The sequence below is a fragment of the Nonomuraea sp. NPDC003707 genome (genome assembly GCF_053587055.1).
Genome location: NZ_JBSFNK010000004.1, coordinates 111,769 through 167,307, shown reverse-complemented (window position 1 = coordinate 167,307; position 55,539 = coordinate 111,769). Strand labels below are relative to the sequence as shown.

At 70.6% G+C, this 55,539-nt stretch carries 54 protein-coding genes (2 of these 54 cut by a window edge); 30 read left to right on the top strand and 24 right to left on the bottom strand.

Annotation, left to right across the window (positions count from 1 at the left end; genetic code table 11):
* The 5 genes from ACWDRB_RS11565 to ACWDRB_RS11545 form a co-directional block, all read right to left on the bottom strand.
* Window positions 1-1,429: the 5' portion of an apiosidase-like domain-containing protein gene (locus tag ACWDRB_RS11565; RefSeq protein WP_449893006.1), read on the bottom strand. Its footprint begins 119 nt before the window's first position; 1,429 of the gene's 1,548 nt are visible here — the first part of the coding sequence; it begins with the start codon at window positions 1,427-1,429; the stop codon falls past the left edge of the window.
* Window positions 1,429-2,421 carry a sugar phosphate isomerase/epimerase family protein gene (locus ACWDRB_RS11560; RefSeq protein ID WP_350726095.1) on the bottom strand — a complete coding sequence of 331 codons (993 nt, stop codon included), beginning with the start codon at window positions 2,419-2,421 and terminating at the stop codon, window positions 1,429-1,431. Before ACWDRB_RS11560 ends, ACWDRB_RS11565 begins: the two co-directional genes overlap by 1 nt.
* Before the next feature lie 13 nt (window positions 2,422-2,434).
* Window positions 2,435-3,274, bottom strand: coding sequence for a carbohydrate ABC transporter permease (locus ACWDRB_RS11555; RefSeq protein ID WP_350726097.1), 840 nt, complete (start codon window positions 3,272-3,274; stop codon window positions 2,435-2,437).
* Window positions 3,271-4,212, bottom strand: coding sequence for a carbohydrate ABC transporter permease (locus tag ACWDRB_RS11550; RefSeq protein WP_355197849.1), 942 nt, complete (start codon window positions 4,210-4,212; stop codon window positions 3,271-3,273). Before ACWDRB_RS11550 ends, ACWDRB_RS11555 begins: the two co-directional genes overlap by 4 nt.
* 72 nt (window positions 4,213-4,284) lie before the next feature.
* Window positions 4,285-5,562 (bottom strand): ABC transporter substrate-binding protein, encoded by a 1,278-nt coding sequence (locus ACWDRB_RS11545; protein ID WP_449893003.1) that lies wholly within the window; start codon window positions 5,560-5,562, stop codon window positions 4,285-4,287.
* Window positions 5,563-5,767: 205 nt separating this feature from the next.
* On the opposite strand from ACWDRB_RS11545, the gene ACWDRB_RS11540 reads away from it, so the two are divergent.
* From ACWDRB_RS11540 to ACWDRB_RS11500, 9 genes are all read left to right on the top strand, one after another.
* On the top strand, window positions 5,768-6,655 hold the full coding sequence (locus ACWDRB_RS11540) for a transketolase (protein WP_449893001.1): 888 nt from the start codon (window positions 5,768-5,770) through the stop codon (window positions 6,653-6,655).
* On the top strand, window positions 6,652-7,605 hold the full coding sequence (locus ACWDRB_RS11535) for a transketolase family protein (protein ID WP_350726103.1): 954 nt from the start codon (window positions 6,652-6,654) through the stop codon (window positions 7,603-7,605). Before ACWDRB_RS11540 ends, ACWDRB_RS11535 begins: the two co-directional genes overlap by 4 nt.
* The gene (locus ACWDRB_RS11530; RefSeq protein ID WP_449892999.1) at window positions 7,598-9,064 is read left to right on the top strand and encodes an FGGY-family carbohydrate kinase; all 1,467 of its coding nucleotides are present in this window, start codon (window positions 7,598-7,600) and stop codon (window positions 9,062-9,064) included. The genes ACWDRB_RS11535 and ACWDRB_RS11530 overlap by 8 nt, the downstream gene beginning before the upstream one ends.
* Window positions 9,061-9,705: a DUF2291 family protein gene (locus ACWDRB_RS11525; RefSeq protein ID WP_449892997.1), complete on the top strand. Its 645-nt coding sequence runs from the start codon at window positions 9,061-9,063 to the stop codon at window positions 9,703-9,705. The genes ACWDRB_RS11530 and ACWDRB_RS11525 overlap by 4 nt, the downstream gene beginning before the upstream one ends.
* Window positions 9,702-11,240 (top strand): sugar ABC transporter ATP-binding protein, encoded by a 1,539-nt coding sequence (locus ACWDRB_RS11520; RefSeq protein ID WP_350726111.1) that lies wholly within the window; start codon window positions 9,702-9,704, stop codon window positions 11,238-11,240. Before ACWDRB_RS11525 ends, ACWDRB_RS11520 begins: the two co-directional genes overlap by 4 nt.
* Window positions 11,237-12,319, top strand: coding sequence for an ABC transporter permease (locus tag ACWDRB_RS11515; protein WP_449892994.1), 1,083 nt, complete (start codon window positions 11,237-11,239; stop codon window positions 12,317-12,319). The genes ACWDRB_RS11520 and ACWDRB_RS11515 overlap by 4 nt, the downstream gene beginning before the upstream one ends.
* Window positions 12,320-12,335: 16 nt before the next feature.
* Window positions 12,336-13,334, top strand: a complete 999-nt coding sequence (locus tag ACWDRB_RS11510) for a substrate-binding domain-containing protein (protein WP_449892992.1) — start codon at window positions 12,336-12,338, stop codon at window positions 13,332-13,334.
* 72 nt (window positions 13,335-13,406) lie between these two features.
* Window positions 13,407-14,381, top strand: coding sequence for a sugar-binding transcriptional regulator (locus tag ACWDRB_RS11505; RefSeq protein WP_350726117.1), 975 nt, complete (start codon window positions 13,407-13,409; stop codon window positions 14,379-14,381).
* A gap of 39 nt (window positions 14,382-14,420) precedes the next feature.
* Window positions 14,421-14,669: a cell division protein CrgA gene (locus ACWDRB_RS11500; protein ID WP_355197752.1), complete on the top strand. Its 249-nt coding sequence runs from the start codon at window positions 14,421-14,423 to the stop codon at window positions 14,667-14,669.
* Here ACWDRB_RS11500 and ACWDRB_RS11495 read toward each other — a convergent pair.
* Window positions 14,666-17,389, bottom strand: a complete 2,724-nt coding sequence (locus ACWDRB_RS11495) for a helix-turn-helix transcriptional regulator (RefSeq protein ID WP_449892989.1) — start codon at window positions 17,387-17,389, stop codon at window positions 14,666-14,668. The genes ACWDRB_RS11500 and ACWDRB_RS11495 overlap by 4 nt on opposite strands.
* A gap of 148 nt (window positions 17,390-17,537) precedes the next feature.
* On the opposite strand from ACWDRB_RS11495, the gene ACWDRB_RS11490 reads away from it, so the two are divergent.
* Window positions 17,538-17,978, top strand: a complete 441-nt coding sequence (locus ACWDRB_RS11490; RefSeq protein ID WP_449892987.1) for an SAM-dependent methyltransferase — start codon at window positions 17,538-17,540, stop codon at window positions 17,976-17,978.
* Window positions 17,979-17,997: 19 nt separating this feature from the next.
* Window positions 17,998-19,164, top strand: coding sequence for an FAD-dependent oxidoreductase (locus ACWDRB_RS11485; RefSeq protein ID WP_449892985.1), 1,167 nt, complete (start codon window positions 17,998-18,000; stop codon window positions 19,162-19,164).
* 8 nt (window positions 19,165-19,172) lie between these two features.
* Here the strand turns inward: ACWDRB_RS11485 and ACWDRB_RS11480 are convergent, their stop codons facing one another.
* The 3 genes from ACWDRB_RS11480 to ACWDRB_RS11470 form a co-directional block, all read right to left on the bottom strand.
* Entirely contained in the window at window positions 19,173-19,541 is a 369-nt protein-coding gene (locus tag ACWDRB_RS11480) for a DoxX family protein (RefSeq protein WP_449892983.1), read from the bottom strand.
* Window positions 19,542-19,640: 99 nt separating this feature from the next.
* Complete coding sequence (locus ACWDRB_RS11475; RefSeq protein WP_449892981.1) at window positions 19,641-20,495, bottom strand: hypothetical protein; 855 nt, start codon at window positions 20,493-20,495, stop codon at window positions 19,641-19,643.
* Between the two features lie 23 nt (window positions 20,496-20,518).
* Entirely contained in the window at window positions 20,519-21,040 is a 522-nt protein-coding gene (locus ACWDRB_RS11470) for a SigE family RNA polymerase sigma factor (protein WP_449892979.1), read from the bottom strand.
* Window positions 21,041-21,233: 193 nt separating this feature from the next.
* Here ACWDRB_RS11470 and trpB point away from each other — a divergent pair, with 193 nt between their 5' ends.
* The 4 genes from trpB to ACWDRB_RS11450 all read left to right on the top strand — a co-directional run bounded on the left by trpB (window position 21,234) and on the right by ACWDRB_RS11450 (window position 24,972).
* Entirely contained in the window at window positions 21,234-22,427 is a 1,194-nt protein-coding gene (gene trpB, locus ACWDRB_RS11465) for a tryptophan synthase subunit beta (RefSeq protein WP_449892976.1), read from the top strand.
* Window positions 22,424-23,260 (top strand): tryptophan synthase subunit alpha, encoded by an 837-nt coding sequence (gene trpA, locus ACWDRB_RS11460; protein WP_397372964.1) that lies wholly within the window; start codon window positions 22,424-22,426, stop codon window positions 23,258-23,260. The genes trpB and trpA overlap by 4 nt, the downstream gene beginning before the upstream one ends.
* Window positions 23,218-23,973: a GntR family transcriptional regulator gene (locus ACWDRB_RS11455; RefSeq protein WP_355197769.1), complete on the top strand. Its 756-nt coding sequence runs from the start codon at window positions 23,218-23,220 to the stop codon at window positions 23,971-23,973. The genes trpA and ACWDRB_RS11455 overlap by 43 nt, the downstream gene beginning before the upstream one ends.
* Before the next feature lie 141 nt (window positions 23,974-24,114).
* Window positions 24,115-24,972, top strand: coding sequence for a thermonuclease family protein (locus ACWDRB_RS11450; protein WP_449892973.1), 858 nt, complete (start codon window positions 24,115-24,117; stop codon window positions 24,970-24,972).
* 9 nt (window positions 24,973-24,981) lie between these two features.
* Here the strand turns inward: ACWDRB_RS11450 and ACWDRB_RS11445 are convergent, their stop codons facing one another.
* Together ACWDRB_RS11445 and ACWDRB_RS11440 are read right to left on the bottom strand one after the other, a co-directional pair.
* A complete protein-coding gene (locus ACWDRB_RS11445) occupies window positions 24,982-26,361 on the bottom strand; it encodes a pyridoxal phosphate-dependent decarboxylase family protein (RefSeq protein WP_449892971.1) in 1,380 nt (459 codons plus the stop codon).
* Window positions 26,362-26,403: 42 nt separating this feature from the next.
* Window positions 26,404-27,222 carry an AraC family transcriptional regulator gene (locus tag ACWDRB_RS11440; RefSeq protein ID WP_350726141.1) on the bottom strand — a complete coding sequence of 273 codons (819 nt, stop codon included), beginning with the start codon at window positions 27,220-27,222 and terminating at the stop codon, window positions 26,404-26,406.
* Window positions 27,223-27,310: 88 nt separating this feature from the next.
* On the opposite strand from ACWDRB_RS11440, the gene ACWDRB_RS11435 reads away from it, so the two are divergent.
* Complete coding sequence (locus ACWDRB_RS11435; RefSeq protein WP_449892969.1) at window positions 27,311-28,564, top strand: serine aminopeptidase domain-containing protein; 1,254 nt, start codon at window positions 27,311-27,313, stop codon at window positions 28,562-28,564.
* On the opposite strand, the gene ACWDRB_RS11430 is transcribed toward ACWDRB_RS11435, so the two are convergent.
* Together ACWDRB_RS11430 and ACWDRB_RS11425 are read right to left on the bottom strand one after the other, a co-directional pair.
* Window positions 28,538-29,458, bottom strand: a complete 921-nt coding sequence (locus tag ACWDRB_RS11430; protein ID WP_449892967.1) for a slipin family protein — start codon at window positions 29,456-29,458, stop codon at window positions 28,538-28,540. The two genes, ACWDRB_RS11435 and ACWDRB_RS11430, sit on opposite strands and share 27 nt — an antisense overlap.
* Before the next feature lie 16 nt (window positions 29,459-29,474).
* Window positions 29,475-30,467, bottom strand: a complete 993-nt coding sequence (locus ACWDRB_RS11425) for a LacI family DNA-binding transcriptional regulator (RefSeq protein ID WP_449892965.1) — start codon at window positions 30,465-30,467, stop codon at window positions 29,475-29,477.
* Window positions 30,468-30,541: 74 nt separating this feature from the next.
* On the opposite strand from ACWDRB_RS11425, the gene ACWDRB_RS11420 reads away from it, so the two are divergent.
* On the top strand, window positions 30,542-31,480 hold the full coding sequence (locus ACWDRB_RS11420) for a nucleoside hydrolase (RefSeq protein WP_449892964.1): 939 nt from the start codon (window positions 30,542-30,544) through the stop codon (window positions 31,478-31,480).
* Window positions 31,477-32,406, top strand: a complete 930-nt coding sequence (add, locus tag ACWDRB_RS11415) for an adenosine deaminase (RefSeq protein WP_449892963.1) — start codon at window positions 31,477-31,479, stop codon at window positions 32,404-32,406. The genes ACWDRB_RS11420 and add overlap by 4 nt, the downstream gene beginning before the upstream one ends.
* A gap of 53 nt (window positions 32,407-32,459) precedes the next feature.
* Here add and ACWDRB_RS11410 read toward each other — a convergent pair whose 3' ends face one another.
* Window positions 32,460-33,614, bottom strand: a complete 1,155-nt coding sequence (locus ACWDRB_RS11410; RefSeq protein WP_449893718.1) for an RNA-guided endonuclease InsQ/TnpB family protein — start codon at window positions 33,612-33,614, stop codon at window positions 32,460-32,462.
* Window positions 33,615-33,867: 253 nt separating this feature from the next.
* Between ACWDRB_RS11410 and ACWDRB_RS11405 the strand changes: the two genes are divergently transcribed.
* Entirely contained in the window at window positions 33,868-36,021 is a 2,154-nt protein-coding gene (locus tag ACWDRB_RS11405; RefSeq protein WP_449892962.1) for a DUF6055 domain-containing protein, read from the top strand.
* 22 nt (window positions 36,022-36,043) lie between these two features.
* Window positions 36,044-36,589 carry a GrpB family protein gene (locus tag ACWDRB_RS11400; RefSeq protein ID WP_449892961.1) on the top strand — a complete coding sequence of 182 codons (546 nt, stop codon included), beginning with the start codon at window positions 36,044-36,046 and terminating at the stop codon, window positions 36,587-36,589.
* Window position 36,590: 1 nt separating this feature from the next.
* Here the strand turns inward: ACWDRB_RS11400 and ACWDRB_RS11395 are convergent, their stop codons facing one another.
* From ACWDRB_RS11395 to ACWDRB_RS11385, 3 genes are all read right to left on the bottom strand, one after another.
* The gene (locus ACWDRB_RS11395; protein WP_449892960.1) at window positions 36,591-37,931 is read right to left on the bottom strand and encodes an MFS transporter; all 1,341 of its coding nucleotides are present in this window, start codon (window positions 37,929-37,931) and stop codon (window positions 36,591-36,593) included.
* A 73-nt stretch (window positions 37,932-38,004) separates the two neighbouring features.
* Window positions 38,005-39,261, bottom strand: a complete 1,257-nt coding sequence (locus ACWDRB_RS11390; protein ID WP_449892958.1) for a serine hydrolase domain-containing protein — start codon at window positions 39,259-39,261, stop codon at window positions 38,005-38,007.
* A gap of 209 nt (window positions 39,262-39,470) precedes the next feature.
* On the bottom strand, window positions 39,471-40,460 hold the full coding sequence (locus ACWDRB_RS11385; protein ID WP_449892957.1) for a trypsin-like serine peptidase: 990 nt from the start codon (window positions 40,458-40,460) through the stop codon (window positions 39,471-39,473).
* Between the two features lie 237 nt (window positions 40,461-40,697).
* On the opposite strand from ACWDRB_RS11385, the gene ACWDRB_RS11380 reads away from it, so the two are divergent.
* Window positions 40,698-41,294 carry a restriction endonuclease gene (locus ACWDRB_RS11380; protein ID WP_449892956.1) on the top strand — a complete coding sequence of 199 codons (597 nt, stop codon included), beginning with the start codon at window positions 40,698-40,700 and terminating at the stop codon, window positions 41,292-41,294.
* A gap of 61 nt (window positions 41,295-41,355) precedes the next feature.
* Here ACWDRB_RS11380 and ACWDRB_RS11375 read toward each other — a convergent pair whose 3' ends face one another.
* Together ACWDRB_RS11375 and ACWDRB_RS11370 are read right to left on the bottom strand one after the other, a co-directional pair.
* The gene (locus tag ACWDRB_RS11375; RefSeq protein WP_449892955.1) at window positions 41,356-43,188 is read right to left on the bottom strand and encodes an ABC transporter ATP-binding protein; all 1,833 of its coding nucleotides are present in this window, start codon (window positions 43,186-43,188) and stop codon (window positions 41,356-41,358) included.
* Entirely contained in the window at window positions 43,188-45,023 is a 1,836-nt protein-coding gene (locus ACWDRB_RS11370; RefSeq protein WP_449892954.1) for an ABC transporter ATP-binding protein, read from the bottom strand. The genes ACWDRB_RS11375 and ACWDRB_RS11370 overlap by 1 nt, the downstream gene beginning before the upstream one ends.
* A gap of 175 nt (window positions 45,024-45,198) precedes the next feature.
* Between ACWDRB_RS11370 and ACWDRB_RS11365 the strand changes: the two genes are divergently transcribed.
* From ACWDRB_RS11365 to ACWDRB_RS11350, 4 genes are all read left to right on the top strand, one after another.
* Window positions 45,199-46,086, top strand: coding sequence for an alpha/beta fold hydrolase (locus ACWDRB_RS11365; protein WP_449892953.1), 888 nt, complete (start codon window positions 45,199-45,201; stop codon window positions 46,084-46,086).
* A complete protein-coding gene (locus ACWDRB_RS11360; protein ID WP_449892952.1) occupies window positions 46,083-47,342 on the top strand; it encodes an MFS transporter in 1,260 nt (419 codons plus the stop codon). Before ACWDRB_RS11365 ends, ACWDRB_RS11360 begins: the two co-directional genes overlap by 4 nt.
* Before the next feature lie 140 nt (window positions 47,343-47,482).
* Window positions 47,483-48,061: a type IV toxin-antitoxin system AbiEi family antitoxin domain-containing protein gene (locus tag ACWDRB_RS11355; protein ID WP_449892950.1), complete on the top strand. Its 579-nt coding sequence runs from the start codon at window positions 47,483-47,485 to the stop codon at window positions 48,059-48,061.
* 92 nt (window positions 48,062-48,153) lie between these two features.
* A complete protein-coding gene (locus tag ACWDRB_RS11350; protein ID WP_449892949.1) occupies window positions 48,154-48,960 on the top strand; it encodes a nucleotidyl transferase AbiEii/AbiGii toxin family protein in 807 nt (268 codons plus the stop codon).
* A gap of 143 nt (window positions 48,961-49,103) precedes the next feature.
* Here ACWDRB_RS11350 and ACWDRB_RS11345 read toward each other — a convergent pair whose 3' ends face one another.
* Complete coding sequence (locus ACWDRB_RS11345) at window positions 49,104-49,412, bottom strand: DUF6355 family natural product biosynthesis protein (protein WP_449892948.1); 309 nt, start codon at window positions 49,410-49,412, stop codon at window positions 49,104-49,106.
* Window positions 49,413-49,622: 210 nt separating this feature from the next.
* On the opposite strand from ACWDRB_RS11345, the gene ACWDRB_RS11340 reads away from it, so the two are divergent.
* Both ACWDRB_RS11340 and ACWDRB_RS11335 read left to right on the top strand, forming a co-directional pair.
* The gene (locus ACWDRB_RS11340) at window positions 49,623-49,952 is read left to right on the top strand and encodes a hypothetical protein (protein ID WP_449892947.1); all 330 of its coding nucleotides are present in this window, start codon (window positions 49,623-49,625) and stop codon (window positions 49,950-49,952) included.
* Window positions 49,936-50,622 carry a hypothetical protein gene (locus ACWDRB_RS11335; RefSeq protein ID WP_449892946.1) on the top strand — a complete coding sequence of 229 codons (687 nt, stop codon included), beginning with the start codon at window positions 49,936-49,938 and terminating at the stop codon, window positions 50,620-50,622. Before ACWDRB_RS11340 ends, ACWDRB_RS11335 begins: the two co-directional genes overlap by 17 nt.
* 16 nt (window positions 50,623-50,638) lie before the next feature.
* On the opposite strand, the gene ACWDRB_RS11330 is transcribed toward ACWDRB_RS11335, so the two are convergent.
* Window positions 50,639-51,082, bottom strand: coding sequence for a YbaB/EbfC family nucleoid-associated protein (locus ACWDRB_RS11330; RefSeq protein WP_449892945.1), 444 nt, complete (start codon window positions 51,080-51,082; stop codon window positions 50,639-50,641).
* 36 nt (window positions 51,083-51,118) lie between these two features.
* Window positions 51,119-52,357: an MFS transporter gene (locus ACWDRB_RS11325; RefSeq protein WP_449892944.1), complete on the bottom strand. Its 1,239-nt coding sequence runs from the start codon at window positions 52,355-52,357 to the stop codon at window positions 51,119-51,121.
* Window positions 52,358-52,662: 305 nt separating this feature from the next.
* On the opposite strand from ACWDRB_RS11325, the gene ACWDRB_RS11320 reads away from it, so the two are divergent.
* From ACWDRB_RS11320 to ACWDRB_RS11310, 3 genes are read left to right on the top strand one after another with little or no spacing between them, the layout of a single operon-like run.
* Window positions 52,663-53,196, top strand: coding sequence for a hypothetical protein (locus tag ACWDRB_RS11320; protein WP_449892943.1), 534 nt, complete (start codon window positions 52,663-52,665; stop codon window positions 53,194-53,196).
* Window positions 53,193-53,675, top strand: coding sequence for a hypothetical protein (locus ACWDRB_RS11315; protein WP_449892942.1), 483 nt, complete (start codon window positions 53,193-53,195; stop codon window positions 53,673-53,675). The genes ACWDRB_RS11320 and ACWDRB_RS11315 overlap by 4 nt, the downstream gene beginning before the upstream one ends.
* A gap of 29 nt (window positions 53,676-53,704) precedes the next feature.
* Window positions 53,705-54,133 carry a hypothetical protein gene (locus tag ACWDRB_RS11310; protein ID WP_449892941.1) on the top strand — a complete coding sequence of 143 codons (429 nt, stop codon included), beginning with the start codon at window positions 53,705-53,707 and terminating at the stop codon, window positions 54,131-54,133.
* Here the strand turns inward: ACWDRB_RS11310 and ACWDRB_RS11305 are convergent.
* Together ACWDRB_RS11305 and ACWDRB_RS11300 are read right to left on the bottom strand one after the other, a co-directional pair.
* Window positions 54,125-54,880: a DUF429 domain-containing protein gene (locus ACWDRB_RS11305; RefSeq protein ID WP_449892940.1), complete on the bottom strand. Its 756-nt coding sequence runs from the start codon at window positions 54,878-54,880 to the stop codon at window positions 54,125-54,127. The two genes, ACWDRB_RS11310 and ACWDRB_RS11305, sit on opposite strands and share 9 nt — an antisense overlap.
* Before the next feature lie 8 nt (window positions 54,881-54,888).
* Window positions 54,889-55,539, bottom strand: the 3' portion of a protein-coding gene (locus ACWDRB_RS11300; RefSeq protein WP_449892939.1) for a TetR family transcriptional regulator. Its footprint extends 27 nt past the window's final position; the window shows 651 of its 678 coding nt (coding positions 28-678); the start codon falls outside the window, past its right edge; its stop codon occupies window positions 54,889-54,891.

Here is a 55,539-nt window from a genome sequence, read left to right as displayed (position 1 = left end):
CGGTCGGCAGCCCGTCCTCGCGCGTCGGGCGCAGCGCGCCGCCGTGCTCCTGGTAGACCACGTGCAGGCGGCCGGGCACGCGCAGGGAGCGCGGGCTGATGAACGTCTCCCAGTCCGGCTCCATGTCGGTCGTGGGCAGGCCGTCCAGGATCTTGCCGAGCAGCCCGACGTACGTGGAGCCCTCGAAGTCGAGGGACTCGCGCCAGCCGCCCGACGGGGCCAGGAAGTACGGCGCGTGTCCGGGCTCGTCGGCGTGCAGCTTCCACTGCCAGATGTTCGCGGCGCCGTAGACCACGCCCATGGCCCCGCCCGCGCACAGGTTGCTCCACGCCTCGTGGCCCTGCCACCAGCCGGCGGCGTTGGTGACGCTGCGGGTCTGCTCGTAGGTGGGCTCGCCGTTGGCGACGGCCTTGACGGGCGTGTCGCGCCGCATGACCGCGACCCGCTCGGGGACGTGCTCGCCGCCGTGGCCGGTCTGGCACCACTGGAAGTCCAGCCAGTCGGCGTCCTGGCAGGCCCGGTTGTCGGCGTGCGGGCGGTAGTGGATGCCGGTGGGCTGGGCGTAGCAGTCCCAGGCGTGGACCTCGGCGCCGCCGGCCGCGATCTGCGGCTCGCGGCCGGAGCCGTCTGCCCCGACCAGGTAGATCGCGGGGCGGGCGCCGTAGCGGGCCACCAGGTAGCGGCAGTAGCGGGCGTACTCCTCGGGAGGCACGACCGTGCCGGCCACGTCGAGCCCCTTCCAGCCGAACCCCTGGAAGACCGGCTGGAGCACGGGCACGATCTCGTGCTCCACCAGGATGTCCAGGAGCCGGTCCAGATACTGGAAGTAGGCGGGGTTGAGCGCGTTCACGTGGCCGCCGGGCAGGTCCTCGAAGGCGACGTCGAAGCCCTCGTCGGCGGAGCGGTCACGCGGGCCGACGGCGCGCATGTCGGGCTGGACCGACATCAGCAGCACCGCGTTGAAGCCCTTGGCCTGCCGGTCGGCCGCGTACGTGCGCACCTGCTCCTCGGTGGCCCGCCAGGGCAGGCCCCAGGCGGTGTCGGCGACCATGATCGCCGGGGTGCCGTCGGCGTGCACGAGGCTGCGCCCGCCCTGCGACATGGTCCAGAAGCCGTGCCGCCGGAAGCGGTGCGCGGGCGGTTCGGCGGCGTCCACCTCGATGATCCCGGACGCCCCGCGAAGCCCGCGGTCGTCGAGGGACGCGTCGGTGGTCCAGTGCCAGCGGCCGTGCGCCAGCGGCGAGCTGAACCGGATCCGCCACGTGCGGCCGCCGTCGTAGAACGCCGGCCTGCGCAGGGACAGCCCGGTGTCGTGGGTGAAGTCCGCCCACACCTCGACGGCGGTGTAGGCGTCGGCGAGGTCGGCCGAGGCGGTGAGCGTGATCTCCACCTCGCGCCAGGCTCCCCCGACGCGCGTCACGTCGCCCATCAGCCGTCCACCTGGGCGCTGAGCAGCGCCTTGCGCGCGATGCGCTGCGCGGCCAGGGCGTCCTGGCGGGCCTGGGCCTCGGCGAGGGCGTCCACGTCGAGGACCTGCAGGGCCCGCCAGATCGTCCGCATGACCTCGATGCCGGCGCGGGCGGCCTCCACCGAGTCCTCGCGGAAGGGGAACTGGTCGAGCTGCCAGACGCCCTGCCAGCCGGCCTGGCGCAGGGTGTGGAAGAACTCGAAGGTCTCGACGAGGTGGATGGAGCCCACCACCATGTCGTCGTCCCAGCCGCGGAAGTTGTCGTTGACGTCGATGGCGTAGAGCCGGTCGTGTTCGAGGATGAGCTGGGCCGCGTCGGCCGGGGACTCGAGGCCGTACAGGGAGTGGCCGAAGTCCAGCAGGATGCCGACGTTGGGCACGTCCATCTTCTCGATGGCCAGCAGGGTGCGGGCGGCCGAGGAGAAGGTCATGCGGTTACGCGGCTCGCGCGGCTTGTACTCGATGGCGAAGCGCAGATCGGGGTGGCGCTGGGCCAGCTCGCGGACGGCGTCGATGGACATCTGCCACAGCGCCTTGTAGTCGGCCTGGAAGGGGTAGTCCCAGCCGTCCTGGCCGGGCCAGAGCTTGACGTAGTCGCAGCCGAGGCGGCGGGCCAGGTCGGCGGACTCGCTGACCAGCTCGATGGCCGCGCGCCGGATCTCGGGGTCGGGGTTGGTGAAGCCGCCGCGGGCGAACTTCCTGGTGTAGATCTCCGGCGTCAGCGCGATGGCCCGCAGCCCGTTGGCCTTCAGCCGGTCTTCCAGCTGGTCCACGTCGAGGTCGGCGGGGTTGAAGGGGTAGTTGATGTCGACCACGGACAGGCTGCCGACCTGGCCCGCGCGGTCGATCGCCTCCAGCGTGGAGACGGGCGGGCCGTACCCGTCCGTGGCGTAGCGGTCGCGGAACTGCCCGAAGTGCCAGAGCCCGGCGCCGAACAGTGGTTCTGCTGCCATACGGAATGGTCTCCTATCCCTTGATCGCGCCGGCGAGGGCGCCTTGTGTGAAGAAGCGCTGGAACATCAGGTAGACGATGAGGACCGGGAGGATGGACATGATGATGAAGGCGTTGAGCTGCCCGTAGTTCGAGGCGAACTGCGACTGGAAGGCCTGCAGCGCCAGTGGCACCGTACGCGCGTCCTGGTCCTGCAGCAGCACCAGGGCCATCCCGTACTCGTTCCAGGTGGCGACGAAGTCCAGGATGAACAGCGCGGCCAGCGCGGGCTTGGCCAGCGGCAGGATCACCCGTACGAACAGGCGCCAGTTCCCCGAGCCGTCGATGCGGGCGGCCTCGTCGAGCTCGCGGGGCAGGGAGCGGAAGAACCCGTACAGGAAGAACACCTGGGACGGGATGCCGAAGGCCAGGTAGGGCAGGATGATCCCGTTCGTGGAGTTCAGCAGCCCCATGCTCGACAGCGTGGTGAACATCGGGGCGATGGCGACCTGCACCGGCACCATCGCGCCCAGGGTGATCACGATGAGCAGGATCCGCTGCCGCTTGAAGCGCAGCCGCGCGATCGCGAACGCCGCCGCGGCCGAGATCATCAGGCCGAGCGGCACCTTGATGAGCGCGATGTAGGCGCTGTTCTTGGCCACGGTCCACAGCTCGCCCCGCTCCGCGGCGGCGGCGTAGTTGTCCCACCGCCACACCTCCGGCAGCGCCCAGATGGACGAGCGGCCGATGTCGGCCGTGGACTTCAGCGAGGTCAGCACCATGAAGGCGAACGGCGCGAGCCAGATGAGCGCGCAGACGACCAGCGCGATCCACAGCCCGATGAGCGGGTAGTTGGCACGGCGGACCGCATTCATCGCTCGTCCTCCTTCAAGGTCCACATCAGGTACGGCAGGACGAGCGCCAGGGTGATCACGAGGAGCACGACGGCCAGCGCGTTGCCCCCTCCGAAGTTGTGGTTGATGAACGACTGGCTGTAGGACCACAGGGCCAGCACCTGGCTCGACTGGGCCGGGCCGCCGTTGGTCATGCCGACGATGAGGTCGAACACCTTGAGCGAGCTGATCACGGTGAGCACCAGGACGACGGTGAAGGTCGGCCGCAGCGCCGGGAGGGTGACGTTCCGGAAGGTCTGCCAGGCGGAGGCGCCGTCGAGCTTGGCCGCCTCGACCAGGTCGGCCGGCACCGTCTGCAGCCCGGCCAGGAACAGCACCATCGAGAAGCCCGTCGTCTGCCAGACGAAGGCGACGAAGACGGAGTACAGGGCGATCTGCGGGTCGCCGAGCCAGTCCTGGATCCACGATGACAGGCCGAGGGAGGTCAACGTGCTGTTGACCAGGCCGGAGTTCGGGTTGTAGATCCACGTCCACATGGTCGCCACGGCGATCGAGGCCAGCACGGCCGGGATGTAGAACGCCGAGCGCAGCAGGTTGCGGCCGAGGAGCCGGTTGTTGAGCGCCAGGGCGAGCAGCAGGGCGAGCACCGTGGGCACGACGAGCGAGAGCACGACCCAGATGACGCTGTTGCGCAGGGCGGTGTGGAAGACCGTGTCGTTGGTGAAGATGTCCTGGTAGTTCGCCAGTCCCGCCCAGATCTGCGGCACGGTGGGGAAGCCGTTCCACCGCACGAAGCTGAGGTAGATCGCCGAGACGATGGGGAACAGCAGGAAGATCCCGTAGAGCGCCAGCGCGGGCGCCAGGAACGGCAGCGCGCCCAGGATGGGCAGGCCGCGGCGTGGCGTGCGGGGGCGGTGCGAGGGGTGGGTGGGTCGTGACGTGGTCGGGGCGGTGGACACGGTGGCCAAGGCCGCTCCTCCTCGGTTGATCGGACCGGCCGGGGAGCGGTCCCCCCGGCCGGTCACGGCTGGTCAGTCCTTATGGGTGTCGATGAACTTCTGCAGCAGCGCGCCCGCCTCCTTGGGGGCGATCGAGCCGCTGGTGACCCCGTTCTGGATGCGCCAGTACTCGGTCGTCACGTCGGTGGGGAAGTTCTGGTCGTTGTTGAGGAAGAACCCCTTGGCCTTGCCGGTCAGCTCGGCGATCTGCGTGTTGATCGGCGCGAGCGGGTTCTCCCCCTTGGTTTCCTTGTTCACCGGGACCGAGGAGAAGACGCCCAGGTACTTGCCCTCCACGGCGGCGGAGGTGAAGTAGTCCAGGAACTTGGCGGCCTCGTCCGGGTGCTGGCTCGACTTGCTGATGTACATGCCCTCGGAGAAGCCGTAGAGCCGGTCGGTGCCCGTGGGCATCGGGAAGACGCCCACGTTGTTCTGGTCGTCGCCGGCGTCGATGTTCTGCTGGGTGAACCAGTCGCCCTCGAGCTGCATGGCCGACTTGCCCGAGTGGAACATCGCGCCCGCCTCGGCCACCGGCAGGCCGGCGAAACCCTTGTTGAAGTAGTTGCCCGACCACTGCTTGAGCTGCTCGAAGGACTTGTCCACGCACGGCTGGCCGGCCCAGCTCGTCGCGCGGGTGTTGAGCTTGTCGCCCAGCTCGGCGCCGCAGTTGGTCTCGATGAACGTGTCCAGCAGGCGCATGACGTGCCAGTTGTCCTTGCCGCCCATGGTGATCGGCGTGAGCCCGGCGTCCTTGAGCTTCTGCGCCGCCGTGGCCCACTCCTGGTACGTGGTGGGCGGCGCGCTGATGCCCGCTTTGGCGAACTGGTCCTTGTGGTAGTAGACGACCTCGGTGCGCTGCGTCCAGGGCACGCCGTGGTAACCGCCGTACTGCTTGTACGCCGCCAGGGTCGACGGGTTGAACCGGTCGGCCCACTTGTACTGCTGGTAGTACTTGCTCAGGTCGAGGCTCACGCCCGACTTGACGAGCTCGCCGCCGAGGCCGGGCCCGGCCCAGTTGTAGTAGATGTCCGGGCCGGAACTACTGCCGGCCGTGGTGCGCAGCGCGTCCTTGTGCGCATCTACCGCGCGGTACTGAAGATCTACCTTGATGTTCGGGTTCTGCTTCTCGAAGTCGCCGATAATCGACTTGAACGCGGCGTTCGCCGTGTCCGCGTTCTGCGTGACCATCCACCAGCTCAGCTTGACCTGCCCCCCGCTGGTCGCGCTGGTGTTGTCTTGGACTCGGCCGCTGCAGGCGGTCAGGAGCAGCGCAGACGCTGCCAGAGCTGCCGCTTTGCTTGGGATGTTCATTGCCTCTCCAGAGGGCTGGAGGCGATTGAATAGCTATTCAATACCGCCTGTCTATTCGAGCGGAATGTAACGTCGGCGACATACAGCCGTCAAGAAGCAGGCGAGTCGCAAGCTTCCGCACCTCATTGACATGAACGCGATGGCGGCCTTAGCTTCAAAATATGCCTAGTCATATTGGAATAGATATTCAAGACGTGGCCCGGTGATGATGTTGCTTGCTGCCGATCCGACGCGTTCGGCCGTCTATCGCCAGGCGGCCGAGCGGATTCGCCGGGCCGACCGGCACACCGCGGCCGCGGAGCTGGACCAGTTGGCCACGGAGGTGCGCCGGAGCATCATCCGCATGATCGACCGTGCCCAGCTGGGGCACGTCGGGGGTGACCTGTCGGTCACCGACATCCTGGTCACCTGCTTCTACGGCGTGCTGTCCGTCGATCCCGAACGTCCGCGGTGGAGCGGGCGCGACCGTTTCGTGCTGAGCAAGGGACACTGCGCCGCCGCCCTGTACTCGACCCTCGCCCACTGCGGCTTCTTCCCCGAGGCCGAGCTGGACACCTTCATGGCCCCGCTGTCGGCGCTCAACGGTCACCCCAACCGCATCAAGGTCCCCGGCATCGAGACCAACACCGGCGCGCTCGGACACGGTCTGCCCGTGGCCACCGGGTGCGCGCTGGCCGCCAAGCTCGACGGCGCGGACTGGCGCACGTTCGTCGTGCTCGGCGACGGGGAGCTGCAGGAAGGCAGCAACTGGGAGGCCGCCATGGCGGCCGCCCACCACGGCCTGTCGTCGCTGACCGCCGTCATCGACCGCAACCGGCTGCAGCAGGGCGCCAGGACGGAGGACACCAACGCCCTGGGGGCGCTGGACGACAAATGGCGCAGCTTCGGCTGGGAGGTACGCGAGGTCGACGGCCACGACCACCTCGCCCTCCAGCAGGCGATGAGCGGCTCGTCGACCGGCAGGCCGGTCGCCGTCATCGCCCACACGATCAAGGGGAAGGGAGTGTCGTTCATGGAGGACCGCGTGGAGTGGCACCACAAGGTGCCGAGCCCCGAGCAGGTCGAAGCGGCCCTCGCGGAGCTGGCACGATGACCGTGACCGACCAGCAGACCGCCTTCGACTGCCGCCAGGACTTCGCCGCGGAGCTCCTGGCCCTGGCCGCCGAGGACGAGCGGATCGTGGCCGTCTGCAACGACTCCGTGGGCTCCAGCAACCTCGTCGGATTCCGGGAGCGTTTCCCCGACCGGCTGATCAACGTCGGCATCGCCGAGCAGGACCTCGTCGGAGTCGGCGCGGGGCTGGCCAACGCCGGCAAGATCCCATTCGTGTGCGCGGCGGCGCCGTTCCTCACCGGCCGCGCCCTGGAGCAGATCAAGGCCGACGTCGCCTACAGCGAGGCGCACGTCGTGCTCTGCGGGCAGAGCCCGGGCATGGCCTACGGCGAGCTCGGCCCCACCCATCACTCGATCGAGGACCTGTCCTGGATGCGCGCGGTCGCCGGGCTCGACGTGATCGTCCCGGCCGACTCCGTCCAGACCCGCGCCGCCGTCCGCTGGGCGGCGGCCTCCGGCAGGCCCAGCTACGTGCGCATCCCGCGGTTCAAGGTGCCCGTGGTCACGCCCGAGGGCGCGCCCTTCGAGCCGCGCAGGGCGGTGCTGCTCGCCGACGGCGACGACGCCACGGTGATCGCCATCGGCTCGCTGACCTCCCGCGCGCTGCAGGCGGCCGCCCGGCTCCGCGAGGAGGGCGTCTACCTGCGGGTCCTCAACATGCCCTTCCTCGACCCGCTGGACGAGGAGGCCATCGTGGCCGCCGCGCGGGAGACCCGCGGCATCGTCACGGCCGAGGAGGCCACCATCAGCGGCGGGCTCGGCGCGGCCGTCGCCGCCACCGTCGTCACCCGCCACCCCGTCCCCATGCGCATCCTCGGCGTGCCCCGCGTGTTCGCCCCCACCGGCGACACCGCCTTCCTGCTCGACCACTTCGGCCTGTCCGCCGACGGCATCGTCAGCGCCGTCAAAGACCTGCTGCGCCATGGCTAGCCCGCTCATCCTGGCCATCGACCAGGGCACCAGCTCCACCAAGGCGCTGCTCGTGGACGAGGGCGGCCGCGTCGTCTCCCGCGCCGTCGTACCGGTGGCCGAGAGCCAGCCCCGCCCCGGCTGGGTCGAGCAGTCCGCCGACGAGCTGTGGCAGAGCGTACGGCGGGCGGTCGCCGACTGCGTCGGCCCCGAGCAGGCCGCCCGGGTCGCCGGCGTGGGGTTCAGCAACCAGCGCGAGTCGCTGGTGCTGTGGGAGCGCCGCACCGGCGAGCCGGTCGGGCCGCTGATCAGCTGGCAGGACCAGCGGACCGCCGCCCAGTGCCACGAGCTGGCCGCCACCGGGGCTGCCGGCCTGGTGCGGTCGGTGAGCGGGATGCCGCTGGACCCGATGTTCTCCGCGCTCAAGGCCCGCTGGCTGCTCGACGCGTACGATCCGGACCGGCGCCGGGCCCGGGCGGGCGAGCTGTGCCTGGGCACCGTCGACTCCTGGCTGCTCAGCCGCCTGGGCGGGGAGCACGTCATCGAGGTCGGCAACGCCTCGCGCACCCAGCTGCTCGACGTCGGGACCGGGGAGTGGGACCCGCGGCTGCTGGAGCTGTTCGGGGTGCCGGCCGAGGTGCTGCCGCGGGTTGTCGCCTCCTGCGGCGCCTTCCCCGCCGTCCGCGACCTCGCGCCGCTGCCCGACGGGGTGCCGGTGCTGGCGGTCATGGGCGACTCGCACGCCGCGATGTTCGCCCACGCCGGCTGGCGGCCCGGGGTGGTGAAGGCCACCTACGGCACCGGCTCCTCGGTGATGGCCATCGGCGGCCCTCCGGAGGCGCCCGGCCTGTGCCGCAGCATCGCCTGGGACCTCGGGGACGGTCCTGTTCATGCCGTCGAGGGCAACATCCGGGCGACCGGTCGCACCGTCAGCTGGCTGGCCGAGCTGTTCGACGTGCCCGCCGACGTGCTGCTGGCCGAGGCCGCAGACCCGGGCGACGTCCACTTCGTGCCCGCCTTCGGCGGCCTCGGCGCCCCTTGGTGGGACCCGGACGCGAGCCCCGTCATCATCGGGCTGACGCTCGCCACCCGCCGGGCCCAGCTCGTCGCCGCCGCCCTGGAGGCGGTCGCCTTCCAGGTCGAGGACGTGGTGGCCGCCGTCGATCAGGCCGTCGGCCAGGTGAGCGTGCTCATGGCCGACGGCGGGCTCACCCGCAGCGCCCGCTTGATGCAGTTCCAGGCCGACGTCAGCGGCCGGGCCGTCGCCCGCTCCGGCGAGCACGACCTGTCATGCCTCGGCGTGGCCGACGCCGCCGGGCTCGCGGCCAAGCTGTGGACGCTCGGCGAGCTGGAACGGCGCCCGCGACCCGCGGACCGGTTCGAGCCCGCCCTGGACGAGACGGACCGCGCGGCCAGGAAAGCCGCCTGGCACGAGGCCGTGCGCAGATCCCGCCCCTCCGGTGAAGGGAGCAGCACATGACAGCAACGGCGCCGACCCCCCGTCGGCGCGTCCCGATCCGCTGGATCACCACCGCGGCCGTCGCCGTGCTGGTCGTCCTCATGGCCGTCAGCACCGAGTACCGGACCGTCGAGACCGCGGCCGCGGCGGCTCCGAAGAAGTTCGACCCGGCCGCGTTCGGGGCCCAGAACTACGAGGCCAAGATCGTCCCCGCCGTCAAGAGCGCCGCCGTCGACCTGCCCGTCCTGCTCGACGCCCTGGCCGCCGACAAGGACGCCGCGAGCCAGAAGTACGGCAAGCGCCAGGGCACCGGCCCCTACACCTTCGCCGTCAAGGTGACGGGCGAGGCCGGCGCGGTCAAATCCGGGCTGCTGCCCGTCACCGTCAAGGGCCTGCCGGACGGCACCCGGGTCTCCGTGCAGACCGGTCCCGCCATCAACGGCACCGCGCTGCGCGACGCGGTGGGATTCATCACGTTCGGCCAGTTCACCAACCAGGTGGAGTACGCCGACGCCGCCACCGCCCTCAACAACCAGCTGCGCGACAAACTGCTCAAAGGGCTGGACGCGGCCGGGCTGGAGGGCAAGCAGATCTCCGTCACCGGGGCGTTCACCCTGCTGACACCCCAGACCGTGACGATCACGCCGGTGGCGATCTCATGAGCGCGCCCGTCTCCGGGCCGGTCCTGCGGGCCGGCGAGGTCACCAAGGTGTACGGCGGCACGCACGCGCTCAAGGGCGTCGACTTCGACGTGGCGCCCGGCCGCGTGACCGCGCTGTTCGGCGAGAACGGCGCCGGCAAGTCGACCCTGATGAAGATCCTTGCCGGGATCGAACGGCCCACCACCGGCCACGTCGAGCTGGACGGACGGCCCGTGCGGCTGCACTCCTCCCGCGACGCGGCCGACCAGGGCATCTCCATCATCCACCAGGAGCTCAGCCTCTGCCCCAACCTCAGCATCCAGGACAACCTGTTCCTGGCCCGCGAGGTCCGCACCGCGTACGGCTCCATCGACCGCAAGGCACAGCGCGAGGCCACGGCCGCGGTCCTGCACCGGCTGGAGGAGGACGTCGACCCCGACCGGCTCGTCGGCGACCTGCGGCTCGGCCAGCAGCAGCTGGTGGAGATCGCCCGCGCGCTGCTGCAGCAGGCCCGCGTCCTCATCATGGACGAGCCGACCTCGGCCCTGACCGCGCCCGAGGTCGACGTGCTCTTCCGGGTGATCAGGGAGCTGACCGCCGCGGGCGTCGCCGTCGTCTACATCTCCCACCACCTGGACGAGGCGCTGGAGATCGCCGACGACGTCGTGGTGCTGCGCGACGGGCGGCTGGTCGCCACGGCCCGGGCCGACGAGGTCGACATTCGCTGGATCGTCGAGCAGATGGTCGGCCGCGACCAGGACACGCTGTTCCCCAGCCGGGAGCCGGTGCTCGGCGAGGAGGCGCTGGCCGTGCGCCGGCTCACCGTGGCCGACCCGGCCGTCCCCGACCGGCTGGCCGTGAACGGGCTGTCGCTCAGCGTGCGCGCGGGCGAGATCGTCGGCGTCTACGGGCTGATGGGCTCCGGGCGCACCGAGCTGCTGGAGACGCTGGCCGGCCGCCTGCGGCCGTCCTCCGGCGAGGTCCTGCTGGACGGCGCGCCCCTGCACGAGGCCGGGATCCGCGACCGCATCGAGCGGGGCGTGGTGCTGGTGCCCGAGGACCGCCAGCGCGACGGCCTCGTACAGACCATGTCGGTCGGGCAGAACCTGTCCCTGTCCGCGCTCGGCACGTTCGTCCGCGGCCTGTTCGTCTCCCAGGAGCGCGAGCGCGCCGCCGTCACCCGCACCATCGCCGACGTCACCGTCAAGACCAGCGGCGCCCAGGCGGCCATCGGGTCGCTGAGCGGCGGCAACCAGCAGAAAGTGATCATCGGAAAGGCGCTGCTGACCGGGCCGCGCGTCCTGCTGCTGGACGAGCCGTCCCGCGGCGTGGACGTGGGCGCCAAGGCCGACATCTTCGAGCTGATGGCGGCCCAGGCCAGGCGGGGCCTGGCCGTGCTGTTCACCACATCCGACGCCGAAGAGGCCCTGCACATCCCCGACCGGCTGCTCGTGCTCGCCCGCGGCGCCCTCGTCGGTGAGTTTCGGCGCGGCGAGCTGACCCGGGAGGAACTGATGCGCGTGTCCGACGGCGGAACCCAGGACGGTTCGTCATGACGGCGACGGCGACCACCGCGGCCCCGGAGCAGGCCGCCACCCGGGCCCGCCGCCTCTCGCTGCTGAACGTGGCCTTCGAGCTGCGCGCCTTCATCGCGCTCGCCGTGCTCATCGTCATCTTCGGCCTGCTGTCGGACTCCTTCCTCACCGTCCCCAACCTGATCACGATGACCAAGCACGTCGCCATCAACGGCGTGATCGCGCTCGGCATGCTGCTGGTCATCCTCAAGGGCGGCATCGACCTGTCCGTCGGCTCCATCGTGGGCCTGTCCGGGGTGGTCGCCGGCGAGCTCCTGCAGGGTCTGCACGTCGGCGGCGTGATCGCCTACCCGCCGGTGTGGGTGGTGATCGTGCTGTGCGTCGCGGTCGGCATGGCGGTCGGCCTGATCAACGGGATCCTCGTCACCCGCTTCAACGTGGCGCCGTTCATCGCCACGCTCGGCATGCTGTACGTGGCCCGCGGCGCGGCGATGCTCATCTCCAACGGCGCCACCTACCCCAACCTGGGCGGCAACCCGGCGCTCGGCAACACCGGCTTCGAGCTGCTCGGCAGCGGGCGGCCGCTCGGCCTGCCCACCTCCATCTGGATCATGATCCTGCTGGCCGTGGCGGCCGTGCTGCTGCTGGCCAAGTCCCCGTTCGGCCGCTGGCTCTACGCCACCGGCGGCAACGAGCGGGCCGCGGACCTGTCCGGCGTGCCGATCCGGCGGGTCAAGACGATCGTGTACGTGATCTCCGGCGCCTGCGCGGCGGTCACCGGGCTCATCATCGCCTCGGAGCTCACCTCGGCCGCCCCGCAGGCCGGGGAGACGTACGAGCTCAACGCCATCGCGGCGGTGGTCATCGGGGGCGCCGCGCTCAGCGGCGGCCGGGGAACCGTGCGCGGCACCCTGGTCGGCGCGTTCGTCATCGGCTTCCTCGCCGACGGCCTGGTGATCCTGGGCGTGTCGACGTTCTGGCAGATCCTCATCAAGGGCGCGGTCATCATCCTCGCCGTGATGCTCGACCAGGGCCAGCAGCGATTCAAGCGACGGGGAGCCGCCGCGGCGGCGGTCGCCGCAAGCAAGAAGCACGACTGAACGACAAGGAGACACCATGCCCCCCACCCGCATCGTCACGTTGGCACTCTCCGTCCTGCTCGGCTGCACCACGCTCGCCGCCTGCGGCAGCGGTGGCGGCGACCAGCCCGCGAGCACCGCGAAGGCGGGCAGCAGCAGCGCCGCGGCCGCCGGCGGCCTGATCGCGATCATCACCCCGTCGCACGACAACCCGTTCTTCAAGGCCGAGGCCGAGGCGGCCAAGGCGCAGGCCGAGAAGCTCGGCTACCAGACGTCCGTGGCCTCCCACGACGACGACCCCAACAAGCAGAGCGAGCTGATCGACGCCGCCATCTCCCGCCAGGCCAAGGCGATCATCCTGGACAACGCGGGCGCCGACGCCTCCATCGGGCCGGTCCGCAAGGCCGCGCAGGGCGGCATCCCGGTCTTCCTGATCGACCGGGAGATCAACGCCAGCGGCGTCGCCAAGGCCCAGATCGTCTCCAACAACTCCCAGGGCGCCCAGCTGGTCGCGCAGTCGTTCGTGGAGGCCATGAAGAGCAAGGGCAACTACGTCGAGCTGGTCGGCAAGGAGTCCGACACCAACGCCAGCGTCCGCTCCAAGGGCTTCGCCGACGTGATCTCCCAGTACCCGGACATGAAGCCGGTGGCCAAGGAGAGCGCCAACTGGGACCAGCAGGAGGCGTTCACCAAGATGGAGACCATCATCCAGAAGAGCCGCGACATCCAGGGCGTCATCGCCGGCAACGACACCATGGCCCTGGGCGCGGTCGCGGCGCTGAAGGCTGCGGGACTGCTGAAGAAGGTCGTGGTCGTCGGCTTCGACGGCAGCCCCGACGCCATCGCCGCCATCAAGGCGGGCGAGATGCACGCCACCGGGCTGCAGCCCGCCGCGCTCGGCGCCACCAGCGCGGTGGACCAGGCCGACCAGTTCATCAAGACCGGCAAGACGGGCAAGGACGAGAAGCAGTCCATCGACTGCGAGCTCGTCACGGCCGACAACGCCGACGAGTTCGGGGTGTTCGCCAGGAAGTGACCCCGCCGGGGTCTCCGCCACGGTGGTTCGGACAATAGGCTTCATTCAGGAGTGAATAGAAAGGAGTACGCGGTGGTCCAGAACGCGGAACGTAGGCGCGACACGACCAAGGATCACCTGCGCCTCCTGGCCCGGGTCGCGCGCATGTACCACGAGCAGAACATGCGCCAGCCCGAGATCGCCGCCACGCTCAACATCTCCCAGCCCCGCGTGTCCCGCCTGCTCAAGGAGGCGGTCACGCGGGGCATGGTCCGCACGGTGGTCACGCTCCCCGAAGGGGTGCACACCGAGCTGGAGGAGGAGCTGCAGCGGCGCTACGGCCTGCGCGACGCCGTGGTCGTGGACGTCGAGGACTACCAGGACGACGTGATCCCGCCGCTGGCCTCGGCGGCCGCGGCCTACCTCGGCGTCACCTTCACCGGCGGCGACGTGATCGGCATCTCCTCCTGGAGCGAGACCCTGCTGGCCACGGTCGAACGCCTGCCGCAGAAGAACTCCCAGGTCGCCGACCGCGTCATCCAGCTGGTCGGCGGGGTCGGCAGCCCCGAGGCGCAGGTGCACGCCACCCGGCTGGTCGCCCGCCTGGCCAACCTCACCTACGCCCGGCCGATCTTCGTGCCCCTGCCCGGCGTGGTCGCGACCACCGCGATCCGCGACGCGCTGCTGGAGGACCCCAGCGTGAAGGACGTGCAGGCGCAGTGGCACGACCTGACCGTCGTGCTGGTCGGCATCGGCAGCCTGGAGCCCTCGCCCCTGCTGCTCAGCAGCGGCAACGCGGTCAGCCAGGCCGACCAGGAGGAGCTGCGCGGGCTCGGCGCCGTCGGCGACGTCTGCCTGCACTTCTTCGACACCACGGGCAAACCCGTCGACTCGGGCTTCGACCAGCGCGTCATCGGCATCGACGCGCCGACCTTCCGCGCCGTCGAGCGCCGGGTCGGGGTCGCGGGCGGCATGCGCAAGCTCTCCGCGATCAAGGCCGCGATCGAGGGCGGCTGGGTCAACGTCCTCATCACCGACCTGACGATCGCCCGCCTGCTCTGCTCCTGATCGCGTTACGCTGGATCCACCGAACATGGGGTGATGCCGGTGTCCGATCTTCAAGCTCGTGTAGCGCCGACCAATCGCTTGGCCCGCCGCCTGGCCGCGGCAATGGGCGTGTCCTGGTTCGTCGGCGTCGCGTGGATCGTCCTGTACTACGTGGACCCCACTCTCCCGGTCCTGTCGGACCTGGGTAACTGGAACCTGCTGGCCGGGTTCGGTCTCTTCATGCTGGGCGCGGCGTTCGCCCTGGCCCTGCTGGTGACGGTGATCGTAAGGTCGGGGCGCCGACCCTAGGCGGGACGGCCCAGGTCGAGGCCCGCCAGGTCGGCGCGCGAGGAGATCCCCAGCTTCGGGTACGCCTTGTACAGGTGGAATCCCACCGTCCGCGGGCTGAGGAAGAGCTGGGCGCCGATCTGCCGGTTCGTGGCGCCCGTCGCGGCGAGCCGGACGACCTGCAGCTCCTGCGGGGTCAGCGCGTCGAGCGGTTTCGCCGCCACGCCGAGCTCTGGCAGGTCGGCGCGGGCGCCGGTCGCGGCCAGCTCCGTACGGGCCCGTTCGGCCCAGGGGGCGGCGCCCAGCGCGGCGAAGCGGCCCATCGCCGATCGCAGCTGCGCCCCGGCGTCGGAGCGCCGGCGGGCCCGCCGCAGCCATTCGCCGTACAGCAGCTCCGTCCTGGCGTGCTCGAACACCCGCCCGCCCCGGGCGTGCCATTCGAGCGCCGCGCCGTAGTGGGCCTCGGCCTCGCCGCGCGGGGCGAGGAGAGCGCGGCAGCGATGCGCGACGGCGGCGGCGCCCGGCCGTCCGCTGGCCGCCGCCCAGGCGTCGAACCGGGCGAACGCCTCCGCTGCCCGGCCCGGGTCGCCCAGCCGGGCGCAGGCCTCGACGTGGTCGGCCATGGCGAAGGTGACGATCACGGTGTGCCCGAGCGGGCCGTCGAGGATCCGCGCCATCCGCTCGGCCGCCGCGTCGTACCGGGCTCGTACCAGGTCGAGCAGGATCAGCGCGCAGCCGCCCCACCCCGATCCGTGGCGTTCCCGCGCGGCGCCGTCGGCTTGGTCGGCGAGCCGTACGCACGTGTCGTCCTCGCCCTCGACGGCGGCGAGCCACGCCAGGATGCCGTGCAGATGCCGCAGCCGCCCCGCCTGCCCGGTGTCGTGGGCGATCCGCCAGGCCTCGGCGCCCGACTCCGCCGCCTCCGCGTGCCTTCCCCGCAGGAGCTGCGCCTGGGTGAGGAGCTGCAGGGCATGCGGCAGCGCGCCGATCAGGCCCTGCTCCCTGCAGGCGGCCACGCGGGCCGCGGCCAGCTCGCAGGCCGCCTCGTCGTCGCCGGTCATCAACGCGCCGAACACCGCGTACGTACCGGCGACCGGGTCCGTGGCGGCGCGCGGCGAGATGGCGGCGCGCATGAGCGGCAGCCCCGCGGCCGGGTCGCCGGCGGCCACCCGCTCCATGCCGCGTACCGTTCCGGCCACGGGGTCGTCGCCGGGCACGACGGATTCCAGCAGCTCCGCGGCCCGCCCGAGCGCGGCGCGGTCACCCGCGAACCAGGCCTCGGCGGCGGCGGTCGCGAGCAGGGACGCGGCGTCGGCCGGCGCGGTGCGGGCGATGCCGGCGGCCGCGTCGATCAGCGCCGCCGGCGTCGGGCTGCCGTGCTCGGAGTCGACCGCGGCCCGCACGGCGACCAGCCGGGCCAGCACCACGGGGTCCCCGGTCAGCCGCCGGCCCCGGTCGGCCGCGGCGCCGGCGCGGGCCAACTGCCCGGCGCCCATCGCCGACTCGGCGGCAGCGGCCAGCCGGCGGGCCCGCCGGCCCTGATCGACGGTCAGCTGCGCGGCCCGCTCGTACGCCGTCGCCGCCGACGCGTGGCTGCCCCGCTGCCGGGCCCGCTCTCCGGCCGCCGCCAGCACGTCCGAGATCTCCTCGTCGGGACCGACGGCGGCGGCGGACAGGTGCCAGGCCCTGCGGTCGGCGTGCTCGTCGCCGTCGAGGGCGTCCGCCAGCGCGCGATGGGCGGCCACCCGCCGGGCGAGCGGCGCCTCGTGGTACGCGGCGGTCTTGACCAGGGGATGGCGGAAGCGCAGCCGGCCGTCGGAGATCTGCACCAGATGGTGGCGCTCGCCCGGCTCCAGGTCGGGCAGCCCGGCCCCGAAGCCCTCCGCGGCCCGCAGGACGAGCTCCAGGCTGCCCGAACCTTCGGCCGCGGCGACCAGGAGCAGCAGCTGCGTGGCTTCGGGGAGCCGCCGGATGGCGGCACGCAACGACTGTTCGAGCCGTCCGGGCAGGGGGAGCCTGGGCGCCTGCAGGGGCAGCGGAGCCAGCCGCCCCGCCCGCTGCTCGGGGACGAGGGCCGCGGCGAACTCCAGGAGCGCGAGCGGGTTGCCCTCGGCCTCCTCGATCACCCGGTCCCGCGCCTCGGGCACCAGATCGGCGGCCGACCCGGCGAGCAGCCGCTCGCAGTCCGCCCGGCCGAGACCGGCGAGCCGCAGCTCCGGGACGCCCTGCACGGGCGGCTGCGCACCGTCGTCACGGGCGGCCAGGATCATGGTGATCCGCTCGGCCCCCAGCCTGCGCGCCGCGAACACCAGCGCGTCCGCCGACGCGCGGTCCAGCCACTGCACGTCGTCGATCAGGCACAGCAGGGGACGTTCCTCGGCGAGCTCGGCGAGCAGGGTCAGCACCGCGAGCCCGACGAGGAAGCGGTCCTGGGCGCCGCCCTGGCTCTCGCCGAACGCGCCGAGCAGGGCCGCCCGCTGCGCCTCGGGGAGCCCCGCGACGAGGTGCCGGGCCGGCCGCAGCAGCAGGTGCAGGGCGGCGAAGGGCAGCTCGGCCTCGGCCTCCACGCCGGTGATCCGCAGCACCAGCACGTCGTCACCCGCCGCCCGCGCTGCCTCCGCCAGCAGCGCCGACTTGCCGATCCCGGCCTCTCCGTACACGACGACGGCATTGCCCCGGCCGGTCCCGGACTCGGCGATCAGCCCGCTAAGTAGGGCGATCTCGGCATTTCGCCCGATCATGATGCCCCGACCCTACCTAAGCGGCCTCCGCCGCCCGCGAGCAACCCGGTCATCGTGACTTATTCACCCGCGAGCCCCGGCCCGTACGGTCGTGAGCGGAAACCCGACATTGGAGGAAGCCGTGGAGCACGCCGTCACCCTGCAACCGGTGGGCACTGTCGTGGGCGGGCGCGCCGAGGCGTTCGACGACGACTGGAACACCGAGGAAGCGGTGATCCGCCTCGACGGGACGCAGTTCCAGCCGGACTCCCTCGCGGGGCTGAACGCGTTCTCGCACCTGGAGGTGGTGTTCCTCTTCCACCTGGTGGACCCGGAGTCGGTGCACACCGCGGCCCGCCGCCCGAGGGGCAATCCGGACTGGCCGCCGGTGGGCATCTTCGCGCAGCGGGCCAAGAACCGGCCGAACAGGCTGGGGGTCTCCCGCTGCCGCCTGCTCGCCGTGGACGGCCTCGACGTGCGCGTACGCGGTCTGGACGCCATCGACGGCAGCCCGGTCCTCGATCTCAAGCCCTACATGGCGGAGTTCGGGCCGCAGGGCGAGACCGTACAGCCGGCCTGGGCGACCGAACTGATGCGCAACTACTACTGAGACAAGGGGATTTCGCGGTATGAACGCACAACTTCCGGCCGGCACGGACGTCCTGATCGTCGGCGCGGGCCCGGCCGGCCTGGCCCTGGCCACCTCGCTGGCCCGGCAGGGCGTGGACGCCGTCCTGGTGGACAAGGCGGCGAGCGGCGCCAACACCTCGCGGGCCGCGGTCGTGCACGCCCGCACCCTGGAGGTGCTGCGCGCGATCGACGTCAGCGACGAGCTGGTGTCGAGGGGGGTCACCGTGCCCCGCTTCACCGTACGCGACCGCGACCGGGTCCTGCTGACCGTGGCCTTCGACAAGTTGCCGACCGACTTCCCGTACACGCTGCTGGTGCCCCAGGACATCACCGAGCAGGTGCTGCTGGACCGGCTCCGGGCCGCGGGCGGCACCGTCCACCGCCCGTACGCGGTCACGGCCGTCAAGCAGACCGCCACCGGGGTCACCGCCACCACGTCCGACGGCCGCCAGATCCGCGCCTCGTACGCCGTCGGCGCCGACGGCATGCACAGCACGGTGCGCGAGCAGGCCGGGATCGCGTTCACGGGCGACACCTACGCCCAGTCGTTCGTGCTGGCCGACGTCCGCCTCGACTGGGCGGGCCCCAGCGACGAGGTCGCCCTGTACTTCGCCCCCGAAGGGGTGACCGTCGTCGCGCCGCTGCCGGGCGGCCGCCACCGGATCGTCGCGACGGTCGAGGAGGCTCCGGAGCGTCCCGGCGTCGCCGACATCCAGTCGCTCCTCGACACCCGCGGGCCGCGTACCCAGCCGGCCACGGTCACGGACCTCGTCTGGAGCTCGCGGTTCCGCGTCCACCACCGCCTGGCCGAGCGCTACCGGGCGGGCCGGATCTTCCTGGCCGGCGATGCGGCCCACGTCCACAGCCCAGCCGGCGGCCAGGGCATGAACACCGGCATCCAGGACGCCCTCTCCCTGGCCGGGAAGCTCACCGCCGTGCTGCGCGACGGCGCTCCCGAGACGATCCTGGACACGTACGGGACCGAGCGCCGTCCCGTCGCCGAGGACGTGGTCGCCTTCACCCACCGGATGACGAGGATCGCGACGGTCGGCAACGGCCCGCTGCGCTCCCTGCGCAACACGGCCCTGCGCGCGCTGGACTGGGTCCCCGCGGTCCACCACGCGATGGCTATGAACCTGTCCGAGCTGGCCACGGCAGACTCGTAGCCGCCGCTTCACCTCAGGATGTCCAGCGCCAGCGTGGCCGCCGCCAGCCCGAGAAACCCGATCGCCAGGAAGAACATCGGCGAGAAGTCGCTGACGCGCAGGTGGGTGTAGAGGGCGCAGACGAAGTAGAGGATGAGCCCGGCCGCGGCGGCCGTGCCGACCAGTGGCACGCCGAGGAGGCCGAGCGCCAGCCCGAGCGCGCCCGCGACCTTGAGCGCGCCGATCGGGAAGACCAGCCAGGACTCGGGCACTCCCGCCGTCTTCAGGGCGGGGCCGAGCGTCCGCATGATCGGTTCGAGCCGGGTGATGGCGGCGAAGCCCGAGAACGTGTTGGCGGCGATGGTCACGAGGGCGGTGACGACATAGGCGGTGGTCAAGAGAGCTCCCTGGAAGGCGGTGTCGCCTCCTGAGAGCTCTCCATGCCGGCGAGTGTGACATCGCCCGCGGCGATGTGTCCGGGCCCCGCGCGTGGCCGGTCAGGACGTCTTGGTGGTGGGCTCCCCGACCTTGCCATCGGATTCCTGCCGCGCCCTGTCGGTCGGCTTCCCGGTCGGCTTGCCGAACTTGTCGGCGGGCGGCTGCCGTACCTGGTCGGTGGGCGGAGCGGTGACCGAGACGGGGGTGCCGAAGTCGCTGAAGTCCATGACGTTCCGGTTGCCGGAATCGCCGAAGGCGACTTCCAGGTGCCGGATCCGGCCCTGGTCGTCCACGTCCACGGTGCCCGTGGCCGCCTCCGCCGTGCCCGCCTTCACGTCGGCACCGCCCCCGGCCTCCAGCGAGAACGCGAACCGCTGCCCGGCCCAGCCCTGCCCGGAGGCTGTGCCGGCCTCGCGGACGTCAGTGGCCGTACGGAGCCGCTCCAGGGCCGCATGAGGGTCGATGGGAGCGAGCTTGACCAGGGCGATGACCGGCGGCGCGCCCGCCAGCTCGGCGTCGGCGCGCGGCGAGACCAGCCACGTCGCGCCGCTCTCCCGGACGTACATCAGGTCGCCGACGAACCGGGTTTCGGCCCCGTCCTGCCTCGTGATGACGCCCATCCGCCGGACGGGGTCGATGGCACCGTCGAACTCCTTGGCATCGGACGTGACATGGATGCGGTAGCTCTCCTGGCTGGTGTTCTCGACCGCGGCGATCACCTGGGCCTGCGCCGACGACTGGGTCGCGGGCAGCACCACCGCGACCGCGGCCACCGCGGCGGCGACGGCCAGCGCGGCGACCGGGACCAGGACCCTGGCCAGCCGGCGCCTCGGCATCGCCGGCATGAGGTCGATGCCCGCCGGCCGGTCCTCGGTCGCTTTGATGAGCAGCGTGCGGAGTTCGTGCTCGTTCATGGACGGCTCCTCGTTTCGGTGTCTCACCGGATCCCACTCCCTTCGTCCTCGGTTCGGTTGACCAGCGTGTCGGGAGAGATCAGCCGCCGCATCGCCTGCAGGCCGCGATGCGTGTGGGTCTTGACCGTCCCCGGTGAGCAGCCCATCAGATCGGCGACCTCGGCTTCCGGCAGGTCGGCGAAGAACCGCAGCACCAGGGCCGTCCGCTGCCTGGCAGGCAGTCGCGCCAGCGCCTTCCGTACGTCCTCGGCCACGGCCCGGGTGTCCCCCACGTCACCGGGACCGGGCAACTCGGGCAGCTCGGCGCGCGGGATCTCGCGCCGCCACCGGGCACGCCACCAGGACCGGTACGTGTTGACCAGGATCCGGCGCAGGTAGGCGTCGGGGTCGCTGCTGGTGTCCAGCCGATGCCACACGCGATACAGCTTGCCCAGGCAGGACTGGACCAGATCCTCAGCCGTGTGCCAGTCGCCGGTGAGCAGGACCGCCGTTTTCAGATGATGGTCTCCCCGGTGCCGCACGAAACTCACGAATTCCGCATCCACCCGCGCTCCTCTCGTCGGTCGTGCCACCTCCTGACACTCCCTGAGGCTCACGTCCGGTTGACCGGAGAGCACCGGAAATATCCCCGCCCGCCCGCGAGCCACGCTCACGTCGGGGACCGGGCGGCGTAGCGCTTCCACGGCATCTGTGCCACAGTTATAGAACAGTCGAAAGAGTTCTAGATAGGTGAGGCACATGACGACAGGAGTCCTGGCGACGCGGCCAGGTGTGATGGAGGATCCCGGGGAGCGGGGCAGGTTCGGGGAGTACGGCGGGCTCTACGTGCCGGAGTCGCTGGTCGCGGCCTGCCGGGAGGTGGAGGCGGCCTTCCGGGAGGCCAGGACCGACCCGGCGTTCCGCGAGAGCCTCGCGGAGTCGCTGGCCCTGCACGTGGGGCGGCCCACGCCGCTGACCCCGGCGCGGCGGCTGTCGGCGGAGCTGGGCGTGACCCTGCTGCTCAAGCGGGAGGATCTCGCCCACACCGGCTCCCACAAGATCAATAACGTGCTGGGCCAGGCCCTGCTCGCGCTCCGGATGGGCCGTAAGCGGCTGATCGCCGAGACCGGCGCGGGGCAGCACGGCGTGGCCGTCGCGACCGCCGCCGCGGTGCTGGGGCTGCCGGCGACCGTGTTCATGGGGGAACGGGACGTCGAGCGGCAGGAGCTGAACGTGTTCCGGATGCGCATGCTGGGCACCGAGGTCGTACCGGTCGGCACCGGCAGCCGTACCCTCAAGGACGCCACCAGCGAGGCCATGCGCCACTGGGTGACGGCGACAGAGGAGGCGTACTACTGCGTCGGCTCGGTCATCGGGCCCAACCCGTACCCGTGGATGGTGCGCGAGTTCCAGCGGGTCATCGGCGACGAGGCACGCGGGCAGTGCGCCGGGGCGCTCCCGGCCGCCGTGCCCGACTACGTCGTGGCCTGCGTGGGAGGCGGCTCCAACGCGGCGGGCACGTTCGCCGGGTTCGTCGACACCACCGCCCGGCTGGTCGGGGTGGAGGCGGAGGGCGGCGCCGGGGCGGCCAGGGGCAGCCTCGGCGTGCTGCACGGCTTCCGCTCGCTGTTCCTCCAGGACGACCACGGGCAGATCACCGAGGCGCACTCCATCGCCGCCGGCCTCGACTACCCGGGGGTCGGGCCGGAGCACGCCCACCTGCGCGACCTCGGCCGGGCGCGCTATGTCACGGTCTCCGACGAGGAGGTGGTGGACGCGGCGGTGCGGCTGGCCCGTACCGAGGGCATCGTGCCCGCGCTGGAGTCGGCGCACGCGGTCGCGTGGGTGATCCGCGCGGCGCGTACGGGCGAGCTGCCGCCGGGGGCGACGGTCCTGCTCACCCTGTCCGGCAGGGGCGACAAGGACATCTCGACCCTGAAGGAGCTGGTATGAGCACCGGCCTGCTCGAAAGCCCGCTGCGCGCCCGGCGCGACGGCGGCCACAAGCTGCTCATGCCGTACGTGACCGGCGGCATCGCCCCCGGCTGGACCGGCTACCTGCGGGCGTTCGCCGCCGCCGGCGCGGACGCGATCGAGCTCGGCCTGCCGTTCTCCGACCCGACGCTCGACGGCGCCACCATCCAGGAGGCGTCGGACGCGGCGCTGGCCCGGGGCGCGACGGCCCACGGCATCCTGGCCGAGGTCGCCGAGCTGCGCCTGGACGTGCCGCTGGTCGCCAGCACCTACTACAACCTGGTGCTGCGCGACGGCCCGGCGGAGTTCTGCCGGGCGCTGCGCCGGGCGGGGATCGCCGGGCTCATCGTGCCCGACCTGCCGCTGGACGAGGCCGGCGAGCTGGCGGACGCGGCCGCCGCCACCGGCGTCGACCTGGTCCTGCTCGCCTCCCCCGCGACGCCGCGGCGACGGCTGGACGAGATCGCGCGCCGCAGCCGGGGCTTCGTCTACGCCGTCTCGGTGATGGGCACCACCGGCGAGCGGGCCGCGCTCGCCGAGCCCGCCGCGGCCCTCACCGAACGGATCAAGCAGGGCAGCGACCGGCCGGTCTTGCTAGGATTTGGCATTTCCACGCCGGAACAGGCCGTGGAAGCCACCCGGCGCGCCGACGGTGTCGTCATCGGTGCCGCGATCATGCGCCGGATCCTCGACGGGGCGGCGCCGGACGACGTCGGCGCCTACCTGACGGGCCTGCGGCGGGCCCTTGACCAGGAGCGTGACGAAACACGATGGCCCGCGACGCCGGACACGAGGCGAGGTACCGCGCCATAGCCGCCGACCTCGCCGCGAAGATCCGGTCGGGACATTACGCCCCCGGCGCGGCGCTGCCGCCCCAACGCGAGCTGAGCGCCTCGTACGGGGTCACCCTGATGACCCTCCGCCAGGCGCTCCGGCAGCTCAGCGACGAAGGGCTGATCGTGCAGCAGGCCGGCCGGGGCACGTTCGTGTCCCCGCCGCACCTGGCCTACCAGCTGGGCTCCCTGCAGAGCCTCGCCGACGACCTCAGGAAGCAGGGCCACGAGGTACGCACGGTCGTGCTCGGGCGTTCGCTGCGCCGGGTCCCGGCCGGGGTCGCCACGCAGCTGCGCACCGCTCCCGGCGAGAGCGCGCTGCGGCTGGAACGGGTGCGCGAGTTCGCCGGCCGCCCCGCGATCCACCAGGTCTCCTGGATCCGGCGGCCGGCGGCCGAGCAGATCCGCGATCGCGACTTCACCGCCGTCTCCCTCTACGGCGCCCTCGCCGACTGCGGCGTGGCGGTGGCGCGCGCTTCGGAGAAGATCCGGCCCGGCCGGCTCGACCCGGCCGTCGCGGCGCACCTCGGGGAGCCGCCCGGCAGCCCGGTCTTCCTCAGCGAGCGGATCACGTACGCGCTCGACGCCACCGCGCTGGTCGCCGACCACGCCACCATCCTGGGCAGCATGATGGAGATCCGCACAGAACGGGCCGCCACCGGCCTCTCCCTCACCTGGGGCCCGAGCACCTGACCCCCACGCGCAAGGCCGCCCAGGTAGATCTTGGTCAATGTTTTCGATCTACGTCGGCCCAGGTCAGCGTGTCAGTCGCCGGGGAAGACCGATCGGCTGCGATGTTGGCGCTCCAGGTCTCACCCGGTGTTGGAGCGCAAAATGATCAATCTCGGCTTCGTCGGGCCCAGCCGTCCCGCCAATGACTACAAGCTCACCGATGTGGTCGACGGTGACACCCCGAAGATCGAAATGTCGGTCCGCATGGTGTCCATCGACACCCCGGAAACCCACTTCGGGGGCACCCCGGTCACGGCCCAGGCCGCGCTCGAGCGGACCAAGGCCCGCCTGCAGGACGGCACGTACGACGCCATCCCCGAGCATCTACGCGAATACCTCATCTCGCGCATCACCCCGAACGCCGCGGACCACCACATGACCGCCGGCCAGTTGGCGGCCGAGGCGCACAAGACCATGGTGAAGACCCGCCTGACCCGGCCGGACGGCACCCAGCGCAAGCTGGCCGTCGTCGCCACCGGCGAGCTCGTCGAGAACCACGGCCGCCTGCTGGCCTACACCGCGCCCTGGTTCGCCGGCGGGACGTCGGACCCGATGCCGCCCCGCGACGACCCGCAGCGCCGCACCTTCAACCTCGACCTGCTGTCCCTCGGATGGGCCGCCAGCTTCCTCATCTACCCCTCCATCCCGCCCTCGTTCGACCTGAACCTGATGCTCGACGAGGCCGAGGTGGCCTGGCAGCAGAAGCGCGGCGCGTGGGCGCAGTTCGGCCCGGAGCTGCTGCTGGGTTACGAGTACCGGGCCTGCGTCAAGCTCGGCACCAAGGACCTGAAGAACCCCGCCGCGGCCGTCGCGAACGCCTACGAGCGCGTGTGCGTGGACCTGCGGACCCTGACCGAGGTCGGCCTGTTCGGCTACCACCAGGTCCCGCCGCCGAACCGGCTGTGGATCTGGAAGAAGGACCTGGAGCAGGCCCGCAAGGACCTGCCCATCAAGCACTAGGCCCGTCGCTCACGCCGCCGTGCCGATGATGCCCAGGGCCTCCTCGACGCGGTCGGCGTGGGTGCGGAAGCTGAGCACGCACAGGCGCAGGAAGAACCGCCCGTCGACGGTGGTGCTGCTCAGGAACACGCGCCGGGTCTCGTTGACGTCCGCCAGGAGCCGCCGGTTGCGCTCGTCCGTGCCACGCAGCCGGAAGAGCACGACCGTCAGGTCCGGCCGCCACGGCACCTCGAAGCGCGGGTCCTGGGCGAGCCGGCGGTGGACGTGGCCGGCGAGGTCGAGCTTCTCGTCCAGCTCCCGCTCGAAGGCGGCCACGCCGTGCAGGTGCAGCGGCAGCCACAGCCGCAGGCCGCGGAACTCCCTGGTCAGCTCCACCCCGAGGTGCCCGTAGTCGGGCAGGCCGTCCAGCGCCCGCAGGTCCTGAAGGTACCGGCCGTCGGCCGCGTGGGCGGCGTGGAGCACGGCCGGGTCGCGTACCAGCAGCAGGCCGGTGCCGTACGGGAGGAAGAGGCTCTTGTGCGGGTCCAGCACGATCGAGTCGGCGGCCTCGATCCCGGCGAGCCGGGTCCGGCCGCGTTCGGTGAGCTGGAAGCCGCCGCCGTAGGCGGCGTCCACGTGGAACCAGAGCCCTTCGCGGCGGGCCAGTTCGCCCAGCTCGGGCAGGGGATCGACGGTGCCGGAGCTGGTGGTTCCGGCGGTGGCGACCAGCAGGAACGGGTGCAGTCCCGCCGCGCGGTCGTCGGCGATCATCCTGGCCGCCGAAGCGACGTCCATGCGCAGGTCCGCGGTGGCGGGCACGACGCGGATCCGCTCCGGAGGCAGGCCCGCGATGCGGGCGGCCTTGGCGACGCAGTAGTGCGTGTGCTCGGTCACGTACAACGTGCCGTCGCCCGGGCGGCCGTGCCGGGCGGCGAGCAGCGCCGACAACGTGGCCGGCGAGCCACCCGTCGTGACCAGCCCGCCCGCGCCCGCGGGCAGGCCGAAGCGGTCGCAGAACCAGGTCAGCACCCCGTGTTCCATGGCGACCAGGGCGGGTGACATCTGGGCCACGCCGGTGAAGCGGTTGGCGGTCTGGGCGAGCAGCTCCGCCAGCGCCGCGGTGACCAGCCCACCCGCCGGGAAGTAGGCGAGATAGCCGGGCCCCGCCGTGTTCACGCCTTGCCCGGCCGCCTGGCGGAACGTCTCCAGGAGCGCGCCGAAGTCGCCGGGGCCGTCGGCAGGCGGCCGGAGCAGCGCGGTGGCCGGCCGGTCCGCCTGCCCGTAGTCGCTCGCGGGCGCCGAGTCCAGCTCGGCGACCCAGTCGGCCAGGAAGTCCACCGCCTGGCGGCCCAGCCGGGCGACGGCGGATCGGTCGAGTTCGAGGGGAAGAGCACTTTCGTCGGTCGTCACGCGAGGCACCGTAGACCGGTGGCGGAGGCCAAGGATTGGACGTTATTGCACCCCGCGCTGGTAGGCGCGGGGCGGGACGCCGACGAGGCTGCGGAAGTGCCGCGAAAGGTGCGACTGATCGCAGAACCCCACCGCCACCGCGGCCTCGGCCGGCGGCGTGCCCTGTCGCAGCAGCTCGCGGGCCTTCGCGACGCGCAGCTGGGTCACGTACGCGTGCGGCGGCATGCCGTACGCGCGCCGGAACGAGCGCAACAGCGCGAACGGCGTGACCCCGGCCGCGGCGGCCAGCTCGTTCAGGCCGGGCGGGTCCGGCATGGTCGCGTGCAGCAGGTCGCGGATCCGGGCCATGCTCCTCCGCCCGGCCGAGCGGGCCGGGCGCCTCGGGAGTCGCGTGCCGTACGCGCCGAGCACGAGGGTCAGCAGTGCGTGCAGCTGGGAGTCGGCGGCCAGCGACGGGCCGGACTCCGCCGCGCGATGGGCCGCCGTCACCCGCCGGGCCACCCGTACGTCGGACACCACCCTCCGGTCGAACGACGGGATCCCAGCGGGCAGGCCGAGCTCGTCCGCGACCTCCCGCACCTGTTCGACGCTCGGGTACAGCACCCGGTACGTCCACCCGTCGGCGGTCGGGGGCTCGCCGGTGTGGACGATGCCGGGCTCGATCAGCACGACGTCGTCCATGCCCGCGTACTCGACGCCGTCGGCGAAACGGATCTCCTCCAGGCCCGCCTCCAGCGTCCCGATCGCGTACGTCTCATGGCTGTGCCGGGCGAACCGGCGGCGGACGAAACGCGCCCGCATCAGATCCAGGCCGCCGAGACCGCGATAACGCCAATAGCTGGCGAACTCCGCAGATGCCATGGCGTCCTCCCCGTTAGGTCCAGAGTAGGCATTTTCTACGATCTCATCCTGTGCTACCTTTCGCATAAATCGAGAAAGGTTGAGACGTATGGCAGCCGACCCGGCGGCGACCGCCACGACGGTCGTCGAGATGGCCCGCGAGGGACGCTTCACGGAAATCGAGGACCTGTTCGCGGGGCCGCTGCGGGCGCAGGTGTCCGCCGAGGCGCTGCGGGCCGCCTGGGCCACCGAGATCGGGCCCGTCTCCGCCGTCGGGGAGCCGGCCTGCGAGCCGATCCGGGCGGGGCTGGTCAGGGTGAGCGTTCCGGTGACGTGCGAGCGCGGAGGGCTCGCGGTCGTCATGTCGGTGGACGACGCCGGCCTGCTGAACGGCCTGCGCCTCGCACCCCTGGATACCGCGGTGTGGGAGCCGCCGGCCTACGCCCGCCCGGAGCGGTTCGAGGAGCACGAGGTCACCGTCGGCTCCGGCCCACTGGCCGTGCCCGGGACGCTGAGCCTGCCGCGCGGTCCAGGCCCGTGGCCCGGTGTGGTGCTGCTCAGCGGCGGCGGGCCGTTCGACCGCGACGCCACCAGCGGGCCGAACAAGCCGCTCAAGGATCTGGCCTGGGGCCTGGCGAGCCGAGGTGTGGCGGTGCTGCGCTACGACAAGGTCACCCACGTCCACGCCGACCGGCTGGCCGGCGACTTCACGATGGCCGACGAGTACGTCCCGCACACGGTCGCCGCCGTCCACCTGCTCCGGCGGCGGCCGGAGGTGGACCCCGGGCGGGTCTTCGTCCTCGGCCACAGCATGGGCGGCAAGGCGGCCCCGCGGATCGCCGCCGCCGAGCCGTCGGTGGCCGGTCTGGTGATCATGGCCGGTGACGCCCAGCCGATGCACGAGGCGGCCGTACGCGTCGTCCGCTACCTCGCCTCGGTGAATCCCGACTGGCAGCCGGCGGTCGAGATGATCACCCGGCAGGCCGCCACGGTCGCCGGCCCGGACCTGTCGCCCGCCACGCCGGCCGAGGACCTGCCGTTCGGCTTCTCCGGCTCGTACTGGCTGGACATGCGCGGCTACGACCCCGTGGCGACCGCGGCGGCGCTGGACAAGCCGATGCTCATCCTCCAGGGCGGCCGCGACTACCAGGTGACCGTCGACGACGACCTGGCGCGGTGGCGGGCCGGGCTCGCGCACCGGCCGGACGTCACGTTCCGCGTCCACGACGCCGGCAACCACCTGTTCTTCCCCGGCGCGGGCCCCTCGACCCCGGCGGAGTACGAGCCGCCCCAGCACGTCGATCCGGCCGTGGTCGCCGACATCGCCGAGTGGCTCTCACCGGGTCAGCGGGAGATCACCTGACTTCTGTCCGGTCTCAAGGGCCGACTCGCTCTCGCTCCGCTGCGCGGGCAGCTCGGGAACGCCCTCCTCCTCCGTGAGCGCGGGCCGCTCGGACCGCACCCGTTCGGAGCCGACCGTGGCGGGCTCGGCCGGTGCGGCGTTCTGCGTCGCCCGTTCGAAGAAGCGCAGCAGCTCGACCGGTAGCGGCATGATCAGCGTGGAGTTCTTCTCCGCGGCGACCTCCACCACGGTCTGCAGCAGGCGCAACTGCAGCGCGCCCGGCGTCTGGGCCATGATGCCCGAGGCGTCGGCCAGCTTGCTCGCGGCCTGCAGCTCGCCGTCGGCGACGATCACCCTGGAGCGCCGTTCGCGCTCCGCCTCGGCCTGGCGGGCGATCGACCGCTTCATGGCCTCGGGCAGCTGCACGTCCTTGATCTCCACGCGGTCGATGTGGATGCCCCAGCCGAGCGCCGGACTGTCGATCATGAGCGCGAGGCCCCTGTTCAGCTCCTCGCGGTTGGTCAGCAGGTCGTCCAGCTCGCTCTTGCCGATGATGGACCGCAGCGAGGTCTGCGCCACCTGCTCGACGGCGAACAGGTAGTTCTGCACCTCGATCGCGGCCCGCATCGGGTCCTGCACCCGGAAGTAGGCGACGGCGTCGACCCGTACGGAGATGTTGTCCCTGGTGATGCCCTCCTGCGTGGGGATCGGCATCGTGACGATCTGGACGTTGACCTTCCGCATGCGGTCGACCCCGGGAATCAGGAACCTCAGGCCCGGGTCGCGGATCTGCTGTTGTGCCCGGCCGAAGCGGAAGACGATGCCGCGTTCGACCTGGTTGACGACTCTCACCCCGGCGACCATCACCAAGAAGAGGAAGAAGGCGATGACTCCGAGCACGATGTTGATGTCCATGGACCTATCCCTTCTCTTACGAGAGTAGGTCCAGATCTCCTCCTCCGCAGCCGCAGCTGCGCCGCGGGATCAGGGCGGCGCGAGTGGCGAGCGGGGCGGGAGCCTCGTCGAACAGCAGGGCCACGGCCTGCTCGGCCATGGCCTGGAGCGGCTGCTCGGTCACCGTGAGCGCCGGAGCGGTGTGGGCGCTCTCCGGGGTCCCGTCGAGGCTGATCACGGCCAGCCGGTCGGGGACGGCGACGCCGCGGGCCCAGGCGCCGGACAGGACCCCGATGGCCTGCTCGTCCGTGGCCGTGACCAGGGCAGGTGGCAGGGTGCCCGTGTCGGCGAGGCCGCGGGTCAGGGCGTCCGCGTCGGCCCGCGAGTAGTCGCAGCGCAAAAGCTCGGCGCCGGGGACGGCCGCGTGCCAGGCCGCCCGCCGCACGCCCACGGGCCCCTCGTCGTCGGGGCCGGCCAGGAAGGCGATGTGCCGGTGCCCGTGCCCGCGCAGGTGCGCGACCGCCTCCCGTACGGCGTCTTGGTTGTCGGCCGCCGCCACGGGCGCGCCCGGAGGCCCGTTGTGGACGTAGACGGCCGGTACGCCGGCCGCCTCGGCCACCTCGGCCACGTCGCCCACGGAGTCGGCCGAGACGATCACCAGGCCGTCGACCTGGGCGGCCAGGAAACGTTCGACGAGATGCCGCTGGCGCTGCGCCGAGTAGCCGGCGTTGCCGACCAGCGTGAGCAGATCGCGGCCCTCGAGCGCCCGCTCGACGTGCCTGGCCAGGGACCCGAAGTAGGGGTTGGACGCGTCGGCCAGCACCAGCCCGGCCACGCCCGTGGTGCGCGAGCGCAGCGCGCGGGCGATGCGGTTGGGCCGGTAGCCGAGCTCGGCCGCCGCGGCCAGGACCCGCTCGCGGGTGGCGGCCGCCACGGGACGGGGCCCGTTGTTCATCACATAGCTGACGACCGCCGTCGAGGTCCCCGCTCGGCGGGCCACGTCGGCCAGAGTGCTCGGACGTTTCCTCATGGCGGTTTACATTCTCGCATCTAATCGATTAGATATGCACTTGGCAGTTCTAAACGATTAGACAAGAGGTGACCGTGCTGCCCTTGATCGTCGACACCGACACCGGCTCGGATGACGCCGTGGCGCTGCTGCTGGCCGCCGCCAGCGGCCTGGCCGACGTACGTGCGGTGACGACGGTGGCGGGCAACGTGCCCCTGGCGACCGCCACCCGCAACGCGCTCATCTCCCTGGAGACGGCCGGCCACCCGGACGTCCCCGTCCACGAGGGCTGCGAGAGCCCCATGACCCGCGCGCTGTCCACCGCCCAGCACGTGCACGGCCAGGACGGGATGGGCGATCTGGGCCTGCCCGACCCCCTGTGGGTCGCCGAGCGGGAGCACGCCGTGGACGTCCTGCTGACCGCGCCCCGCCACCTCCCGGGCGAGCTGACGCTGGTCACCCTGGGGCCGCTCACCAACCTCGCCGCCGCCCTGCTCCGCGACCGCGACCTGCTCTCCCGGTACCGGCACGTGTACTGCATGGCCGGCGCCGCGGACCTGTGGGGCAACGTCTCGGCCACCGCCGAGTTCAACGTGTGGGCCGACCCCGAGGCCGCCCGCGTGGTGCTCCAGGCCGCCACGCCGGACCAGGTGACCTGGATCGGCTGGGACGTCTCGCGCCGGGACGCCGTGATGACCCCGGCGGACCAGCTCCGGCTGGAGCAGCTCGGCACCCCCATGGCCACCTTCGCCCACCGCGTCAACCGCACGGTCGCCGAGTGGGCCCGTGACGTCACCGGCCTGTCCGGCTACGACCTGCCCGACCCCGTCGCCATGGCCGTGGCGCTCCGGCCCGAGCTGGCCGTCGAGCGGGAGCGGGCGTACGTGGACGTCGCGCTCGGCGACGAGACCCGCGGCCAGCTCATCATCGACCGCCGCCGCTCGGCCCCCGCCCCGAACCTGACACTGGTGCGGCGGGTGGACGAGACCGCTTTCAAGCAACTGCTCTTCGACACCTGTGAGGGACCGCGATGAACCAGCGTTACGAGTTGCACTGCCACCTCGACGGATCGGTACGCCCGAGCACGATCGCCGATCTCGCGCGCCGCCAGGGCATCACCCTGGAAGCCCCCGTCGAGCAGCTGGTGACGGCGCCCGCCGGGTGCGGCAGCCTGGGCCGGTTCCTGACGTACATCGAGGTGCCCCTCCAGGTGCTGCAGACGCCCGACGCGCTGAGCAGGGCCGCCCGCGAGCTGGTGGAGGACTGGAGCGCGGACGGCGTGGTCTACGGCGAGGCGCGCTTCGCGCCGCAGCAGCACGGCCGCCAGGGCATGACCATCGACGAGGCGGTCGAGGCCGTCGCCGAGGGCCTGGCGGCGGGCGAGGCGGCGACGGGAGTGCGTACCGGGCTGCTGCTGTGCTGCCTGCGGCACCAGACGCCGGAGCAGAGCCTGGCCGTCGCCGAGACGGCGCTGCGGCACCGCGACAAGGTGGCCGGGCTCGACCTGGCCGGCGACGAGCTGCTGTACGCGGCCACGCCGCACCGGGCGGCGTTCGACCTCGCCCACGCGGCCGGCCTCCCCTGCACCGTGCACGCCGGCGAGGCGGCGGGCCCGGAGAGCATGTGGGAGGCGATCGACGTGCTCGGCGCCCGCCGGATCGGGCACGGCGTCCGCTGCACCGGCGACTCCGCGCTGCTCGAACGGCTGCGCCGCGACCGGATCTCCCTGGACATGTGCCCGGTCAGCAACGTGCTGACCGGCGCCGTCCCCGACGTGTCGGAGCACCCCGCGATCCCGCTCCTGGAGTACGGGCTGGCGGTCACGATCAGCACCGACACGCGTACCACCGCCGGGACCACGCTGGAGCGGGAGTTCGCCGGGTGGACGGCCGAGCAGGAGAAGCTCGCGCAGGCGAACGCGGCGGAGGCGGCCTTTCGGAAGTCAGCTTCGCGGTCGTAAACGACCGAGCTTGCAGTTCCTCGCCGTCGATGGCGTCGACGGTCCAGTCCGCGTCAGGCAGCGTGACTCACTGCCCAGCCCGCCGCACCGCGTGAAGCGATGTTGCGGGCCGCGTTGACGTCGGCGTGCTCAGCGAAGCCGCACGACGTACAGATGAAGGTTTCCTGGTCGGGCCGGTTGTTCTTGTCCACGTGGCCACAGTGCGAGCATTGCTGGGAGGTGTAGCACGGGTCCACGTGGATCACGGCCACCCCCAGACGGGCAGCCTTGTAACCGATGAAGACCCCCAACTGGTGGAAGCTCCACGAATGCAGCGCGACCCGCTGGGGCCTGCGAAGCCGTACCCGGTCACGGATGCCCTGAAGGTCTTCCAGAGCGATCCCTTGTCCGGTGCGTTCTGCCTCGGTCACGATCTGCTTGGCGATGCTGTGGTTAACGTTCGCGGCGAAGCGGGCCTCCTTGCGGCGGCGCCGTTTCAGCAGCCGTTTCGCGCTCTTGGTGTTCTTGGCCTGCAGACGGCGGCGCAGCTCACGGTGCCGGTGACGGACCGCGTTCAGAAGCTTGCCGCTGCGCCGCTCACCGTCGCTGGTGGTGGCGATGTTGGCGATACCCAGATCCACCCCGAGAAACCCGTCCGGCACGGTGATCGGGACCCCCGGCACCTCGATGGTCGCGTGCAGGAACCACATACCCTCCCGCCACACCAGGTCCGACTCACCCTTGCGATACGTGGCCAGCAGCGCTAACTGCTGGACCGAGCCAGTGAAGGCGATGCCGCGCAACCGCCCTGCCACCGTCCAGATCGACACCGTCCGGCCCCCGTGCTGCCAAGACAGGCACCGATCGTCATACGGCTGCGCCGCCCCCGGCCGAAAGCCGATCGGCCGGTTTTCGACCTGGACCCGCCTCCGAGATCCCGGCTTGCCCAAGTTCCCGGCCGCCACGTTGGCGTGCAGCGTGCGGTAGGCATCGGCGACTTTCTTGATCACATGTTGCGCGGCCTGCGCGGCCAGTCCGAACTCCGCCTTGACCTGCTCGTAGGCGTGCTTGCGCAAGTCGAAATTGCGGAAGCATCGCTGGTCGAACGCGATCCTGGCAACCAGAGTGGCGGCCCGGTTCGCGGCACGAAGAGTGGCTTCCAATGCCGTCGCCTGCTCGGGCGTCGGCAGGAGCTTCACCTGCACCACCAGCCTCACAATCGAACACATTACCGTGAAGTCCACGCCGCCACAGTGGGAACCGAATCCCGATATCCGCCGTGGACGCAGCGTTGTCCACAGCCCCCACGCCCACTTGGTCTTCACACCAAAGAACCGGGGATTCCTCGCTAGTAGAGCTGAAAGGTTCACCGGGTCTTGACAGTCTCTGTTGCGAACCTCAACACTCTATGCCGCTCCAAAATATGTGACATAACGCACAGTGTTAGCGCTAACACAAAGAGCGGCTCCCGGAGGTTTCCGAATGAGACGATTGCGGGCGGCGACGGTCGCCCTTCTGATGCTTGTCACCGCGTTCCTCACGACCACCCCGGCGGCCACGGCGGCGGCAAAGGCCGTCTTCATCCCCGCGCGGTGGCAGAGCACGGGCGAGGTGCCGTGGGCCGGCGACCGTACGAAGGAGTCCGCCAACTTCATCTTGTTATGGGGCGACCGGTCGGGCACGAACCCCAAGACCGCGCCCTCCCCGTACAACTTCGACCCCGACAACATGCTCAGCCAGCTTGAGACCCTCTACTCCTTCTACGTGAACACCATGAAGTTCACGCCGGAGACCGGGCTGCTGGCCCAGTACAAGATCATCGTCATCGTCACCAGGACGTGGTCGAACGCGCCGCTCGACGCGTGGGCGACGGGCGGCTCGACCGACGGCAAGGTCGGCGTCATCAACATCGCCCCCGCCGCCGCGCTCCCCGGCTCCTGGGGGCTGGCGCACGAGCTGGGGCACGTGTTCCAGAACTACACGTTCCTCGGCAGGTCCGGCTACGGGTTCACGGACCCGAGCGCGGGCACGTTCTGGGAGACCAGCGCCGAGTTCATGGCCATGCAGGTCTACCCGAAGACGGCGGCGGGCGACCTGACGAGGTTCATCCGCACCGAGAACCTCGCCTACAGCAGCAGCCGGCACCACTACGGCAACTGGATGCTGCTGCAGTACATCAAGGACCGCGACGGCCTGGCCATGTTCAACCGCCTGTGGAACGAGGCCAGGAGCAACGAGCACCCGCTGGAGACCTACCGCCGCATCGCCGGCATCGACCAGGCGGAGCTCAACCGGCGGCTGGGTGAGTACGCCCAGCGCAACGTGACGTGGGACTACTCCAACCGCGCCGACTTCATGCCGTTCATCAACAGCCTGTATCCCTTCGTCACGGCCTACAACGGCGTGGAGGCGCAGGCGGTCAACGCGGCGGCCGGGCACTTCCGCGTCTCCGACGCCATCGCCCCCTCCGACTACGGCTACAACAAGATCCGCCTCGTCCCGAGCAGCGACGGCGCGCTCATCCGGATGCGGTTCAGGGGCCACGTCAACTCCGCGGCCGGATCGGGCTGGTCGTACGGGTTCGTCGCGGTGAAGAATGGCACGCCCCGCTACAGCCCGATCTACAACTCCTCGAACGGCGAGGTGACCTTCCAGACCCAGGCGGGCGAAAAGGACGTCTACCTCGTGGTCGTCGGCGCCCCGAGCGCCGTGCACAAGTACGCCTTCCTCGACGGATACCCGAAGAACTACCGCTACCCGTACCAGTTCCGCCTGCAGGGCGCCACGCCGTGGGGCTTCGAGCCCGGTCACGTGAAGCCGGCCGCGCCGGGCGGCGGCCACTGGCACTCCAACGGCGGCGGCTGGGTGGACAACCGCGCCAACGTGGCCGCCACCGCCTACGTCGGCCCCCGGGCCGCCGTGTACGGCAACAGCACGGTCAGCGGCAACGCCCGCATCGAGGACCTGTCCTGGGTCAACAGCGGCGCGACCGTCGGCGGCAACGCCGTGGTGAAGAACAGCGCGCTGGTCCAGGGCGGCGCCAACCTCGGCGGCAGCGTGGTCGTCGGCGGCGACGCCGAGCCCGCGGCGGCCTGCTCCTCGGGCACGTACCTGATGTTCAACCCCGACCGGCGCTGCGACGGCGGCGGTGGCGAGGCGGACGTCAACCCGTCCCACCCGATCTTCAGCGACGACGACCTCGCCTTCGGCGGCGGGGGCGGCAACCCCACGCCCGTCAACCTGGCCTTGAGCGCGACCCCCTCGGCCTCGTACACCTCGCCCTGGGAGAGCGTCGCGGCCGTCAACGACGGCCTCGTGCCCAGCCCGCGCTGGGGCACCTGGCCGGAGACCGGCACCCAGTGGGCCGAGCTGACCTGGTCCTCGACTCAGACGATCAAGTCGGCCGAGGTCTACTTCTTCGACGACGGCGGCGGCGTGCGCGTGCCCGCCTCGTGGAAGCTGCAGTACTGGAACGGCAGCGCGTACGCGGACGTGCCCGGGGCGAGCGCGTACGGGATCACGGCCGGGGCCTACAACCCGGTCACGTTCACCGCTGTCAGCACCACCAGGCTGCGGGTCGTGCTGCAGAGCGGCCAGGGCTCGGTCGGGCTCCTGGAGGTCCGCGCCTTCGGCTGAGGCGACCCTGGATAATCGGCGCATGGCAGACCCCGTCGAGATAGCCGACCACGACCCGGCCTGGCACGAGGAGTTCGCCAGGATCGGTGAGGCCCTGCGCCGGCGGCTCGGCGACGTGGCACCGCGGATCGATCACATCGGATCGACCGCGGTGCCCGGCCTGGCGGCCAAGCCGGTGATCGACGTCCAGGTGTCGGTGCGGTCGTTCGAGCCGCCGGAGGCGTTCAGATCGCCGCTGGAGAGCCTCGGCCTGGTGTACCGGGCGGACAATCCCGACCTGACCAAGCGCTACTTCCGCGAGGCGCCGGGCGAGCGCCGCACGCATGTGCACGTACGCGTGCTGGGCAGCTTCTCCCAGCAGCTCTCCCTGCTCTTCCGCGACTACCTGCGCGCCCACCCCGGGACAGCGGCCGAGTACGCGGCGGTCAAGCGGCGTCTCGCGGCCGAGTTCCGGCACGAGCGGCACCGATACGTCGAGGCGAAGCGGCCGTTCATCTGGGACAAGCTCCGCCAGGCCGACGGCTGGTCTCAGGTCACCGGCTGGACGCCGGGCCCGAGCGACGCGTGACTCAAGGGCTGGTCTCGGTCTCGCGTACGTCGTCGTACTCGACGGCGTAGTCCTGCTTCGACCGGTCCTTCAAAGCGAACGCCGCAACCACGCTGATCAGTGCACATATCGCCATATAGACGGCTATGGCGAACGAGCTCTGGTACGTCGCGTACAGCCAGACCGCGATCAGCGGCGCGGGCCCGCCCGCCGTCACCGAGGCCAGCTGGTAGCCGAGCGAGGCCCCGCTGTAGCGCAGCCGCCCGGTGAAGCTCTCGGCGATGAACGTGGCCTGCGGGCCGTACTGGATGTCGTGAATGGGCGCCGCCAGCACGATGGCCAGCAGGACCAGCGAGGGGACGCGGGTGTCCAGCAGCGGCCAGTAGACGAACGACCAGACCACCATGGCCGCGGAGCCGATGATGTAGAGCTTGCGGCGCCCCACGATGTCCGAGACGTATCCCCAGAAGGGCACGGTGAACAGCGACACGATCCCGGCGGCGATGACGTACGGGTAGATGTCGCTGGCCTTGAACCCCAGGGTCTTGGTGGCGTACGTGAGGATGAAGACGGTGAAGATGTAGAACGGCGCCTGCTGCCCGGTCCGGAGCAGCGCGCTCAGCACGATCTCCCGCCAGTTCCTGACGATGACCTCGCGTACGGGGACGCGTTCGACCCGGTTCTCCTGGAGGACCTTGGTGAAGACCGGCGTCTCCAGGATGCCGAGCCTGATGTAGAGGCCGACGCCGGCCATCACGATGCTGAGCAGGAACGGGATGCGCCAGCCCCAGTCGGGGTCGAGCGGCTGGAACACCTCGAGGGCCAGGTAGCCGAGCACGAGCCCGACGGGCACCCCGAACTGCGGCCAGCTCCCCAGGAATCCCCGCCGCCCGCCGCGCGACTTCCCCCACTCGGTGGCCAGCAGCACGGACCCGCCCCACTCACCGCCGACGCTGATGCCCTGCAGCAGCCGTAGCACGGTCAGCAGGATGCCGCCCCAGATGCCGATCTGCTCGTACGTCGGCACCAGCCCGACCAGGGCGGTGGCGATGCCCATGCTCACGAGCGTGATGATGAGCGTGGCCTTGCGGCCGATCCGGTCGCCGTAGTGCCCGAAGATCGCCGCCCCGATCGGGCGGGCGGCGAATCCTCCGAAGTAGGTGCCGAGAGACAGGAGCAGACCCGTGGTCGGGTCGCTCTTGGGGAAGAACAGCTCCGCGAAGATCGTGCTGGCGGCGAAGCCGTAGAGGAAGAAGTCGTACCATTCGATCGAGGTCCCCACGGCGGAGGCGATCACCGCCCGGACCAGTTGCCTTCTCGTCTGCTGCTGACCTGTCGCGTCGAGTCGCTGTTCCTCGGCCATCTACCGCTCCTCGGTAGGTCTTACCTTTCCCGCGACGTTACATGACGCAACATTGGCGGTCACGAGGGTGCTTTCAGAAGTACTTGGGGGCCAGGTCCGTGGTGGGCCACGTCTTCACGGTGCCGATCGCCTCGCCGAGGATGGGGTCGATCGCGTCGAAGTCGGGCGTGCCCTCTTCCTCCCTGCGGTTGAAGATCGCGCAGTAGCTGACGCCGTTCTGCACCCGCGCCAGGAAGCTGTACGTGCCGGGCATGCTGCCGGTGTGCCAGGTGTTCAGCCCGCCGGCGTTGTTGTTGCGCGCGTACCAGCCGAGGCCGTACCAGGAGCCGCCGGCGGTCACGCCGGTCTCGGGCTTGGCGAAAATCCGGGAGATCGACGTGGAGTTGAGCACGGGCCCGGCGGCGTCGAAGACGAAGCCCCACTTGACCAGGTCGACGGCCGAGGCGAGCCAGCCGCCGTTCGCGTCCTGGTTGGGCATGTTGAACCCGCCGTAGGGGTACGGCACGACGGCGCCCGACTGGTCCACGACGCTCTTGTTGGTGTACTTCGAGGCGTAGGTCACCTCGGTGGAGAAGGCCTCGGAGCGGAGGCTGCGACCGAGCCGCGGCCGGGTGATCCCGGCGGGGGCGAGGAGCTTCTGCCGCACGTACGACTCGTAGCTCATGCCGGAGACCTTCTCGATGATCCGCCCGGCCAGCATGTAGCCGTAGTTGCTGTAGACGAACTTCGTGCCCGGGTCGAAGTCGAGCTTCCTCGCGGTGACGTACTTCATGATGTCGGCGTGGTCGATCGGCAGCGGCGCGTCCAGCGACGCGGAGATCGTGGGGTCGTTCCACAGCGGGTCCTTCGACACGTTCCTGTCCCAGCCGCCGAGGTGCTGGAGCAGGCGCCACAGGGTGACGTTCGCCAGCCGGGGGTCCGCCGTGGTGGACAGCCCCAGCACGGTGGCCACCTTGGCGCCCAGGGTCAGCTTGCCGTCCTGGACCAGCCGGACGATCGCGGCCGCCGTGAGGCTCTTGCTGAGGCTCGCGACCCGGAACAGGGACGTCGGCTGAACCCGCACGATGGGGGCGCCCGTCTTGGAGTAGAACCCGTAGCCGCGCGCGAGCAGGATCTTGCCGTTCTTGGCGACCGCGAGCTGGGCGCAGGAGATGTCCCGTTCCGTGATGAACGTCTTCATCGCCTTGTCGAACCCGGCCATCGCGCTCGGCACGACACCGGTGGTCAGCGGCTCGGCCACGGCGGCCGACGCGGGACGCGCCCCAAGCGCGATCGCCGGCACGGCACCCGCGCCCGCCTGGAGGAGCCGTCGGCGGCTGAGTGTGGTCACATTTCCCCCTATTGTCACAAAAACCTCAAGAGTAGCCTTCGGCGGGCCAGGTGGTCAGCGGCGGGCCAAGGTGGTCGGCACCGCGCTCAGACGGCCGCTGCAGCGTGGTCGGCGACGCTCAGACGGCTGCTGCAACGTGATCGGCAGCACCCAGGCAGCCGCTGCAGCATGGTCGGCAGCACCCAGACAGCCGCCGAACCGTGGCGTGCTCAGGCGGCCTCTGCCGCGCGGAAGGTCTTGAGCGCCTCGGGGCCGAAGTAGGAGCCGTAGCTGGTGGTGCTGTTGCGCAGCGCGTGGGTGGAGATCTGGTAGCCAGTTCCAGTGATCTTGTTGAAGCTCTGGAACCACGGGCCGCCGCTGGACCCCCCGCCCATGTCGCACAGGAACGCGTACTTCATCCCGTACGCCGGGGTCACTGAGGCGCCGCTGCAGTACTGCAGCGTCTGTCCACCGTTGCCGTTGCTCGGATAGCCGAGCAGCAGGTTGGACGAGCCGACGGCGCTGGAGTTGAACCTGATGCCCTGGCCGCCCACGGTCTGCACGACCGTCTTGCTCTTCACCGGCTTGACGACCAGCATGCCGAAGTCGAACGGCGGCTGGTGAGCGCCGTCCTTGTAGTAGCCGGACCAGATGAACATCGTCCGCGCCACAAACTTGCCGTAGGGCGCCGCGCCGTTCTTGTACGCCGGGACGAAGACCAGGTTGGTGCTCCACCGGCCCTCGCCGTCGATCATCGCGTGCCCGACGGTGACGACGACGTCCCCGTCCGCGCTGGTCACGACGTTGCCGGAGGCCACGAAGTCCCTGCCGTTGCCGCCGGTGCCGAACACCTTGCCCGCCGTCTTGGCGATGAGGCCGCCGGACTTCCACGTCCGCTGCTTGGCCGCCGAGGTGACGTACGGGGTGACCCACCGCTTCGTACCGGCCGACGGGGTGGGCGCGATGTCCACCTGCTCCTGCGCCGCGAACGGCGTCGCGCTCCTGGTCGCGCCACTCCCCGCGTCATCGGGGGCGGCAAGCGGCTGGGCGGCCCGCATCCGCTCCGGGGTCCAGTAGTCGTTCCCGGCCGCGAACGTCGTCGGGACCTGACGCGCGAGCGGCGCATCCGCCGCCTTGTCGTCCGGGGGCTCGGCGACGGCGGCGTGGGTACCCAGCCCGAGCATCAAGGTGGTCAAGCCGACGATGGGCAAGGTACGCATGGGGCCTCCGTGACAAGCGTGACGGAGAAGATTTACCACACCTGTCACAAAAATGGACAATCGTCACAGACCACTCAGCCCACCGGCACCCGCCGACCTGACAACATCGGCCGCTCTGTCGGTGCCGCGCTTCATACTCGCCAGCAAACACCGTTCTTCCGGGAGGGACCCATGGCGAGGGGATCCAGGCGGGGCAACAGGCGGCGAAAGTCGAACGGCATCGACGATCTTCGAGTGATGGGACTGGCGGGAGCCGTCGTCGCGATCGTTTTCGTGGTCTACTTCATCACCGAATATCCGGGATGGGCGATGGCCATAACCGTCGTCCTGATCGCGGCCCTGAGCGGCGGGCTCTTCCTGCGGCACCGGGTCATCCAGGCCCGCCGCCTGCGGTTCCTCGCGGCCAACGCGGCCCTGGAGAAGGTCGACCTCATGACCGGGCCGCAGTTCGAGCAGCTGGTCGCCGAGCGCATGATCGCCCAGGGGTTCCGCCGGGTGCGGATCCGGGGCGGCGCCGGGGACGGCGGTGTGGACATCACCGCCGTCGCGCCCGACGGCACGCGCTGCGCCGTCCAGTGCAAGCGCTACAACAAGAGCGTCGGCGCACCGGCGGTCCGCAACTTCCTCGGAGCCCTGGCCAACGCCTTCACCGGGCACACCGGCGTGCTCATCACCTCGGGGCACCTCACCCGCCAGGCCCGTCAGGAGGCGACCGACGCGCGCCAGAGGCTGCTGCTCGTCGAGCGCGACCTGCTCGCCGATTGGCTGACCGGGAGGTTCGCGCTGCTCGCCAAGCCAACCCGGCTGGTCGCAGGCGACGAGCCGGCGACCTGAAGCCGGCGCCGCTGGTCGAAGACGACGTACTCGGCGACCTGATCAGCGGCGAGCCGGGTGGTCAGCCGGAGCCGCCGCTCGTCACGGAGACGAAGCCGGAGCCGGCGCGGTAGTTGGGGGACTGGTGGCGGAAGTAGGTGTTGTAGACCTCGCAGTAGCGCCCCCCACGGGCCAGCAGGGTCGCGTGGTCGCCCTCCTCCACGATCCGCCCGTGATCCAGCACGATGATGCGGTCGACGTGCTCGATCGTCGAGAGCCGGTGCGCGATGACGATCGAGGTCCGCCCGGCCAGCACCAGGTCGAGACCCTCCTGGATCTGGGCCTCGGTCAGCGGGTCGACGCTGGCCGTGGCCTCGTCCAGGACCACGATCGCCGGGTCCTGGATCAGCAGCCGGGCCAGCGCGACGAGCTGCCGCTGCCCCATCGACAGCGCCCGCCCGTGCTCGCCCACGTCCGTCTCCAGCCCGTGGGGCAAGGCCTCGATCCAGTCGCCGCCGCCCACCGCGGCCGCCGCGGCGTGTACCTCGTCGTCGCCCGCCTCCGGCCGCGGATAGCGGATGTTGTCGGCGACCGTGCCGCTGAACAGGAACGGGGCCTGCGGCACCGCGCCGATCTGGCTGCGGTAGGCGCCCAGCTCAAGGGTGCGGATGTCGCGCCCGTCGATCAGCAGGCGGCCTTCCTGGAACTCGTAGAACCGGGTGATCAGCTTGCTGAGCGTCGACTTCCCGGCGCCGGTGTGGCCGACCAGCGCCACGGTCTCCCCGGCCTCGATGCGCAGGTCGAAGTCGCGCAGCACGGGGCTGGCGGCGTCGTAGCCGAAGGTGACGCCCTGGAACTCGATGCGCCCGGCCAGCCTGCCCGGCGGCTCGGCGGCGCTCTGCACCACCCGCGGCGGGGCGTCGATCAGGGCGAAGACGCGCTCGGACGCGGACAGCCCCTGCTGGAACTGGGACCAGAACGCGGCGATGGACGTCAGCGGGAACCAGAAGAGTGACACGCCCTGGAGGAACAGGTACCAGTCGCCCGCGGACAGCCCGCCGTCGAGCACCTGCGCGCCGCCCAACCGGACCAGGCCCACGGTCGCGAGCCCGGCCACCAGGAAGAGCACGGGGAAGATGGTGGAGAAGACGAACCCCTGCCGGAGCGTCACCTGGTAGCTCTGCCGGTTGATCGGCCGGAACTCGTCGTAGACCTGCTGCTCCTGGCGGAAGTTCTTGGCGACCGCGATGCCGCCCATGGTCTCCTGCAGGTTGGCGTTGACCCGGCCGAGCGAGCGCTGCGCCCTGCGCGTGCTGATCCTGGCCAGCCGCCGGAACATCAGCGCCAGGCCGACCACGATCGGCACCACCAGCAGCGTCAGCAGGGCCAGCTCGACGCTGCGCACGAACAGCAGGACCGTGACGAAGCCGACCATCAGCACCTGGCTGATCAGGTCCATCGTCAGCGTGGACACGGTGGCGAAGTCGTCGGTGTCGGACGTCACCCGGCTGACGATCTTGCCGGACGGGGTCTCGTCGTAGAACGACAGGTCGCGCGCCAGCACCGCGTCGAACGCGTCCTCGCGCAGCCGGAGCACCACGTCACCGGTGACCTGCGCGCTGTATTTCTGCCGGATGAAGTTGAACACCCACGAGAGCACCCCGGCGACCAGGATCCCGCCCGTGAGCAGCCAGCCGACCGAGCCGATGGTGCCGTCGGAGACCGCGTCGACGGCCAGGCTGCCCAGCGCCGGCACGGCCGCCTGGCTCGCGGACAGCAGCACGATCATGGTGGCGACCAGGGCCATCGACCCCAGCCTGGGCCGGAAGTACGACATGATGCGGCGCAGCAGGGCACGGTCGCTGTAGGTGCGGTCGTAGTCCTCGCCGTCGAGGCCGTCCATGATGAAGCCCATCAGCGCACCCCTCCCTGCTCCGCGGCCAGCACCCCGTCCACGTCGCCGTCACCGTCCAGCTCGACCTCGTCGTAGTGCGCGAAGATCCGGCGGTAGAGCCGGCTGCGTGCGATCAGCTCGTCGTGGGTGCCGAAGTCGACCACTTCGCCGCGTCTGAGCAGGAGCACCTTGTCCGCCCAGCGGATCTGCGAGAGCCGGTGGGTGATCAGCAGCGTGGTGCGCCCCTCGAGGATGCGCCCGATCGCCTGCTGGATCCTGTCCTCGGTGGCGGAGTCGATGGCGCTGGTCGAGTCGTCGAGCACGAGGATCGCCGGATCGGTCAGCAGCGCCCGCGCGATGGCCAGCCGCTGCCGCTGCCCGCCGGAGAGCGTGACCCCGCGCTCGCCGATCACGGTCTCGTAGCCGTCGTCCAGCTCGGCGATGAACTCGGCGGCCTGGGCGTCCTCCGCCGCCCGCACCACGGCCTCGTGATCGGCCCGCTGCCCCAGGCTGAAGGCGATGTTCTCGGACACGGACCGCGAGAACAGCACGATGTCCTGCTCGATGGTGGAGATCTGGGACCGCAGCGAGTCGAGGTCCCAGTCGCGCACGTCCACGCCGTCGACGAGGATCCGGCCGGACGTGACGTCGTAGATCCGCGGCACCAGCTTGGTCAGCGTGCTCTTGCCCGACCCGGTCTCGCCGACGATCGCCACCGTCTCCCCCGGCCGCACGGTGAACGTCACCCCGCGCACCGCCGGCTCCTCGTCGTCCTCGTAACCGAACGTCACGTCCTCGAAGACGAGCTCCCCGCCGATCGGCGCGGCATGCCCCTCGGCCCGCTGCTCGATCTCGCTGTCGGAGGTGACGACGCTCAGGATCCGGCGCGAGGACACGATGCCGATCTGGATCAGGGAGAACGTGAAGATCGACATCTGTGTGGGGAACCCGAGCTGGCCCATGAGCCCCATGAACGCCACCAGCTCGCCGATGGTGATCGCCCCGATGCCCTGGAGGTAGAGGCCGTGCCACAGCGCTCCGGCCATGGCGAAGGAGAACAGCAGGGTGGGCAGGTAGCGGGCCTGGACCAGCCCGTTGCGTACGAAGAGGTCGCGGTAGAGCCGCGCGTCGGCGCGGAAGCGCCGCCGCTCCTGCGCCTCCTGCGCGGTCACCTTGATCACCTCGATGCCGCGCACGGCCTGGTTGAGCCCGGCGTTGAGGTCGCCGAACTGCTCGCGCATGCGCGTGGCCACCGGGTTGAGCTGCCGCATGTAGTGCCAGAGCGCGACCGTGAACACGACGGCGAACAACCCGGGCGACAGCAGCAGCCGCGGGTCGATCGCCCCGATGAAGAAGATGGGCACCAGCCCGGTGAGCCCCGAGTCCACGATCAGGTCGACCCCGGGCGTGATCATGATGGAGAGCTGCCGGATGTCGTTGGCGGCCCGGGCCATCAGATCGCCGACCCGCTGGCGGTTGTGGAAGGTCTGGCTCTTGCCGAGCAGGCTCACGTAGAGCTCGTCGCGCGCGTCCCGTTCAAGGCGCTTGGCCAGCACCTCGCTCGACAGCCTGGCCACGAGGTCGAACAGCCCTCGCGCCAGCACGATCGCCAGCAGCGCGAGCGCGATGAAGCCGAGCGCGTCGAGCGGCTCGCCCGGCCGCCCCAGCACGGCGTCGAAGGCGTCGCCGGTGAACAGCGGCACCATGGCGTTGAGCACCACCATGACCAGCGACCCGCCGAGGAACCCGAGCAGGTGCGCCGGATGCCGGCGTAGGTGGGACCAGAGCCAGCGCACCGGGCCGCGCCGGTTGTAGCTCGGGCCGGAGACAGAGAACTCCGAACTGCTGGTGGTCACTGGCAGGCCCTCCCCCGGGCGCGAGCACGCGAGTATCGAACCTGCTTTCTATCACCGGGCACCGACAGTTTCCCAGTTCATTTTCACCGGGCCCGGCCGGCGCTCGGGCGACCCCCAAATGAAAGGTCCGATACCCGCCGTCGTCCCGCCCCCCGATCGGGCCAAGATGAGCGCCATGATCGAACATCCCCCTGGCCAGGCGTACGAGATCCGCGCCGGCCGGCACATCTGGGTCGAGCGGCACGGGGACGGCGACGCCGTGGTGCTGCTCGCCGGACTGGGCCCTGCGGGATCGCATGTGATCTTCCACCCGCACTTCGACGCCCTGGCGGCGGACCACAGGGTGATCTACGTCGACCTGTTCGGCCGCGGCCGCTCCGGCCGTCCTCGGCACCTGTCCGAGATCACCTTCGCCGATGACGTCGCCGACGTGGCCGCGCTGCTCGTACAGCTGGGCCCCGCCCACCTGTACGGCTTCTCGTACGGCGGGCTGATCGCGCAGGCGATCGCCCTCGACCACCCCGCCGTGGCGCGTACCGTCACCCTGGCCAACACCCTGCACAGCCCCGAGATGTGGCACCTCAACCACGCCAACATCAACCGTGAGCTGACCACCCAGCTCCCCGAGGTGTGGGAGCGGATCCAGGAGCTGCGGCTGGACGGGCTGCGCTCCACGGACGAGCCGCTCAGGCGGGAGTTCGCCAAGGCGGCGGCCCTGGTCCGCTTCTACGACCCGGCCAACGCCGCCCTGCTGGCCGACGAGCCCGGCGCCAGGAACCAGGAGCTTTATCCGATCTTCTGCGGCGACGACGTCGATTTCGTGATCGGGGGTGAGGTGGCCAGGATCCCCGACTTCCGGCCCCGGCTCAAGGAGATCAGCGTTCCCCTGATGGTGCTGGCCGGCCGCCACGACCGGGCGCTGCACCCGGCGTTGCAGCGCGACTTCCGGCGCTTCGCGCCCCAGGCCCGGTTCCACATGCTGGAACGCAGCGGCTCGTTCGGCCACGTCGAGGAGACGGAGACCGTCCACTCGCTGCTGCGGGACTTCTGGTGGCAGGCATGACCGTCATGACGGAGACGTCCGGACGTACGGCCCGCCGGAGCTTCGGGCTGCTGTGGGCGGGGCAGTCGTTGTCGCTGTTCGGGGACCAGTTCATGACGCTGGCGCTGCCGCTGCTCGCGGTGACGGTGCTGGGCGCGACGCCGGCTCAGGCCGCGTTGCTGCCGTTCGCCATGTTCCTGCCCTTCCTGCCGCTCGGCCTGCCGGCCGGCGCCATCGTGGACCGGTTGCCCCGCCGTACCGTCATGCTCGTCTGCGACGGCGTCCAGGTGGTCGCGTTCGGCGCGATCTGGGTGACGGCGGTCACCGGCGTGCTCAGTTTCCCCCTGTTGTTCGGGTTGGTGCTGGTGAGCGGTTGCGCGGTGGTGTTCTTCCAGGTCGCCTACACGTCGTACCTGCCCGGGCTCTTCCCCGACCCGGGCGAGCTGCACACCGGCAACACCCGCCTGGCGCTGTCGGAGTCGACCGCCAAGGCGGTCGGCCCGATGGCCGCGGGGCCGGTCATCGGGCTGCTCGGCGTGGCCGGCGCACTCCTGGCCAACACCGTCAGCTTCGCCGCCTCGCTCGTGGCGCTGGTCGCGATCCGGCACCGCGAGGCGCCGCCCGCCGTCACCGTGCGGGAGCGGGGCTGGGTACGGCGCGACGTGGCGGCCGGGCTCAGGTTCGCGCTCGGGCATCCGGTTCTGGAGCCTGTCCTCGCCTGCGGCACCGTTTACGTGCTGTTCCTCTCCATGGTCGAGACCAGCCTGGTCCTGTACTGCCGCAACGTCCTGGGACTGTCGCCGCAGTGGATCGGGATCGTGGTGGGCGCCGCCGCGGCCGGCTACCCGATCGGCAACCTCGCCTCGGCCTTCCTCATCAGGCGTCTGGGCAGTCCGCGCGCGCTCATGCTCGCCGCCACCGTGTCGGTGCTGGGCATCGTGGCCATGCCCGCGCTGGGGGCGGCGCACGGCAGCCTGGGAGCCGCCGGCCTGGTCATCGGCAGCATCGTGCACTGCGTGGGCGAGGGCGCGTTCAGCCCCATCTCGCTGACCCTCCGCCAGACCCAGACCCCGCCCGAACTCCTCGGCCGGGTGTCCGCCGTGCAGCGGTTCCAGTTGTGGGGCGCGGTCGCGCTCGGCGCCCTGCTCGCCTCCGCGGCCACGGCGCTCGCCGGGCTGGAGTCGACGGTGTGGATCGGTGCGCTCGGCACGATCCTGTGCCTGCCCGCTCTCCTGCGCCGCGGCATCCGCACCGCCGTGCTCACCCGTACCGTCTGATCCACGCTGTGGGGTGCCAGTTCGCGATCATTCTCACCTACCACCAGCAAGCATATGGGTGCATCAAATCCATCCCGTCTGCCTATCGCGCTGGTAGAGTTCGGTACATGGATCTGGGGGCGTCACGATTGGAGTCCCGCTTGACGACGCTTCCCCCGACCTTCACCACCGCACAGTCGCGTCTGGCCTCGCTTTCCTCGCGTGACCTGGCCGGCCTGATCATCGACGGAAAGGTCCATGAGCTCTCCCGAGGGGTCTACCGGCAGGCATCCGCCCCAGAATCGGCGCACCTCGACCTCCTGGCCGTGTGCATCCGGGCTCCGAACGCGGTTGTCTGCGGCGAATCCGCTCTCGCTCTTCACGAACTGATCGACGACATCCCCACAGCCGTGCACATCGCGGTTCCCAGAGGCCGCCACCGTCCCTCGATCTCCTACCCACCGGTTGTGGTCGCCCAGTACTCCCCTGACACGTTCAGGCTTGGCATCGAAGGCTTTCAAGCCGCACCTGGAGAACCCGTGCCGGTCTACAGCGCCGCTCGGAGCGTCGTCGACGCCATGCGCCACCGTGGACGCATCGGCGAAACCCTCGCCCTGTCCGCACTCGGCCGCTACCTGCGCCGCAGCGACCACGGCAAGCTCAACGAGCTCCAGCACATCGCCGGCAAGTTGGGCGCGCTGTCCCTCATTCGCCCCGTAGTCGAGGCGGTGCTCGCCTAATGCCGAACCCCGCTCGTGCCACCACCGCTGGGCGCATCTACAACGACCTGAGGAATCTGGCCCAGCGCAGCAGACGATCCACCGATGAGCTCATGGTCGAGTACGTGCTCGAACGGTTTCTCTACCGCCTGGCCACGTCCCCTTTCGGCGGCCGGCATTTCATCCTCAAGGGAGGCCTCCTACTCGCCCAGCTCGGAGCCCGCCGGATGACCCGCGACATCGACATCCTCGGCCGCGCGTTTCCCTGCGACGAAGAGGAGATCATCCGCCGGATCGCGGCGATCGCCACCGTGCAGGTCGAGGACGGAGTGACCTTCGACCCCGCCACGTTGAAGGCCATGCCTATCCGTGAAGAAGACGAATACAACGGCTTGCGGCTGGCCATGGCCGCCACAATCGCCAGGGCAAAACTGAAACTGCAGCTCGATGTAAGCTTCGGCGACCCAGTCACTCCAGCACCACAAATCATCGACTACCCGCAGCAGCTCTGCACAGGCGGCTTCCAGATCTTCGGCTATCCACTGGCCACCGTGATCGCCGAAAAGCTCTCCACCGCTGTCGCCCTCGGTGACCTCAACACCCGCGACCGGGACTACGCGGACCTCTTCCGTCTGGTTTGCCTCCATGACCTCAATGGCAGCGAACTCACCGCAGCACTCCACGCCACCGCGACCCATCGTGGCATCAGCCTCAAGCCGCTCAGCACCTTGATCACCGACCTGGGCGAACGGCGCCAGTCTTCCTACGCTGCCTGGCGCCGACGCCAGAGTGCCGCCGCAAGCAGTTACCCGGAACGATTCACCACCGTCGTGGAACTCCTCCTCGGTTTCGCCGACCCACTTCTGACTGGCGAGGCCACTCACCGAAGTTGGAGCGCCGGAAGAAGGACATGGTCTTGAAGCGGAAATGCCCGTAGCCGGCATGGAGACTGCCGTACCCGTACGAGTGTGTGACGCCGATTGTTCCTGCCGCTTGTCGCTGTATCTCGGCTGGACCCGCACGGGGCCACGGGCCGGCCCGTGGCCCCGTGTCATGAGAGGAGTCAGCAGCCGCCCCGGTTGTACACCCTGAACGTGTTGCTCCACCTACCGACGTACTTCGACTCTCCCGGTGCCACGCAGAAATAGGTGTTCCCGCCCAGCAGGTAGGTCACGAAGATGTTCTCGCCGGCCCCGGAGCAGTTCTTGTACATGGCCGCGTCGCCGTCCCGGTACAGGCCGCAGGCAGATGCCAGGTGGCTGCGCTCGTTGACGCCGGCGGTCGCCGGGGTCGCGGTGAGCAGCGTGGCGCCGAGGGCCGCGAGGACGGTCAGGAGGGTGACGGGGGACGAGTTCTTGATGGTGACTGGCATGGTTCGGGCTCCTGTTCTGGTTGGTCGATCGCCCTGGATCGCTGCGCGGCGGGGCGTCGGGTTCAGGAAAGCCACCCCGGTCAGGTGTCCAACAGAGGCCCGGACGGACTCGTCCGAAATCGGTCCACGCACCGGCCAGGCCCGGACAGCACCAGCCAGGTTCCGGCTAGTATGTCCAGCCAAGTAATGGATCACGTACTTGGAGTAATTTTGAGCCAAGACGACGCATCACGTATCCACCGGCTGTCAGCGATCAGAGCGCTGGGCGACGCTCTCGTCGATGACGTCGCGGGCACCTCCCCCGTGTCGCACCTGGCCGAGGTCAGCGACTTCCCCTCGAACATGCGCATGGGCTCCTGGGCCATGGGAGTGCTCGGATGGCCCCTGACCAGCGAACACGACAAGATCGTCGGTTACGCGGAGAGCACGGTCCTCAACACGATCGAGGCCCTGCACGACCATCGGGACCGGCTGCACACGGTCGCCGGCAACATCCAGACCGTGGAGAACAGGAACGAGGCCAATGTCCGGCGGCTTTAAGATCCCCGTCCCCGGCGGGACCCCCGACCCGTTCCAGCCGGGTGACGAGGGCGGCGACCTCAAGCGGATGCAGTACTCCACGCTCGGCATGTACGCGTTCGCCGCCCTGATCTTTCCCGTGTTCGAGCGGGTGGTGGTCGCGTACGGGCTGTCGGTCCCGTCCGATCCGCAGGTGATGCACAGGGCCGCGGACGGCTGGAGCGCCTTCGGAGACGGTGTGTACGCGGCGGGCGCGACGGCGCGGGAGCAGCACGACAGCGTGTCACAGGCCAGCTGGCAGGCGCCGGAGCGGGAGCTCTACGGGCAGAGAGTCGCCGGCTACGCCATGGAGTCGGACACCGCGGCCGACTCCGCCCACAGCCTCTCGTGGATGCTCAGGGTGCTGGCCAACCTCTGGACGCTGTACATCTACCTCCACGTGGGCATCGCGAGCCTGGCCATGGCCACCCTGGCCAAGGCCCTACTCGTCGGGCCGGGAAGGGTGTACTACACGTGGGAGGCGCTGTCGCAGGCGATGACCGCCGAGAAGCGGGTCATCGAGCTGCGCAACTTCACGCTCAGGACCGTGCTCGGCCTGGCCCTGAAGTACGGTGCCGCCTGGATGACCGAGCGCACCCTCACGGACGGCCTCAAGCCGCAGTACGCGGCGGGGCGCTCCCAGGAAGCCTGAGGCCGGACAGGAACGCTCAGTAGCCGAGCTTCCTCCGCATACGATCCAGCTCACCCATCGCGTCACCCATCATCCGGTCGAAGGCCTGCTGCGCCTCCGCGACCTTCGCCCGGGCGGTGTCCGGGTCGCCCAGGGCGCGGTCCAGTCCTCCGCCGAACGCGCCCGCCATGATCGCGGACAACTGGCGCTGGAGGTCGGCGTCGGCGTCGCGGATGGCCGCGAGGATCGCCGCGGACATCTCGTGCACGCTCATCCGCTTCGCCCGCGGATCGATGTCCAGCCGGCTCACCCCGCCCTGCGCGGTGCACTCGACCGCGATGAGACCGTCGGCGGCCGTCGCCCGCCCGACCGCCGCCGCGACCCCTTCCTGCGCCGCGGCAAAGTCGGCCACCCGTTTCTCGGAATCCCGCAGGAACGCCTCGGCGTCGATGTTCGCGAAATTACCGAGCGGGTCGTCCACGTGCGGTCCTCCATCCACGTACGTTCGTCCGGATGGTCATAGCACAGCTCCGTTTCGTAGTGATTTCCTGGCGCTCGGGAGTCCGGATCGCGTACCCCTGACAGCACGTCGTTGGAGCACCAGTGCCCAGATCGTCGACAGGAGCGCGAAAGCCCCGAGGGTGGCGAAACCGGCCCCCGCGCTGGTGTGATCGGTGACGGTGGCCACGAGCAGCATGACGACGATGGTCGCGGCGAGCCCGCCGCCGTTGGCGAGACCGAAGACCCGGCCTATGTCCGTACGACCGGCCCGGGCCATCAGCAGATTCCGCGAGGAGATCCTCGCCTGACCGAAGACGAACGCGCCCATGGGGACCAGCACGGCCAGTCCGGCGACGCCCAGCTGCCCCTGAGTGACGATGAGCAGGCTGCACGCGAAGAAGCCCGCCACTGCGATGCGCAGATCGGAGTACCGCTGGGCGAACAGCCGGTATCCGGCGGCGGCGGCGAGGAAGCCGAGGCTGCCCAGGGCGTCGATGGCCCCGAAGGTCCCCGCGCCGCGATTGAGCTCGACCAGGACATACATCGGCAGGAGGGCGTTGAAGACGGTGACCACGACGCTGCCCTGCGCGTACAGAAGGATCAGGCTGCCCATCGGAAGCGGCGGCCGATCCGGGCCCGCGGCCTCCACCGGCTCGTCGGCGGGCCCGCCGACGACCAGGGTACGGCCGACGGCGGTCACGCAAAGAGCGGAAACGGCGAACGTGGCCGCGTTGAAGACGAGCAGGGGGACGGCGCCGAAGACCTGGACGGCGAGCCCGCCGACGGTGGCGGACAGCAGCATCCCGGCCTGGGTGGCCATCTCGTAGCGGCCGTTGAACCGGCGCAGGACAGTGCCGCCGGGGACCCGTTCCTTGATCAGCGCCGCGCTCGCCGGCACGAAGATCGCGCTGACCAGGGCAAGCGCGAAGTTCGCGGTGTAGATGCCGGCCTCGGCCGCACCACCCGCGGCCAGCCACAGCGGCAGGCCGAGGGCCACGATCGCGCTCACCGCGTCACAGGCGATCCACAGGACGCGGCGATCCAGACGGTCCGCGAGTCGTCCCAGATACGGAGACAGGACGGCCTGCGGCAGCGCGACGGCGATGAACAACCAGCCCACGGCCATCATGGTCTGCTGCTCCCGGGCCAGCAGCAGCGCCCCGGTGATGAGCTGGACGTTGTTGCCGAGCGCGGTGGTGAAGGCCGCGGCGATCAGCAGCCGCATGGTCGTGCGATGGGGGATCTGAACGGGCATGCGCACAGTCTCCGCATCACCACTGACACCGAATGTCAGTGATGTTGCGGGCACGCTCCACGCGACCCGACGCGGTGTCCGTCTGCCCGATACGTTCCCGTAGGCAACTCGTCGGTTTACTCGCTGCGGCACTTCTGTCGATGGCCGTACGACCTCTCGCAAGTCATGCCGACATCATCACTCTCGAAAAGGCTGACCAACCTCGGATAAAGCGGCCGGTTCTTGATCGGATAAAAGCGTCGGCGCGGCGCGATGGCATTACCCTCGCCCAAGCGATGGACAGGTATGCGGCCGGGAACCCGCGCATGACCGCGGACACGCCGGACGGCCCCGTGACGTATCCCGACGTCCTCATCGAGGATCTGCCGTTGGTGGAGCTCATCGACCTGCGACTCGCCGCCAAGAGCCTGGGCATGTCCTACGAGCAGGCCATCGACCGATACGCCTGGCAGCCCAGACTCAACGAGATCGGCGAGCGACTCCTTCGGACCCACCCCGGAGAGCTCTCCGGGATCGCCCTCGTGGACGGGGCCACGAGGGTCCGCATCGGGTTCAAGAACGAGGTGCCCGACGAAGCCGTGACACTGGCCAGGACGCTGCCGGTCGAGGTCGAACTCCGAGGCCGTAAGGGATTCTCGGAATCAGAGCTGGTAGAGGTCATGGAAGAAGCCCATGATTCGCTGCGCGCACGGCCGGAAGTACGCCAGGTTCGGGGCCGCTATGACATAGAAACAGGTCGCATAACCCTCGGCGTGCGTTTCAACGAGGAAACCAAGAAAAACATGGTGGCCGATCTCCAGCTGCCGCCGCCGGCGCGTCCGCCCGCCACTGTGCGTTGAGCACACTCATCTACAGCAATCACTCCGTCCAAGGTGGCTCGACGACCATCTCCCGCGCGGCGGTCGCCGCGAACTACGACCTCGCCCGGCTCACGTCCGGCAGCATGATCACCACCCGGACGTTCTACTCCGACTGGCAGAGCAGCCGGTATGTCGACAGCGTGGGGACGAGCCCCTTCCGCGGACAGCTCATCTGCAAGTTCGGAATCAGCACCGGGGCAGGCTGCAGCACCGTCAAATTGATCAACGAATTCATCGACGACCCCGACGGGCGACCCGTCAGAGGGCTGGTCGTGATGGCGGCGCGTATCACCGAACGTGGTGACAGCGGCGGGCCATGGTATGACGGGGGCACGGCCTGGGGATTCCACCAAGGCACCTACAGCCCCAATCGCCTGGAGGCCAAGACCTCGGCTTTCACCCCTGCGTATCTCGTGCCTACCGCTCTTGGCGCGCAGTGGAAGATCTATCGACGATGACGAGATCGGCATCGCTCAGGATCCGGGTGGTGGTCGCGGGCGTGGCTTTCGCCGCCACGGCGTGCGCCGCCGGCGACACCGTTCAGGTCATCGGCACCGATCCGGTGATCGTCGTCCATGACTTCTCGTCCGGCATGCAGATGCAAGTGGAGGCCACGCTGGCCTACGATCCGCGGAGCAAATGCCTGAGACTGGATTTCCGTAGCGGTCCCAGCATGTTGCCGGTGTGGCCGAGGAGCACCCGCCCGCTGATCCATGACGGGAAACGCGGCGTGCAGGCCCCTACCGCGGGACGGATAGTCGAGGGTGACACGATCATCGCCGGAGGCGGATCGGCCGACTGGGCATCGAATCGGCCCGGAGGCGTCAAACTACCGCCCGATTGTCTCCCCGCGGAGCGGGACTTCAGCGTTTTCGTCATCAACGCGGACGACCCGATCACCATTGATTCACGGTGAAGTCGCGACGAGGCGGTCCAGGGGTGTGGTGGGCAGGGCGATCCAGCCCTCGGTGGTGGCCGCGCTCGCCTGCTCCCCCGTCGGTACGGTGACCAGGCCGAGGGCGGCGGCGCGGGCGGCGAGGGCCGACACGACGGCGTCGGTGGCATGGTCCGAGGCCCGGCAGAGGGGCTCGTGGTCGCCCAGGTCCAGCCATGGCGCCGCCTCCTGGAGCCGGTCCACGAGGTGGCCCAGCTCGGTGAGGTTGGCCGCACGCTTGTAGCCGCGGTGCGGCAGGCTCCACTGCTTCAGGCAGGCCGCGGGGTAGACCTCCACGACGGCGCCGGTGCCGCGGCGGTCGACCGGGTGGTCTCGGCGGGCGAGCTCGGCCAGGAGGGCGGCGCAGCGCATGGTGGCGTGCGCGATGCGGTCGGCCGACACGCTCAGCGGGGTCAGGCCGGTCTGCTGGTGTACGACCTGGTCGGTGACCCGTAGCGCCAGGTCGCGGCGCCAGGCCCGGCCTGCCAGGCCCGGCGGCACCTGGACGTGACCGGTGCGGTGGGCGGTGACGAAGTCGACGAACCGGTCGGGCCAGCCGAGCGGGCAGTCGATCCCCGCCTTGTCCGCGGCCATGACCGCCTCGACGATCAGGGCGTCGTCCGCCCCGGCGACCACCCTGACGAGCCGCGCGCGTCCGGGCGACCAATCGAGCCAGGCCACCGCGGTTCGCACCGCCTCCGCGGCGAGATCGACGCCGACCGTCACCATCCGCGGGCTCAGTCCTCTCTGAGCGTGGGGAGGCCGGCGAGGAGTGCCTTGAGGGCGCGGACGAGGGTGGGGATGAAGTCGGGGCAGGTCGCGGCGATGTCGGGGTCCTGGGCGTAGAGTTCGGCGAGCACCGGAGAGGGGTTCGCGACGGGGTAGAGGACGCTGGCCAGGGCGGTGGCGGCCGCGACCAGTTCCGTTCCCTCGTCGGCCGTCAAGCCGGTCACTCGGGCGACCTGCTCGCCCAGGTCGGCGATGACGGCATGGATGGCGCGTTTGAACGTGCGGGCCGCCTCGACGGAGACGTTGTGCTCGAGGGTCGTCGCGGTCTGGCTGAGGAGGTCGCACAAGAGCGGCCGGCCCGCGATCGTCTCCGCGAGCGCCGCTGCGACCCCACCCGATGCGACCCCGTCCGATGCGACCCCGCCCGGCGGGGCGTCGAGGCGGGCGGTTACGGCCGCCGCCCACTGGTGCCACTCGTCGGCGGCCAGGATGAGGTAGATCTCCTCGCGAGTCCCGAAATAGCGCATGATGTTGGACTTCGCCAGCCCGACGGCCTCCGCGACCGCCCCCAGGCTGACGTTCCGAACCCCCGAGGCCATGGCGAGATCGCGGGCGGCCGCGAGGATCTCCTCGCGCCGCTGCTGCTTGTGCTCCGGCCG

Coding starts and splice junctions, on each gene's coding strand:
- ACWDRB_RS11365 (WP_449892953.1), top strand. CDS start 45,199: ATGATCGAACATCCCCCTGGCCAGGCGTACGAGATCCGCGCCGGCCGG.
- ACWDRB_RS11395 (WP_449892960.1), bottom strand. CDS start 37,931: ATGGCCGAGGAACAGCGACTCGACGCGACAGGTCAGCAGCAGACGAGA.
- ACWDRB_RS11375 (WP_449892955.1), bottom strand. CDS start 43,188: ATGGGCTTCATCATGGACGGCCTCGACGGCGAGGACTACGACCGCACC.
- add (WP_449892963.1), top strand. CDS start 31,477: ATGAACCAGCGTTACGAGTTGCACTGCCACCTCGACGGATCGGTACGC.
- ACWDRB_RS11520 (WP_350726111.1), top strand. CDS start 9,702: ATGAGCGCGCCCGTCTCCGGGCCGGTCCTGCGGGCCGGCGAGGTCACC.
- ACWDRB_RS11425 (WP_449892965.1), bottom strand. CDS start 30,467: ATGAGGAAACGTCCGAGCACTCTGGCCGACGTGGCCCGCCGAGCGGGG.
- ACWDRB_RS11510 (WP_449892992.1), top strand. CDS start 12,336: ATGCCCCCCACCCGCATCGTCACGTTGGCACTCTCCGTCCTGCTCGGC.
- ACWDRB_RS11400 (WP_449892961.1), top strand. CDS start 36,044: ATGGCAGACCCCGTCGAGATAGCCGACCACGACCCGGCCTGGCACGAG.
- ACWDRB_RS11410 (WP_449893718.1), bottom strand. CDS start 33,614: ATGTGTTCGATTGTGAGGCTGGTGGTGCAGGTGAAGCTCCTGCCGACG.
- ACWDRB_RS11430 (WP_449892967.1), bottom strand. CDS start 29,458: ATGGACATCAACATCGTGCTCGGAGTCATCGCCTTCTTCCTCTTCTTG.
- ACWDRB_RS11325 (WP_449892944.1), bottom strand. CDS start 52,357: ATGCCCGTTCAGATCCCCCATCGCACGACCATGCGGCTGCTGATCGCC.
- ACWDRB_RS11345 (WP_449892948.1), bottom strand. CDS start 49,412: ATGCCAGTCACCATCAAGAACTCGTCCCCCGTCACCCTCCTGACCGTC.
- ACWDRB_RS11475 (WP_449892981.1), bottom strand. CDS start 20,495: ATGAACGAGCACGAACTCCGCACGCTGCTCATCAAAGCGACCGAGGAC.
- ACWDRB_RS11525 (WP_449892997.1), top strand. CDS start 9,061: ATGACAGCAACGGCGCCGACCCCCCGTCGGCGCGTCCCGATCCGCTGG.
- ACWDRB_RS11515 (WP_449892994.1), top strand. CDS start 11,237: ATGACGGCGACGGCGACCACCGCGGCCCCGGAGCAGGCCGCCACCCGG.
- ACWDRB_RS11530 (WP_449892999.1), top strand. CDS start 7,598: ATGGCTAGCCCGCTCATCCTGGCCATCGACCAGGGCACCAGCTCCACC.
- ACWDRB_RS11535 (WP_350726103.1), top strand. CDS start 6,652: ATGACCGTGACCGACCAGCAGACCGCCTTCGACTGCCGCCAGGACTTC.
- ACWDRB_RS11320 (WP_449892943.1), top strand. CDS start 52,663: ATGACCGCGGACACGCCGGACGGCCCCGTGACGTATCCCGACGTCCTC.
- ACWDRB_RS11560 (WP_350726095.1), bottom strand. CDS start 2,421: ATGGCAGCAGAACCACTGTTCGGCGCCGGGCTCTGGCACTTCGGGCAG.
- ACWDRB_RS11305 (WP_449892940.1), bottom strand. CDS start 54,880: ATGGTGACGGTCGGCGTCGATCTCGCCGCGGAGGCGGTGCGAACCGCG.
- trpB (WP_449892976.1), top strand. CDS start 21,234: ATGACGACAGGAGTCCTGGCGACGCGGCCAGGTGTGATGGAGGATCCC.
- ACWDRB_RS11485 (WP_449892985.1), top strand. CDS start 17,998: ATGAACGCACAACTTCCGGCCGGCACGGACGTCCTGATCGTCGGCGCG.
- ACWDRB_RS11360 (WP_449892952.1), top strand. CDS start 46,083: ATGACCGTCATGACGGAGACGTCCGGACGTACGGCCCGCCGGAGCTTC.
- ACWDRB_RS11455 (WP_355197769.1), top strand. CDS start 23,218: ATGGCCCGCGACGCCGGACACGAGGCGAGGTACCGCGCCATAGCCGCC.
- ACWDRB_RS11380 (WP_449892956.1), top strand. CDS start 40,698: ATGGGACTGGCGGGAGCCGTCGTCGCGATCGTTTTCGTGGTCTACTTC.
- ACWDRB_RS11555 (WP_350726097.1), bottom strand. CDS start 3,274: ATGAATGCGGTCCGCCGTGCCAACTACCCGCTCATCGGGCTGTGGATC.
- ACWDRB_RS11435 (WP_449892969.1), top strand. CDS start 27,311: ATGGCAGCCGACCCGGCGGCGACCGCCACGACGGTCGTCGAGATGGCC.
- ACWDRB_RS11440 (WP_350726141.1), bottom strand. CDS start 27,222: ATGGCATCTGCGGAGTTCGCCAGCTATTGGCGTTATCGCGGTCTCGGC.
- ACWDRB_RS11540 (WP_449893001.1), top strand. CDS start 5,768: ATGATGTTGCTTGCTGCCGATCCGACGCGTTCGGCCGTCTATCGCCAG.
- ACWDRB_RS11350 (WP_449892949.1), top strand. CDS start 48,154: ATGGTCGAGTACGTGCTCGAACGGTTTCTCTACCGCCTGGCCACGTCC.
- trpA (WP_397372964.1), top strand. CDS start 22,424: ATGAGCACCGGCCTGCTCGAAAGCCCGCTGCGCGCCCGGCGCGACGGC.
- ACWDRB_RS11545 (WP_449893003.1), bottom strand. CDS start 5,562: ATGAACATCCCAAGCAAAGCGGCAGCTCTGGCAGCGTCTGCGCTGCTC.
- ACWDRB_RS11335 (WP_449892946.1), top strand. CDS start 49,936: ATGTCCGGCGGCTTTAAGATCCCCGTCCCCGGCGGGACCCCCGACCCG.
- ACWDRB_RS11405 (WP_449892962.1), top strand. CDS start 33,868: ATGAGACGATTGCGGGCGGCGACGGTCGCCCTTCTGATGCTTGTCACC.
- ACWDRB_RS11450 (WP_449892973.1), top strand. CDS start 24,115: ATGATCAATCTCGGCTTCGTCGGGCCCAGCCGTCCCGCCAATGACTAC.
- ACWDRB_RS11495 (WP_449892989.1), bottom strand. CDS start 17,389: ATGATCGGGCGAAATGCCGAGATCGCCCTACTTAGCGGGCTGATCGCC.
- ACWDRB_RS11385 (WP_449892957.1), bottom strand. CDS start 40,460: ATGCGTACCTTGCCCATCGTCGGCTTGACCACCTTGATGCTCGGGCTG.